The organism is Acinetobacter sp. HR7 (assembly GCF_000773685.1).
Lineage (GTDB): Bacteria > Pseudomonadota > Gammaproteobacteria > Pseudomonadales > Moraxellaceae > Acinetobacter > Acinetobacter thermotolerans.
In genome coordinates this window covers 1-57,671 of record NZ_JPQO01000191.1, presented here as the reverse complement: position 1 = coordinate 57,671, position 57,671 = coordinate 1, and the positions used below count along the sequence as shown (strand labels likewise).

The window sequence follows — 57,671 nt, the reverse complement described above, 5'->3', positions numbered from 1 at the left end:
CCGAGATACCAGATCTATTTTGCTGACTGCTTCATTCAGCAGGGCACGAAGATTATGTTCCAGATCTTTTTTTGGTTGTTCGATTTGCTGCAAGATCGCTTGTAATAAAGTTTCAATCATTGTGTGGTCCATAGCAATGGAAATGTGCCGACAGTTTAACACTGCGGGACTCAAGACTATAGCTTTTCAGACAAAATATGGGATTAATCGATAGTGATTATCATAAAAGACCACATAAAAATGACTAAATTTTGAAGATTCAAAAGCTTTAAAAGTATAGAATAAAAAATAGGGAAACCGCATGTCGAGCTTTCTAATTTCCCCCGACCTTAGAAATCTTGGCATGAAATTTGAACATAAAACCTTACTGGTGAAATAAGCCGAAGGAAAACAAACATGAAGCTCGTAACTGCAATTGTAAAACCTTTTAAGTTGGATGATGTTCGTGAAGCATTGTCTGAAATTGGCGTTCAAGGTATCACTGTAACTGAAGTTAAAGGTTTTGGTCGTCAAAAAGGCCATACTGAACTTTATCGTGGTGCTGAATATGTTGTTGATTTCTTGCCTAAAGTCAAAATTGAAATCGCGATCAGCGATGAAATGGTTGATTCAGTCATCGAATCAATTACTCGTGTCGCAAGCACAGGCAAAATCGGTGACGGAAAAATTTTCGTAACAAATCTGGAACAAGTCATCCGTATTCGTACAGGTGAAACAGGCGCAGATGCTGTCTAATTTGGCACGAAGTTTGCTGAGTTCTGAATAACTCACAAAAACTTGGTTGGGGGATACGAATGAAAAAAATATTACTCGCGTTGGGTCTGTCCAGCGCACTTTTAGGCGGTTCTGTTGCCTGGGCTGAAGAAGCCGCATCAGCAGCCGCTCCTACTGAAGAAGTTGCTGTTGTCGAAGCAGCTGAAACTACAGATATTGCTACTGCTGCAGAGACAGTAGAACCAGCACCAGCTGAGGCTCCTGCTGCAGAAGAAGAACCTACTTTAGATACAGGTGATACAGCCTGGATTTTAACGTCTACCGCACTTGTTTTACTGATGACCATTCCTGGTTTAGCGCTGTTCTATGGCGGTATGGTACGTAAGAAAAACGTATTGGGCACCATGGCGCATAGCTTTGTGGCAGCAGCAGTGGTGAGTATTGCCTGGGTGGTGATCGGTTATACATTAGCGTTTGGTGAAGGTAGTGCCTTTATTGGTGGCCTGGATAAATTCATGCTATCCGGTATTACTACTGAAGCGCTATCCGGCACGATTCCTGAAATCCTGTTCGTCATCTTCCAAATGACTTTTGCGATTATTACCGTGGCCATCATTAGCGGTTCAATTGCGGAACGTATGAAATTCGGTGCCTTTGTCGCATTCATTACACTTTGGGTAATTCTGGTGTATGCGCCAATTACACACTGGGTATGGGGCGGCGGCTGGTTAGGCAACGACGGTGCGCTTGACTTCGCTGGTGGTACAGTGGTTCACATCAACTCAGGTGTGGCTGGTCTGGTTGCTGCTTACATGCTTGGTTCTCGTATGGGTCTTGGCCGTGAATCTATGGCTCCTCACAACCTGACTTTAACAGTCGTCGGTGCAAGCTTACTGTGGGTAGGTTGGTTCGGCTTCAACGGTGGTTCTGCGCTGGGTGCGAATGGTTCTGCAGGTTATGCACTGGTTGTAACTCAAGTGGCAGCAGCTGCAGCAGCAATCTCTTGGTTAATTACTGAAAAAATTGCACGTGGTAAGGCATCTGTATTAGGTGGCGCTTCTGGTGCAGTTGCAGGTCTGGTCGTGATTACTCCAGCTGCTGGTTTCGTGACTGTCGGTGGTGCGCTGGCAATGGGGCTGATCGGTGGTGTGGTATGTTTCTGGGGTATTACTGCGCTGAAACGTGCGCTGAAAGCCGACGATTCGCTGGATGCATTTGGTCTGCACGGTGTTGGTGGTATCGTAGGTGCGATCCTGACTGCCTTCTTCGCAAGTGAATTCATCATGGGTGACTCAGCTCCAACTGACCTGATGCATCAACTTTGGGTACAAGTAGAAGGTGTACTGGCAACCATCGCTTACTCTGCAGTATTGACTTTCGTAATCCTGAAAGTGATCGACGTAATCATCGGTATCCGTGTTTCTTCTGACGATGAACGCATGGGTCTGGACCTGAGCCAACACGGCGAACGCGTAGAATAATCTGCTACAACAATAATCAATATATAGTGCAAAACAGCCCGTCAGGGCTGTTTTTTTTCTATATATTGCGTAAAACTCTACAAAGTTCACATTTTTTGCTACACTCGGAAATCATCAGGATTTGTTCAATTAAACCGCTATGCATTGCCCATTTTGCAATACACCAGACAGTAAAGTGATCGATTCACGCCTGGCCGCTGAAGGTTGCCAGATTCGCCGCCGTCGTGAATGCGTCAGTTGTAATGAACGCTTTACCACCTTTGAAAGTTATGAAGTGGTGATGCCGCGTGTCATCAAATCTGATGGCAAGAATGAACCCTTTGATGAAGCCAAATTACGCCGTTCCCTGATGCATGCCTTGCAGAAACGTCCTGTGACGCAGGAACAGATTGAAACGGTGCTGAGTGATATCCAGTTGCAGATTCGCCGTCTGGGTGAGCGTGATGTGAAATCACGTACCATTGGTGAAATTGTCATGCAATCTCTATTTGCACTTGATCATGTCGCTTATGTCCGTTTTGCTTCGGTCTATCAGGATTTTCAGGATGTCGAGGCTTTTCGTCGTCAGATTGAACAGATGCAGCAACGTGGCGAATTTCAAGAATAAGCATGTCTGAACTCAATCAAGATCAAGTCTGGATGCGCCGTGCCATCGAACTGGCACGTCAGGGACAGTATTCCACTAAACCGAATCCGAATGTCGGCTGTGTCATTGTCAAAGATGGCGTAGTCGTGGGTGAAGGTTTTCACCCCAAAGCGGGTCAGCCGCATGCGGAAGTTTTTGCCATGCGTCAGGCGGGTAAACAGGCACGTGGGGCGACCGCTTATGTGACCCTGGAACCATGCGCGCATTATGGCCGTACACCCCCTTGTGCCAAAGGTTTGGTTGAAGCAGGGGTGGCTAAAGTGATAGTCGCCTGTCCTGATCCAAATCCATTGGTCGCTGGCAAGGGTATACAGATCCTGAAAGATGCTGGCATCGAAGTTGAAGTCGGTATCTGTGAAGATGAAGCTCATCCATTGAATTATGGCTTTCTAAAAGCGATGGCGACTGGTATGCCTTATGTTCGGCTGAAAATTGCATCAAGTCTGGATGGTCGTACTGCCATGGCATCCGGTGAGTCGAAATGGATTACTGGGCCTGAAGCACGTCAGGATGTACAGCACTGGCGGGCGATTTCTGGTGCGGTGATTAGCGGGATCGATACGATATTGGCGGATGACTGTCAGCTCAATGTGCGTAGCCTGAATGGTGTAGATGACATCAATACTGTGGTTCAACCCAAACGGGTGATACTGGATCGCCAAGGACGTTTGTCACTGAATGCCAAAATTCTGGAACAGCCAGAAACCGTGATGGTCATGGGGCCTTATCGTCAGGAACTTGCCGATCTGGGTGTGACCCAACTGGAAATTCAGCCTTTAAAAGAGTTATTACAGCAACTGGTTCAGCAATATCAGATTTATGATGTGCTGGTAGAAGCAGGGGCGACCTTGTCTACCGCATTTTTATCGGCAGGACTGGTGGATGAACTCATCAGTTATGTTGCACCGACCTTATTGGGGCGAACTGCGCGTAGTATGTTTAATGCAGAATTTAGCCGAATGGCAGAACAACTTCGATTCAAGCTGCAGGATGTCACCCGCATAGGTGATGACGTGCGCTTCAGGTTAATTCCTTCTCAAGAGACACTATGAATTCAGAGTCTACGGTTTATCACAAACGTCGCCATGCGGCGCGTACCACAGATGAATATCTGTTCCATCAGCTGGTTCCATACCTCGGGAACAAGCGCCGTTTACTACATTTAATTCTAGAAGCACTTGAGAGCACGGGAACCTTAAACCGTACGGATGGCCGTGCGCCGATTTTTGCCGATTTCTTTGCTGGTTCTGGTGTGGTGTCGCGTTTAGCACGTCAAAATGGCTATCGTGTGATTGCCAATGACTGGGAACCTTATAGCCATGCGTTGAACCATGCAATTCTATCTTGTACTGACGCACCGGCATTTAAAGAGCTTGGCGGCTATCAAAAGGCCATTGATTACTTAAACCGTCTGCCGGAAGTAAAAGGCTGGGTGACGCATAATCTGTGTCCAAGAAATGACGAAGTCTATGACCCAAGCCGTGACCGTTTATTCTTTAAACGTCGTAATGGTATGCGTATTGATGCCATCCGTCAGCAGATTGCGACCTGGCAGGCGCAGGGTGCGATTGATGATGTAGAAATGAGTGCTTTATTAGCACCACTTTTATACTCTGCCAGTTTTGTCAGCAATACTTCCGGCGTATTTAAAAGTTTTCACCATGGCTGGGGCGGTAAAACCCAGACCGCCTTAGAACGTATTGAATCATTGCTGTGGTTAACGCCAAGCCGTTTCTGTGAAAACCCAAACCTGAAAGGTCCGGCGGCAGAAATGTGGTGTGTTGATGCCCAGCATCTGGCTAATCAGATGAGCAGCTTTGAAGTTGATGTAGCTTATCTGGATCCACCGTATAACCAGCATGCTTATAGCAGTAACTATCATGTGTTGAATGCTTTAACTTTATGGGATCAGGTGGATCTGCCAAGCCCGGATACTAAAGGCTTTAAGAGCGGGATTGACCGTGCATGGCGTAAAGAGCGCCCAAGCCCGTACAATTCGTCTAAGCATGCCAAGGAAGCTTACGAAAACCTGTTGGCAACCATCAATGCACGCTTTATCCTGACCAGTTATTCGACCGATGGTAATATCAGTGCGACGGATCTGCTACAGGCCAATCTGAAACGTGGTCGTGTTACCTTGCTCACTCAGGATGTGCCGCGTTACCGGGTCAGTAAGCAGCGCCAGTCTGAACGCGCACGCGTACTTGAATTTATTGTGATTACCGATACGCATGCTAAGTCTGGGCCGCCAATCCGTCAGTTATTAGGCCAACTGCATCATTATGCAGAGCTCGGTGGTGTGGATACCACAGGTGTGAGTACACAGCTGGCCTTGTGGTAAGGCATTTCAAAAGGAATATAAAATGTTTACAGGTATTATTGAAAGCCTCGGCAAGGTCGAAAGTCTGCAGAATATCGGTGGTGATGTGCGCCTGCGTATTCAGACCGATCTGGATATGTCTGATGTGCATCTGGGCGACTCGATCGCGACCAATGGCATCTGCCTGACCGTAATTGACTGGGGTACGAACTGGTATGCAGCAGATGTATCGCGTGAAAGCCTGAACCGTACCACGCTTGGTAGCTGGAAAGTCGGCCAACCTGTAAACGTAGAAAAAGCCATGTTGCCAACTACACGTTTTGGCGGGCATATTGTGGCGGGACATGTGGATGCGGTCGGTGAAATCACCGTAGTGCGTTCTGATGCCCGTTCCCTGTATTTTGAAGTGACAGCTCCAAAGGAAATTGCCAAATATCTGGCCGAGAAAGGCTCGGTGACAGTGGATGGGATCAGCCTGACCATCAACCATCTGCGTGGCAATATTATTAGTCTGAACCTGATTCCACATACCGCAGAACGGACCAATATTGGTACCTGGAAAGTCGGTACTAAAGTCAATCTGGAAGTGGATGTGCTGGCTCGTTATATCGAGCGTTTATTGCTGGGTGACAAGGCAGCAGAAACTGCACCTGAGTCGAAAATCAGTCTGGATTTTCTGGCGGAAAATGGCTTTTTGAAATAGTCAGAATGCCGAAAGACTAAACAGTCTAATTGAAAAATTAGACTGTTTTTTTATTTTTGGAGATAATCCATGCTTCATTTTACGATTTTAACCCTTGCGGACAGGTCGAATGCTCGATTTCTTACTTAACCTGGAACAGTCTTTACCGCTCATGCTGGAGCAGTATGGGGTGTGGATTTATGCCATTCTTTTCCTGGTGATTTTTGCAGAAACGGGATCAGTATTTTGCTTTTTTCTACCAGGGGATAGCCTGCTGATTGCTATTGGCGCACTCTGTTCCACTACAGATTTAGTGACTTTGCATTCCATGGGGCTTTTGCTTTTTGTCGCTGCAGTGCTGGGCTATACTGTGAACTACTACACGGGCAGGATCCTTGGTCTGAAATACTTTAATGAGCATTCACGTTATTTCAAACCAGAATATATTAGCAAGACCAACCATTATTTTATGAAGCATGGCGGCAAGACCATTCTGATTGCGCGTTTTATTCCTTTTGTACGCTCCTTTGGGCCGTTTGCTGCCGGTTCAGGCCATATGAAATTTACTACCTTTACCCTGTATAACATTGCCGGTGGTCTGCTCTGGATCAGCACCTTGCTTGGGGTGGGGTATATGGCGGGAAATGCAGCCTTTATGATTGCTGATTTTTTCTAGAAATTTTCAAAGATTCAAAAAAATTAAAGCCCACATCTGTGGGCTTTTTTTTATTTATTCTTCAGCAGCTTTGCGTTTCTGCAAAATGTAATCAATTTCTTCGCGGGCCGCAGCACGCAGACGGTTACGTAACTGTACCAGCGTTTCTTCAATCGCCGTTTCAGCTTCGAGTTCTAGACGTAAACGCGTGCTTTCCAGCTCGGACAAAATTTCGCTGTCTTCAATCTTGATCTGGGTAGCATTGATGAGAGGATTCTGCTCGAAACGTGCAGCATAATTTTGTACTTCAGCATTCAGGCTGTCACGTAGCAACTCCAGCATACGAGTCTGCTCTGCATAGCGGCGCTCTTCATCCAGCTTCATCTGCTCGATATAGGCCAGTTCTTCAGCGCGCTTGTCGGCCAAGGCTTTTTCCAATGCTTGCTGCTTGCGAATACGGGCTTCTTCAATCAGTTCGGCCTTACGCTGTGCATAGGCCTCTTCGATTTTAAGTTCAGATTCCTTCTGCATCTGCTGGTCGCGGACCAGCCATTCTTGCAGGGAAGTTTCCGGTTTCAGTACATCGCAGATGCGCGCGAGATCATCAATAAAGGTCTGACGTACAGCTTCAGGCACATTTAACCAGCGCTGTTTAAAATCGGGACCAACATTTAATGCCACGGGCATCTCCTTATGATGTGGGATGAAAATTAAAGTTTATAGGTTTGCGGTTCAATACCCAGTCGGCGGTATTGCTTGAACTTTTCACGACCGATCTGCTTGGCCGCTTCATTGTTTTCAATAATCTCGATAATGTGACTAAATTTTGTGTAAGGTTCAAGTGCTCCGGCATTAAAATTAAAGATAATCCAGTCAGCCTGTTCTGGCAACTGTGCAGAAATACAGACGTTGGCCTGTGGCTGGTCAATGCCATGTGGAATGAAACCAGTGGCATCGAAAGTCCAGAGGCGTTCATCCAGCTCATGCTGCAAGTCTTTATCAGCACAGAGCAACCAGATCCGTTCCGGCTGACGCAGAATCTTACGACATAAACGGCAGGTACTTTCCACCTGCCGTTCAGGGCTTTTTTCAAACAGATAAAAGCTGACTTTAGCCATGCTTTTGAACACGGTTCGCCAGGAATTGCATCAATAATGGCACCGGACGACCAGTGGCACCTTTATTGTTGCCAGAATTCCATGCAGTACCGGCAATGTCTAGATGTGCCCAACGGTAGTCGCGGGTAAAACGTTGCAGGAAGCAGGCCGCAGTCACTGAGCCTGCTTTCGGACCACCAATGTTAGCGATATCCGCAAATGGAGAATCCAGCTGTTCCTGATAATCATCAAGAACAGGCATACGCCATACACGGTCAAATGCAGTTTGACCAGCCGCTTCAAGCTCTGCTGCCAGTTCATCATCCGGAGTAAACATACCAGTCAGAACTGAACCTAATGCGACCACGCAGGCACCGGTTAATGTCGCGATATCGATGACTAGTGCAGGGTTAAAGCGTTTTACATAGGTCAGGGCATCACAGAGTACCAGCCGACCTTCTGCATCGGTATTTAGGATTTCGACAGTTTGACCGCTCATGGTGGTGACGATGTCACCTGGACGGGTTGCCTTGCCAGATGGCATGTTTTCCGCAGTCGCGATAGTACCAACTACATGAATATCCAGGCCAGATTCACACAGCGCACGCATGGTACCTAAAACAGAGGCTGCACCGCACATGTCGAATTTCATTTCGTCCATGCCTGCACCTGGTTTCAGGGAAATGCCGCCCGTATCAAAAGTAATGCCTTTACCAACGAATACCACAGGTGCTTCACTGCGTTCTGCACGGTATTCGATAGTAATGATACGACCCGGACGGTCTGAACCTTTACTGACAGCTAGGAATGAGTGCATGCCCAGATCGGCTATTTGCTGCTCATCCAGCACGGTGACTTTTAAAAGTTCTGGATATTCAGCCGCTAAAGCCAGTGCCTGTTCGGCCAGATACTCAGGGAAACAAATATTGCCTGGACGGTTACCGAGGTCGCGTGCTAGGTTTTGCCCAGTTTGCACTGCCTGAATCAGTTGTAATTGCTCTGCAGTTACAGGGCTTTCATTTGCGATCAGGTTAATCTGTTCTAGGACAAATTCATTTTTCTTGGATTTGTACTCATCAAAAGCATAAGCCACCTGGGTCAGCTGCAGAGCAAAAATATTATGCAGTTGTGCTGGCAGGGCAGAAATGTCGACACTGATTTGCTGGAACTTTTTCTGTGCAGCTTTCACAATCGTCTGTGCGATTTTTGCCAGCTTGCCAGGTTGCAGTTCTTCAAGTTTGCCAAGGCCTACCAGACCAGCATTGGTAATATTTGGAACCGTGCCCACCAGTGACAGGGATTCATTAAAGCCAGCTTTAAACTGAGTGGCATTGGCGATATCGGTAAGCTTGTCGATCTGGTAAGTGCTTGCTGCAGCTTGTAATTGCTCAGATTCAACCAAGACGACTAAATATTGGCTGGATGCATTCTCTTGGAATGACGTATTAATTGTCAGTTTCATATGCGGTTATTCAAGCCTTATAAAATTTGCAACCATTAAACCATTGAAACCATGTGATGAACAGAGTTTCAATGTTCAACTCAAGTATCGGGTTTATATTTTTAAGCTTAACATTCGGGTAAACTATGACAAGTTTTTTACCCTATATTCTGGAAGATTTAATTTGATTATTCGGCGTTATCTGGTCAAGCAAGTTGTATCGACATCCTTGGTTGTGATTGCCTTATTGACCTTGATCATGATGGGTGGTCGACTGATCAAGTACTTTGGGGTGGCAGCGCAAGGACGTCTGGATGCTAGCATCCTGTTTAGTATTATCGGCTACCGTTTGCCTGAGTTCCTGACCTTAATTTTACCACTTGGGTTCTTTATCGGGTTAATGCTGGTCTTTGGCCGGCTGTATGTCGATCATGAAATGGCTGTCTTAAATGGCAGTGGCGTGAGCCGTAACCAGCTAGCGCGTTTGCTAATTCCAATGACTGTGGTATTTCTGGCAGTTCAGGCTTTCCTGATGCTCTGGGCATCGCCGTGGGGGATCCGCCAGTTTGAGGCCCTAACCAATGAACAGGCTGTCCGGACCGGTTTTGACTTAGTAAGACCGAAGGAATTTATCTCTTCTGGACCTTATACCATTTATGCCGGGGATTTATCAGAAGACCGCAAAAATCTAAAAGATATCTTCTTCTACCAGCGCGCTGAAAAAGATGGTAAGCCAGATGTGATAATTCTGGCGCAGGAAGCAACTCGAGTCGAAGTCAAAGGTGATGCAGCCAATGTGGTAGATTTGGTGAATGGTCGCCGCTATGAAATCTTTGCCGGTACGCCAAAATATACTCAGGCTGAATTTGAAACTTACCGTCTGCGTCTAGAAAATGATAGTGAAGCCAAATTCGCTAGCACTGAAGTGGAAGCCTTGCCAACCTCCCAGCTTTGGGATAACCGTAATGATCCAGTCGTCGCGAGTGAACTGGGTTGGCGGACATTTGTACCCTTTGCCATTGTAGTGGCTTTGATGCTGGCGAATGCCTTGTCTGAAGTGAGTCCGCGTCAGGGACGTTATTTAAAACTGTTCCCGGCCTTACTGATTTTTGCCAGCCTTATTGTCGCGTTAATGGCAGTGAAAACTCGGATCAGTAAAGGTGAAATGGAAATCTGGGTATATCCAATCGTACTGATTTTCTATGGGATTGCCGCAGCGCTGTTCGCCCGTAAACAGAACCTGGCACCGAAAATCAAGAAACAGATTCAACGAGTGAGGTCTTAATCATGCTGGCACGTCGTATTATTGCAAAACATGTGACCGGTACTACAGCACTCGCCATGCTCGGTGCAACTGCAGTTTTGTCGGGCTTGCAAGTTTTATTCACTTACTTGGGTGAACTGGGGTCATTGAAAGAAGGTTATGGTGCCTGGGATGCCTTGAAATATGTGCTCTGGGGCGCACCGAATTATCTTTATGAAATCCTGCCGATCTCGGCCCTGATTGGAGCAGTACTTGGTTTGGGTACGCTGGCTTCTAACAGTGAATTGATCGTGATGCGTTCAGTTGGGGTCAGCTTGTGGCGTATCGTGGGCTGGGTGATCCGTTCGGCATTGTTATTGGTGATTCTGTCTTTTGCTTTAAGTGAATGGGTGATTCCATATACTAATGAGCAGGCCAAAGCGGTAAAAAGCTATAACAAGCCGGTGAAAATTGGTGAAGTGAAAGGCTACTGGACCCGTGAAGGTCAGCGCTTTATCTACATTGACTATGCCAACTCCAAAGGTGAGTTAAAGCACGTGCAGATGCTGGATTTTGATGATAATTACCGTCTGCGTGGTACCTTAAAAGCCGAGCAGGGTGATTTTGTCAAAGATGGCGCGTGGCAACTGCAAAAGACTCAGGAAGTGAATATTCTGCAAAATGGTAATGCCACATTTGCAACACATCCTCAGCAGCCACTCGCTTTAGCCCTACAACCGAAATATGTGCATATGGTGACCATCGACCCGGAAGACCTGTCACCAAGCCAGCTGGTCAGCTTCATGAGCTATATGCATGAATATAGCCAGGTACCGAAAACCTATGAACTGGCCTTCTGGCAGAAAGTCGGCTCACCATTTGCCCTGATTGCCTTAGTGGTGATCGCCTGCTCATTTATCTTTGGACCGCTGCGTCAGCAATCCATGGGCTTCCGTCTGGTGATTGCATTATTTACAGGTCTGGGTTTCTTCTACCTGCAGGACTTCCTCGGTTACGCGAGTCTGGTCTATGCACCATCTCCAGCATGGTTTGTATTCATTCCAATCATCATCATGTTTGCTATTGGTGGCTACTTGCTGCAGCGGGCACGCTAAATAGCAGAATATGGAAGAAATCAATCGCAGTGAAAGGCTTAAGCCATAGTCTGATCATGGCCTCTCGCTGCAAAATTCGGTAAAATAACCTGATTAATTCGTAAACGAACAAGAGTATTCATTATGACGGATGCAACTGCTGGCAAAATCCCTCACGTATTGGTAATTATGGATGGTGTGGGTCATCGCGAAGCGGTCGAGGACAATGCGTTTCTAGCGGCTAAACGACCTAATTTAACTGCTATGCAGGAGAAGCATCCGCATGGTCTGATCTCAGGTTCTGGCGAAGATGTCGGTCTGCCTGATGGTCAGATGGGGAACTCTGAAGTGGGGCACATGAACTTAGGTGCCGGCCGTGTTCTGTACCAAGATTTCACCCGTATTACTAAAGATATCCGTACAGGTGCTTTCTTTGAGCATGAAGTTTTAGTTGATGCTGTTGAAAAAGCCAAAGCTGCGAATGGTGCAGTCCACATCATGGGTCTGCTGTCAGAAGGTGGTGTGCACTCTCACGAAGATCATATCGTAGCAATGGCGGAACTGGCACTGAAACGCGGTGCCAAAGTGTATCTGCATGCTTTCCTGGATGGTCGTGATACACCACCACGCAGTGCACAGCCTTCACTGGAAAAACTGGATGCAGTATTTGCTCAATATCCAGGTCAAGGCCGTATCGCAACGATGATCGGTCGTTACTTTGCCATGGATCGTGACAACCGTTGGGATCGTGTTGAACAAGCTTACCGTCTGTTGACTGAAGGTGAAGCAGTACGTACTGCAGTAACTGCAGTAGAAGGTCTGGAAGAGGCTTATGCGGCGGATGAGTCTGATGAATTCGTCAAGGCGACTCGAATTGGTGATGTGGCAGCGGTTCAGGATGGCGACAGTGTCGTATTCATGAACTTCCGTGCGGATCGTGCTCGTGAATTGACTCGTGCATTCGTTGAAAAAGACTTTGCTAGTTTTGAACGTAAAGTGGTGCCAAACCTGTCAAAATTCGTGATGCTGACCCGTTATCAGGCAACCATTGTTGCGCCAGTAGCCTATATGCCAGAAGCACTGGTGAACTCAATCGGCGAATATCTGTCTAACTTGGGTAAAACCCAGTTGCGTATTGCAGAAACCGAGAAATATGCACATGTAACGTTCTTCTTTAGCGGCGGCCGTGAAGAAGAGTATCCAGGTGAAAAACGTATCCTGATTCCATCACCAAATGTGGCAACTTATGACCTGAAACCGGAAATGAGTGCTTATGAAGTGACGGATGAGCTGGTCGCTGCGATCAATTCTGGTGAGTTTGATCTATTAGTTGTGAACTATGCCAATGGTGACATGGTCGGGCATACCGGTGTATTCGACGCAGCAGTCAAAGCCGTTGAAGCGGTAGATACCTGCTTAGGCCGTGTTTATGAAGCTGTGATGGCGAAAAAAGGCCATATGCTGATTACTGCGGACCATGGTAATGTGGAGCAGATGCAGGATTATGAAAGTGGACAGGTGCATACCCAGCATACGACTGAACTGGTACCGTTCATCTATGTCGGTCCAACTTCAGCAACGATTGCAGAAGGTGGTGTACTGGCGGATGTTGCGCCAACCTTGCTGAGTCTGATGAATCTGCCAATTCCTGCAGAAATGAAAGGTCGTAACCTGATCGAGCTAAAAGCTTAATTAAAATTTAAGGATAAAGAATGGCAAGATCACAGCGGAAGTCTGTACTAATCGCGAGCTTATTAATGTGTTTGAGCCATTCGGCATGGAGTGCCAGGTCGGCGGATCTGGCATTCGATGATGATATGGTCGTAGATCAGCAAACCTATAACGAAATTCCGGTGTCTTCGATTCAGGAATTCGTGCAGATTTATGGCATCGTCAAAGATAATTATATTGAAGACAAGAATGACGATGCACTATTTCAGCAGGCGATTAAAGGCCTGGTTGGCGGTTTAGACCGCTATTCCCGCTATCTTTCTCCTGAAGATTTTAAACAACTACGCCAATATACCGAAGGTGAGCTGGCCAGCATCGACTTTGACCTGAAATATAACCCACAGCTCAAGCAATGGGTGATTCAGGAATTGAATGAAGAGGCTGATTCTGCCCGTCAGGGTCTACGTAATGGCGTGACCGTATATAAAATTGATGATCAGGAACTGAGTTCACTGAATCATGAGCAGGTACGTCAGCTATTGAATGGTGCGATCGGTTCAACCCTAAGCTTACAGTTATCTCCGCAAAGTCAGGTATTTAATCTGGTTCGTAACACTAAAGTTGAAACTGAAATCAAATCTCAGCTGCATCATAATCAAGTGCTGGTGATTCAGGTCAAGGTGTTTCAGCAAGATACGGCCAATGAAATCAAACGGATTATTGACAGTTATGCCGGTTCGCGTTTAAAGGCAGTCTTGTTTGACCTGCGTAATAATCCAGGGGGCTTGCTGTCTGCTGCGGTTGAATCTGCAGACCTGTTTTTAAACCAAGGCATTATTGTTTCCACCAAGAGCCGAGCTGAAGGCGATCAGCAGTTTCAGGCACTACCGGGCTTTGAATTTCAGAATCTAAAGGTGGGTATTCTGATCAATCACCGTTCTGCTTCCGCAGCAGAGGTCTTTACCGCAGCGCTAAAAGAGCATAAACGTGCCTGGGTAGTCGGTGAGAAAAGCTATGGTAAAGGTGTGGTGCAGAAGCTTTTTCCACTGAGTAATGGTGCAGCTCTGCAGATGACGGTATCACAATACTTTACCCCGAATGGGCAAAGTATTGAGGGCTTGGGCGTACAACCCCATTTAAGCTATCCTTTAACGCTGGAAATGAAAGAAGACAGCTATGTGGATCATGTCACCGAGTTGCTGCTTCAGCAGAAATAGGCTGATTATTCTTCCTCAGTGTCTAATCCAAACTTTTTCAAACGATAACGTAGCGAACGGAAGGACATACCGAGTTTTTTCGCTGCCAGCGTCCGGTTCCAGTGGGTCAGGTTCAGCGCATTCAGCAGGATTTCCTTTTCGATTTTCTCCATATATAGTTCCAGTCCTTCTTCTGGAAGTTTTTTTGGAACGATAAAAGCATCAGAACCGTTGTGAGTATTGCTGTTCGATTCAGACGTAGAGGCTAGAGTATTTTCAGGAGTGACAAAACTTTGCCGTAATGGCGCCGTTTGCAGGTGCTGAATATCGATAATGTCTTCATCGCTCAGGGTAATGGCGCGTTCGATAATATTGCGCAGTTCCCGCACATTGCCCGGGTAATATTGGGTTAGTAATAATTCTTTACTGCGTTCAGTCAGACGCTTGGCTGGAATTTGCCATTCCTGGCAGATTTTCTGGATAAAGTGTTCCGCCAGCAGAAGAATATCATTGCCGCGTTCACGCAATGGCGGCAGCACCAGATCCATGACATGAATCCGGAAGAACAAATCCTGACGGAATTTACCCTGTTGTACCAGTGCTTCTAAGTCCTGATGGCTGGCACTGATCACGCGGAAATCCACATCAATTTCGGTATCTGAACCGAGCGGGCGAATACGTTTTTCCTGTACTGCACGCAATAGTTTGACCTGCATACTCAGCGGTAGTTCGGCAATTTCATCTAAGAATAAACTGCCACCATGTGCAGACTGGATCAGGCCCTGTTTGTCCTGAGTCGCGCCAGTAAAGCTACCTTTCTTATGCCCGAACAGCTCGCTTTCCATCAGCTCGGTAGGAATCGCACCACAGTTAATCGCGATAAATGGACCTTCACTACGGTTACTGAGTCGATGTACCAGATTGGCAACGACTTCTTTACCGGTTCCTGACTCACCAGTGATAAATACGGGTGCCTGAGAACGGGCGATTTTGCGTAAAGTCGCACGCAGTTGCTGAATCGGTTTGGACTGGCCGATCAGCATCTTGTATTCAAGCGTGTCTTCCTGATTGGAAGCATAATTGGCCGGTTTATTCAGTGCTTTCTGGATTAATTGTTCCAGATGTTTTTGATTGATCGGCTTGCTGACAAAGTCAAAAGCCCCGGCTTTCAGAGCAGCAATAGCAATATCCATATTGCCATAGGCAGTTAAGACGGCAACCGGCAGGGAAGGGTAATGTTCACTGATAAAATCCAGCAATTGCAATCCATTGCCATCCGGTAAGTTTAGGTCGGTCAGACAGGCATCATACTGATGATCGGTCAAGCGTCTTTTGGCATCCTCAAGGCGATGTGCGATGTGCGTGCGTATCCCCATACGCATCAGTGACATCTGCATCAAGGTACACAGATCTTCTTCGTCATCGACCAAAAGTACCAGTGGTTGTTGTTCCACAATTTTCCCCTTAAATTTCAAAAATTAAACAGTAATGCGCTGGCAGCTGATCCTGAAGCAAGCACCCTGTTCTTGTTGTATATAATTCAATTGTGCCTGATTGGCTTCACAGAAACTATGGGAGAGATAGAGCCCGAGTCCTGTGCCATTAATCGAGTTACTGAAAAACGGTTTAAATAATAAGCTTTGATCGGCTGGCGTCACGCCATCGCCAAAATCTCGTACATCAATCCAGACCTTATGCTCATAAGGATGTACCTTTAACTCAACTGGTCCTACAGTCGGGTCATTATGCCGTACTGCATTGCGTAACAGATTGATCAGCACCTGTCGCAGCTGGGCTTCATCAAACTGGATATCCAGACGCATGTCGATATTGAATTTAATGTGATCCGCAATATCAGCCAGATCCTCATGTAGGCATTGCGGAATAAATTCATTCAGCTGAATCGGTACCGGGCGAGTTTCTTTATTTTTCACCATATTCAGCGTGTCTTCAATAATCCGGTTAATCCGGGTGGCCTGTTTGCTAATCATGCTGTGCAGGACCTCCTGCTGTTCCTGTTCAGAACCGGGCAGCAGGTCATTGGCTTGGACAATGGCGGCTAGTGGATTACGGATTTCATGGGCGATACTGGCAGAAAGTTGACCCAATGCTGCGAGTTTAAGCTGCTGCACCTCTTGATTGATTTTTCGTGCATCCTGCAATACTAGAAGCATTAAGGTTTGGTGAGGCACAATTAGTTTCTGCACCTGCACATGGATATTAAAACGGCTCTGCTGTGATTCAAACTGGAAACGTTCACCATTTTCCAGATTCTCAAAGCGGATCAGTTCAAACAGATACGGCTGGAACTGGTACAGGGGAAACTTGTCAAAAGAGTAGGTGTGTTCAATTCCCAACAGATGACAGGCAGCTGGATTACTCAGCACCACATGGCAGTTTTCATCCAGCACCAGATAGCCAGTATCAATCTGTTCCAGAATATAGCGGTTAATATTCTGCAGCCGGTACAGTTCCATAGACTGGGAGAAATTCAGGTTTTCCAGAATCTGGAAACGCCGTACCGCAATCTGTCCGATGCCGTAAACCACACAGAACAGGAAAGCCAAGATGGCACTGTTGCCAATATTGCCGAGTGAGGACAGGGTAAAGATACTGACGATAAAATGCTGATAGGTGACACTGATTACCGCAATCAGGGTAATCACCAGTGCCTTTTGTGCATTGAGTAGAATAGATGCAGCAAAGATGGTGATGACAAACAGCATACTGAGATGCAGATTGGCTCCGCTGGTCGCCAGGGTCAGCAGACTTAAGGCACAGACATCGACAATAAAAATCGCAGTCAGCTGTTTGTGAATAAATTTATTCACATATTTCAGTAGAAATAGCTGCCCCAGTGAAATCGCAATAAAGCTACTCAGCACATAATGATAGAGCTGAGGGTGGGCCAGTTCGCTATTATATTCCGGATAGGTCAGCAGAAAAATCAGCAGCAGGCCGGTGCTGATGATCAGCCGATATGCCGCATACCAGGTACCGAGCAGATACTGATTCAGCTCTGAATAAGAAGATCGCTGCGACATATAACCTTTTATTATTGTTTAAATTCGGGACATAAAGATTATGGCTTGATCAGGCCATAACGCATCGCGAGATGTGTAAGTTTGACATCACTGTCAATATTGAGTTTTTCAAAAATACGGTAACGGTAAGTGTTGACGGTTTTTACACTCACAAAAAGCTTGTCGGCAATTTCCTGGGCGCTAATACAGTTGACTACCATCATCGCCACCTGCATTTCCCGTTCCGAGAGCGAGTCAAAAGGCGATTGCTGGGTATCGGACAAATAAGAACTCGCCAGCTGTTCCGCGATATCCGCGCTAAAATATTTACCGCCCTGCATGACTTTATTAATGGCGCGGACCATCTCGGTCACGGGTGCACCTTTGGTGATATAACCTTTGGCACCAGCTTTTAGTAGTAGGGAAGGGTAAGGTTCTTCAGCCAGACCACTGACAGCCACGACTTTGGTATCTGGTGCGGTCTGTAACAGGCGACGGGTGGTTTCTACACCGCCAATTCCCGGCATATTCACATCGAGCAGCACCACATTTGGATGATGCTGACGCACGAGGGCGATCGCTTCCTCACCAGATTCAGCTTGTCCAATAACCTGAATCTCGGCGTGATCCTCAAGCATTCTACAAATACCGGTCCGCACTAATTCATGGTCATCTACAACTAAAACTGTGATCACGTATACTCTCCCTCGGATGAAAAATCATTTTTTTTGTTACACAACGCAAAATAAGCTTGCAATGAAACTACAAAATTAGCAATCCTAAAGACAGTTCATAAAAAACCGTATTAGGCAGTGTAGAGATCAATAATTGTTCTGCATTGTGGTAAATGTAATGTAAGCCATATTAGAGGTAATACGCAAATCAATCTTACCTCGTTAGTTGGGTGAAGGAATAGTGAAGAAAACACACAAGTCTTTGATGCATGTACTGGGTCTGTCGATTGCAGTCAGCACGAGTACGACGAGTTTTGCTGAAATCATCATGAATTCGTCAGCAGCGACTCCTCAGGCTAGCTTGAGCTGGTCTTCTGAACAGGCCAACCAGTTCCTGAATGATGGCGCGGACGCCGATGAGCCTTCTCCACTTGGCTCTACGACGGTTACTACAAGCATCCGTAGTCAGAATGGTCAGGCGGTGCAGGAGCCGGCCAAAACTATACAGATTCTAGATACGAAAACCTATAGTAGCCAGCCATCGGTAAATGCACGTTCTGCATTGGTAATGGATGCCCAGACCGGTGAAGTGCTATATAGCAAGAACAGCAATATGGCAGTGCCGATTGCCTCGATTACCAAGCTGATGACCGCAGTGGTGATTTCGGATGCGCGTCTGAACATGAATGAAAAAATCACCCTGCAACAAAGTGATTTTTCATGTGCAGGTTGTAAGAGCTCGAGCTCGACCTTACGTGTTGGCGATACGATGAATCGTGCTGAAGCCTTATTATTTGCGTTAATGAAATCAGAAAATCCGGCTGCAGCAGCGTTGGCCCGGACTTATCCTGGTGGTCGGGCAGCTTTTATTGCCAAGATGAATGCCAAAGCCAAAGCACTCGGTATGAATTCAACACACTATATGGAATCTACTGGTCTGCATCCTGGCAATGTGTCTTCTGCACGTGATTTGGGGATTCTAGTGAATACTGCGTCTCAGTATGGCCTGATTCGTCAGTTCTCAACCACGGCGAGCTATGACTTCAACCTGGGCTACCGTGTATTGAAATCGAATAATACCAATTCACTGGTGCGTAATGGTGGCTGGAACATCAACCTGTCTAAAACCGGTTATATTAATGAAGCAGGACGTTGTGTAGTGATGCATACCACCTTGAATAATCGTCCTGTGGTGGTCGTGGTATTAGGTGCAGATTCAACTGCTGCACGTACCAACGATGCCACTCGTCTGATGACTTGGGTATCCAGCCTGCCTAAACAACGTGTTTAATCCCTTTTAAGCATATATAAAAAAGCCCTGCACTTGCAGGGCTTTTTTTGATCCGATTATTACATATTAGAAAGAATAGAATCGCGTACTTGATCCAGAGTAGCGTCGATCGACAGCATCACGGCATCAGAACATTGTTTGATCGCAGTGTCTGGGTCTTTCAGACCGTTACCAGTTACGGTACATACGATCACAGAACCCTCGGCAATTTTACCCGCTTTGATGTCACGGATCGCACCGCCAATAGATGCTGCAGAAGCAGGTTCTACGAATACGCCTTCGTACATAGATAGCAGGCGTTGTGCTTCAAGGATTTCGTTATCAGTCAGTTCATCGAACCAGCCTTGAGAATCACGAACAACGGCTTTTGCATGGTTCCAGCTTTGGGGGTTACCGATACGGATTGCAGTTGCAATCGTTTCAGGGTTTGCTACTGGTGCACCACGTAGGAAAGGTGCAGCGCCAGCAGCCTGGTAACCGACCATCGTTGGACGGCCTTCTGGTTTAGGACCAGTGAACTGATCAGTTTCAGGGTTATAAACCACTTGTTCAAACTGTTCTTTCGGCTGGTTAGCAAGCGCTTCGGTATAACCCATCCAGTGTGCAGTGATGTTACCTGCGTTACCGACTGGCAGGCAGTGATAGTCAGGGGCACGACCCAATTCGTCCACGATTTCGTAAGCAATGGTTTTTTGACCTTGCAGACGGTATGGGTTGATGGAGTTCACGATGGTGACAGGTGCTTTATCCGCAACTTCTTTCACTAGACGCATACCATCATCGAAGTTACCACGGATTTGCATAGTGATTGCACCATACATCATGGCTTGTGCCATTTTACCCATGGCAATTTTGCCTTCTGGGATCAGTACGAATGCTTTGATACCAGCACGCGCCGCATAAGCTGCTGCAGCTGCAGAAGTGTTACCTGTAGATGCACAGATAATCGCTTTAGAGCCTTCTTCAACTGCTTTTGTTACCGCCATGGTCATACCACGGTCTTTAAATGAACCAGTCGGGTTTAAGCCCTCGTACTTCACATAAATTTCAACATTTTTGCCAATAATGCGAGGAATATTCGCAAGCTTAATCAGTGGCGTATTACCTTCGCCTAGAGAGATGGCTTTAGTAGTTGCAGACACTGGTAAACGGTCGCGATAGCGGTCAACTAAACCAGTATAACGATTGGCATTCGACATGATGATGTTCCAATTGTGTGTAGAGCTTGGCGAGGGGATATAGTCCCCTCAACCCGATTAATTATCAAGCGATTCTAAACGAATTCGCACAATTTCGCCATGAATGACAGGAAGAGCTTGAATTTGCTTTAACGCTTCATCCATTTTCGCTTCCTTAACTGGGTCAGTCAGGATGACGATCGGAATAAGGTCTTTCAGACGGGATTGCTGCATGATGGCATCAATACTGATACCGTTACGGCTCAGAATTGCAGTCACATCAGCCAGCACACCAGTCTGATCTTCGGCATTGATGCGGATGTAGTATCCAGTGGTCATTTCTTCGCGTGACAGGATTGGCAAGTCGCTTAAGCTTTCAAATGCCAATTGTGGAATAGTACCTGCACCGTCTTCAGTGTAAGAAATGTCACGTACGATATCCACGATATCCGCCACGACTGCAGAAGCAGTAGGGCCGGCACCTGCACCTGCGCCGTAATAAAGGGTAGGGCCAACGGCATTGGCTTGTACCAGTACGGCATTTTTCACGCCGTTGACATTGGCGATCAGCTGTTCTTCAGGAATCAGGGTTGGGTGCACACGCAGTTCGATCCCATTTTCGGCACGACGGGCAATACCGAGGTGTTTGATGCGGAAGCCGAGATCTTCAGCATATTTCACGTCTTGGGCGGTAATTTTGCTGATGCCTTCGGTGAAGACTTTGTCAAACTGCAGCGGAATACCGAATGCAATAGAAGCTAGAAGGGTCAGTTTGTGTGCTGCATCAATGCCTTCCACGTCAAAGGTTGGGTCAGCTTCGGCATAACCGAGTTCTTGTGCTTCTTTCAGTACGTCTTCAAAAGCACGGCCTTTGTCACGCATTTCAGTCAGGATGAAGTTGCCTGTACCGTTGATGATACCCGCCAGCCATTCAATCTTGTTGGCTGCCAGACCTTCACGCATCACTTTAATAATTGGAATGCCACCAGCCACCGCTGCCTCGTAAGCAATCTGCACAGCGTTGTCATCAGCAAGTTTGAATAGTTCATTACCATGTTCAGCAAGCAATGCCTTGTTTGCGGTCACAACCTGTTTGCCATGCAGGATGGCTTCCTTAATCACTTCGTAGGCAGGGTGAATACCACCCATCACTTCTACTACGACATCCACATCCGGTTGACGGACGATGTCAAGCAGATCCGCACTTTGCTTGATGCTTGGGTCCAAGTCCAGATCAGGACGTGGACGACGGGTACCTACGTAGGTAATTTGAATTTCACGACCGGTGCGACGTTTAATCTCAGCAGCATTTTCTTTTAATAGTTTCAGGGCACCACCACCCACAGTACCAAGACCGAGGATTGCCAGACGAACTGGTTTCACGTCACACTCCAAATATAAACAGTTTTTACGAGAGCCTAGATCATAGCTAAAAAAACGCGCTGACTCTAGGGTGATCGCAGAATATCTTTATGTATAAGATAAAGTTAAATAACTCATTAAAATGAGTTATTTAAGGCGATCCAGAAGTTCCGAGGTCGACATATATCCACCAAGGTATAAGCCTTCAGAACTGTACACACCCGGTGTACCGTTCACGCCGATGTTTAGACCCATTTGATATTGATCTTTCACAGGATTTTGACAGCTTGCCGGGGTAATTGAACCACCAGCAATGGCTTGGTCGAATGCGGCGCGACGGTCTTCATTACACCAGATCGCTTCCATCGCCGGCATATGCTGCTCACCACGTGGCCATGCGATATAACGTACTTCGATGCCTTTGGCATTCATTTCATCCATTTGCTCATGGAATTTATGGCAGTAAGGGCAGCTAACATCGGTAAACACATAGATCACGTGCTTAGCTTTGTCTTTAGCCGGATAGATCAGCAGATCTTCTTTTTTCAGGGAAGCAAACAGTTTTTTGTTCACTTCAGACTGCAAGGTTTCGCTGACATTATGCAGCTGCTTATCCCCCAGACGGATCACATCGCCCTGAATAATATATTTGCCATCGCTGGTCGCATAAATCGACGACATGCCTTCCAGACTGACCCAATACAAGTTTGGCACTTCAGTGGTTTTAATATCAGTAATTTTGGCCTTGATGCCCGCTTTCTTGAAATGACCTTCTAATGTCGAGATCAGGCGTTGCTGTGCATTGCGTTCGGATAAGGTCGACGCTTCCCCTGTTGCTGGTGCACTTGCCGTTAAGTTGTCTGGCTTTTTATCGTCTTTATTAGAATTTGAGCAGGCTGAAAGACCGAGGCCTGCAGCAAGAGTGCATGCGATAAACAGGCTGGAGCGGGCAAATGTCATAAATAACCCTTTTTGTTCTTGAATAAAATTAGACGACTAGCATAGCAAAAAAATGCCATGCACGTTGAACTTCTCTGTACACGCTGTTGTCAGGGGCTTTAGGCACGTGGGTGATAAGTGGCATGCAGCTGCTGCATGCGTACCTGTGCCACATGCGTATAAATCTGAGTGGTAGACAGGTCACTATGTCCCAGCAGCATTTGTACCACACGTAGATCCGCGCCATGATTGAGTAAATGCGTGGCAAAGGCATGCCGTAAAGTATGTGGCGATAATTCAGCTTGTATTTCAGCCTGCAGGGCATAGCGTTTGATCGCATACCAGAAGTTCTGCCGGCTCATAATGCCACCTAGCTGGGTCAGGAACAGATAATCTGTCGAGGTTTTATACAGTTGTGGACGAGCTTCATTCAGATATTTTTCAATCCATTCACAGGCGACTTGTCCCATCGGCACTAGACGTTCTTTATTACCCTTACCGACAATACGTAAATAACCCTGTTTTAAATTGATCAAGTCTAAGCGCAGATTCAGCAGTTCACTGACGCGCAGACCGCAGGCATACAGTACTTCCAGCATGGCACGGTCGCGTAAGCCGAGTGCGGTATTAATGTCTGGTGCGTTAATCAACGCTTCGACGTCGGCTTCGGACAGGTCTTTGGGCAAGGCACGTCCCAGTTTTGGGGTTTTATGTGCAGCCATCGGGTTGTCACTTCTTAATTTCTGTTCACGCAGAAATTTAAAAAATGAGCGTAGGGCGGACAAACAGCGTGCAATTGATCGTGGACTTTTCTGCTGTTTGGTTAGCTCGATCATCACATCGGAAATATCGTCGTGATTCCATTCTGGTAAAGGTTTATTCAAACAGTGAATACATTGAATTAAATCAGATAAATAGGCATTACGTGTATGCGGACTGACAGTCTGGGCAATCAGATAGTCACGGTATCCCTGCAGGAATTGGGCATCTTCTGGAATCTGGACCGGAGCAGGAATACGGGGCTTTTTATTCAACATAGAGGCTTGCGCTTACTCAGATAAATCAATCATTTTGATGGATATTCTGCACTGTAGAGCAATTTGAATGATCTGTCGATCTGTTCAGCAGTCCGGCAAAAATGAAATTAAACCTTATTTGGTAACTATTCTCATCTGCGTGTATACTGTGCAAAAATCTTAGGAATTTTCACGGTGCGTTTGTCGGAATTAAAAGTGAAGCAAACAGCCATCATTCGAAAGATCAATCGAACTACTGATGGTGAGGGTGCTCAGCACAATGTTGTAGCGAGTCGTCTGGAAACATTAGGTTTTGTGCCTGGTACCGAAGTGCAGGTGATTACCAAAGGTATTTTTGGTGGGGATCCTATTCTAATTCAAATCGGATTTACGCGTTTTGCCCTGCGTAAATCGGAGGCAGCAAAAATTGAAATTGAGCCTGGAGTTACGGCATGAGTGATGCCTTACGTATTGCCCTTGTCGGTAACCCTAACTGTGGTAAAACCTCATTATTCAACCATTTAACCGGAACCAGACAAAAAGTTGGCAACTATGCCGGGGTGACGGTTGAACGTAAAATCGGTCATTTCACTCTTCCATCAGGCAAGCCAGTACGCGTGCTGGATTTACCAGGGACCTACAGTTTAGATGCTACCAGTCCCGATGAAGCGATTACCCGTGATGTGGTGCAAGGCAAAATAGCCGAAGAAGGCCAGCAGGATGCTTTTCTGTGTGTGGTTGATGCTACCAACCTGAAACTGCACTTGGGACTGGTGCTGGAAATGATCCAGCTGGGTCGTCCAGTACTGTTGGTTCTAAACATGATGGATGAAGCACGCCGTCGTGGCATGCAGATCAATACTCAGAAACTGTCTCAGCGTTTAGGTATTCCAGTGGTAGAAACTGTTGCGGTGCGGAATTCAGGCATTGAAAACCTGATGAATGCGCTGGATCAGGGCAAATATGCCATGCCACAAACTGAAATGACCGGTTTAAGCGGTGATAGTCACCACAAAATCGAAAGTATCCTGAAAGATGTGGTGAACTTCGTTGACCACGAAGACAAACGTACCGATTTCCTTGACAAAATTTTCTTGCATCCGGTGCTGGGCTTGGTAAGTCTGGCGGTAATGATGTTTGTCATCTTCCAGGCCGTGTTTGCTTGGGCCGCACCATTTATGGATAGCATCGAAGCCTTCTTTGGCTGGCTGGGTGAAGCTGTAGGCCCGATGATTGCTCACCCATTGTTAAACAGTCTGGTTGTGGATGGAATTATCGCAGGTGCCGGTGGTGTAGTGGTGTTTCTGCCACAGATTCTGATTCTGTTCTTCTTTATTTTGGTCCTCGAAGAATCCGGTTACTTGCCGCGTGCAGCCTTCCTGCTGGATAAGCTGATGTTTAAAGCTGGTCTGTCTGGCCGTGCCTTTATTCCTTTACTGTCCAGTTTTGCCTGTGCGATCCCGGGCATCATGGCTTCAAGGACCATCAGTGATTCACGGGATCGTTTGACTACGATTTTTGTGGCACCCTTGATGACTTGTTCGGCACGTCTGCCAGTGTATGCACTATTGATTGCCGCTTTCATTCCATCACAAACCGTGTGGGGCATCTTTAACCTGCAAGGTCTGGTGCTGTTTGGCCTGTACATGGCCGGCATTCTGAGTGCACTGTGTGTGTCTTTTGTATTGAAGTTCTTTAATAAAGACAAAGTCGGCCACATGTTATTGATGGAGCTGCCAAGTTACCGCTTCCCGGATCTCAAGAATATCTGGATCGGTTTGCTGGATCGTGCCAAGATCTTCTTGAAACGTGTTGGTGGCATCATCTTTGCGCTGTCTATTTTGCTGTGGTTTCTGTGTACTTTCCCGCAACCACCCGAAGGCGCAACGCTGCCAGATATCGATTACTCTTTTGCGGGGATGCTCGGTCATCTGATCCAGCCCATCTTTGCCCCGGTTGGCTTTAACTGGCAGATCTGTATTGCACTGATTCCAGCCATGGCCGCGCGTGAAGTCGTGGTCGCAGCTTTGGGTACGGTGTATGCGTTATCTGCAGTCGATGAAGATGCGATGTCGGAAGGACTGGCAGCCTTGATCAGCGGTGGTGGTGATCTGGGCTGGTCACTAGCGACTGGTTTGTCCTTGCTGGTGTGGTTTATCTATGCGCCGCACTGTCTGGCAACCCTGGCAACAGTTCGTCGTGAAACAGGGTCATGGCGTACGGTAGGTTTTATGACCTTTTACCTGTTTGGTCTGGCATACTTGATGTCATTCCTGACCTATCAAATTGCTTCACACTACTTTGGTTAAGATTGACTGAAGCAACAAATAAATGTGAAGGGGAGACTGAGATGATTGAAGTTCTAATTGTGACAGCACTGGTACTTTGGAGTGCCGTGGTAGTATTCAAGAAGGTATTTCCGAATACTTCACGCTCGGTTTTCCTGAAACTGTCTAATGCAGCTGAAGTCAAGGGCTGGCATACCCTGGCAAAATGGCTGAAACCGGCCATGAGCGGTGGTTGTGGCGGTAATTGTTCTTGCCCTGTCTCTGAACAGGAAACTGCGAAAAAGCCAGCCCAGCAGGCGGTAAAATGGAAATAATTTTCCATCCTAGCTAAAAGTGAAAAAGCCAGCATTTTTGTGCTGGCTTTTTTGTGCGATATAAAAAAAAATCTGTAGAAAAGCCAATCAAAAAAAGCATTCAAAACGGCAAAGTGCTAACATTTCCAAAGTTTCAAATTAGACCAGAACATGAGGCAAAAATGTTAATACAACGTGGTGGACTTAAAGTCGTTGCAGGACTCGGTATTTCAGGTGTTGCAGCAGTCAATTTCTTACATGACCAGGGCTACCGCGTTGCTGTTACCGACTCTCGCGCTGTGCCACCGGGCCATGACCAGATTCCGGCTGAAGTACAGACCAGTTTTGGCAAATTGGATCAGGATTTACTGCTGTCTGCTGAAGAAATCGTAATCAGCCCGGGACTAGACCCTAAACTGCCAGAAATTCAGGCGGCGATTGCTAAAGGTATTCCAGTCGTCAGTGAAATCCAGATTCTGCGTCGTTCCACTGATAAACCTATCGTGGCAATTACCGGTTCCAATGCTAAAAGTACCGTGACTACCTTGATTGGCTTGATGGCAAAAGATGCCGGCAAAAAAGTGGCAGTCGGTGGTAACCTTGGTCGTCCAGCACTGGACTTAACCAAAGATGACCCTGAAGTGTATGTGCTGGAATTGTCTAGCTTTCAGTTAGAAACGACTTCGAATTTAAATGCAGAAGTGGCCGTAGTGTTGAACATGAGTGAAGACCATCTGGACCGTCACGGTGACATGCTGGGCTATCACACTGCCAAACACCGTATTTTCCAGGGCGTGAAAAAAGTCGTGTTTAACCGTGATGATTCACTGACCCGTCCATTGGTTCCAGATACTACCCCAATGCAAAGCTTTGGCCTGAATGCACCGGATATGAATCAATTCGGTATCCTGAAAGACAATGACGGCACCATCTGGCTGGCTCGTGGTCGTGAGCGCTTGCTGAAAAGTTCGGATATGTATATCCAGGGTACTCACAATGTTGCCAATGCATTGGCTTGTCTGGCTTTGGGTGAAGCGATTGACCTACCAATGGATAGCATGCTGGAAACCTTAAAAAACTTTAAAGGTCTGGAGCACCGTTGTGAATTCGTCAAAGAAGTCAATGGTGTGCGTTATTACAACGATTCTAAAGGCACCAACATCGGCGCAACACTGGCAGCAATTGACGGTCTGGGTATGGCGATTGAAGCCAAAGGTGGCAAGGTTGCAATCATTCTCGGTGGTCAGGGCAAAGGTCAAGACTTTACCGCTTTACGTGATTCGCTGTCTAAATATGCCAAAGTCGCAGTGCTGCTTGGTGTGGATCGTCCAATTATTGAAAAAGCCATTGAAGGGACTACCACACTGTTGCATGCCGAGACACTGGAACAAGCAGTGGAATTGTGTCAAAAAAATACCCAGCCTGAAGATGTCGTGCTATTGTCTCCGGCATGTGCAAGTTTTGATATGTTTGCTGGCGGCTATGCCGAGCGTGGTCGTAAGTTCGTTGCCTATGTCAACGCGCTCAACTAAGAATAACAAGGATTCGTGCTATGGCTGAGTTTGCTCAGACTGCGATCAATAAAATTACTCAATTCTATGAGCAGTGGGTACCAAAGCTACCCGCTGAGATTAATCCGCGCAATGTGCTAATTTTCTGCGTACTGGCCTTGCTATGTCTGGGTTCGATCATGGTAGCATCGGCATCGATGCCCTATGCCGAGCGGATTAATGGCAATCCCTTTCACTACCTGACTCGCCATGCGATTTCGATTATTGCCGGAGCAGGTGTTGCTTATGCCACCTATAAAATTCCGCTGAATCGCTGGTTTAACAGTACCTTCTTTCTGTGGTTTATTACCATTATTCTGCTGGCTGCTGTGCTAGTCGTCGGGACTGAGGTGAATGGTTCCAAACGCTGGATTCGTCTGGCTGGTTTTACCTTACAGGCTTCGGAAGTGGCTAAGGTAATGATGGCAATCTTTACTGCGGACTATGTGGTACGACGTGCTGAGGAGGTCCGGAACAAGATTTCCGGTCTGGTGCGTTTGTGTATCATTATGGGATTCACGATCCTGCTGGTAATGCTGGAGCCTGACTTGGGCGCGACCGTGGTGATTACCCTGACCATGTTGGGCGTGTTCTTCCTGGCAGGGGCTCCACTGATTCAGTTCGGTGCCACTTTCGGGATTCTGCTAGTGTCTCTGATCGGGGCGATTTTACTGGAACCTTATCGTTTGAAACGTCTGATGTCGTTCTCGAATCCTTGGGAAGATCCACTGGGTACTGGTTATCAGCTATCGAATGCCCTGATGGCCTTCGGTCGTGGTGAATGGACCGGGGTCGGTTTGGGACACAGTATCCAGAAAATGTCCTATCTACCGGAAGCACATACTGACTTCATGCTGGCGATTCTGGGTGAAGAGTTTGGTTTTCTTGGTATTGCTGCGGTATTGATCCTGTCATTTACTATGATCGTGTGCTGTATCCGTATCGGGCATCGTGCTCTGAAAAACCATTACCTGCGTGCGGGTTATCTGGCCTATGGGATCAGTATCATTTTCTTGCTACAAGTTCTCGTAAACTCAGGTATGAACATGGGTATGCTGCCAACCAAAGGTTTGACCCTGCCATTTATTAGTTATGGCGGTTCATCCCTGATTATGTGTGCCATGATGATCAGTCTGATTCTCAAGATTGATGCTACCACACGTGAAACCAACCCAAGTCGTGAGGAATCAAGCTTCTAGGTTGGACTGACGGTTCGGGTCAGGCTGGGCATGGTCAAGTACCGTGCTTGGCATGACCGTCCCGCAGTGATTACAGCGGACAAAGGCCTGTTTTGCTTTGGATAGCGGAATCAAGGGAATAAAAAATAAAGAAAAATAATTACGCTGCTGTCTCAGCTCATAATCGGCACGTGTCCGGCAAACAGGGCATAAGAACTGACTTTTCTCGATGACTTTGGTTTTCGGACCAATTCCAAAAATAAACAACATAGACCAACACTCAGCTGAATTTTTCTTTAGCTTAAGCCAAAATCCAGTTCTATAAATAGTGGCCTTGTAGCTCAGTTGTATGCGGAATCCGTTCAATATCCCATTGTGCCACGGCCTGTTTAAGCATGCGTTCTGGGGTATCCAGTTCTACGTCTGGTTGGTGCAGGGCAGTCAGTGCTTGTTGCAGTAATTGTGGAGCCTGGTTTAGATCGAGTGCCTGTGCCAGATTTTGCTTAGACAGTTTTTGGCCCTGATCATTCATGGCTAGTGGCAGATGCATATACTGTAGGCGAGGGTAGCCGAGTAGCTGACCTAGATAAATCTGCCGTTCAGTATTGTCGAGTAGGTCGGCACCACGAACCACATGGGTCATGCCTTGCAGATAGTCATCCACGATGACGGCCAGCTGATAGTTGATAATCCCATCACGGCGTTTCAGGACAAAATCACCGAGATCACGCTTCAGGTTAGAACAGTGACGGCCTTGCAGCGGATCATCAAAGCAGATTTCAACATCTTCGACCTTGACCCGAATGGCCTGATGCTCAAATGGCAGGTTTAGGTTACGGCAGGTACCCTGATAAATATGATTGGAACCGAGCATCTTGCGGGTACATTGGCAGGCATAGACCAGACCCTGCTGATGTAGCTGTTCAATTACGCCTTCATAGATATCGAGACGGTCTTTTTGGAAAATAATCTCGGCATCGGGATCGAAGCCAAAAACATCCATGGCACGCAGAATATGTTCTTCGCTGCCGGGATAAATGCGGGGAATGTCGGTATCTTCAATACGGACCAGCCACTTGCCCTGATGAGCGCGGGCATCGCAGTAGCTGGCCACGGCAGTTATGAGGGAGCCAAAATGCAAAGGGCCGGTTGGCGATGGCGCAAACCGGCCCACATAAGCCATCCTGTTGTCCCCCTCCTTTATCAAAGGAGGGGTTGAGGGAGGATTATTTATAGACATGCTTAACCGTTATTTTGCTTCTCTTTGATTTCAGCAAGGGTTTTACAGTCAATACATAAAGTCGCAGTTGGACGCGCTTCTAGACGACGCAGACCAATTTCAATACCACAGGTTTCACAGAAACCGTAGTCATCATTTTTGATCGCTTCCAGAGACTGTTCGATTTTACGGATCAGTTTACGTTCACGGTCACGGGTACGTAGTTCGATCGCAAATTCTTCTTCTTGGGTTGCGCGGTCGTTTACATCCGGAAGGGCAGTATTTTCGTCCTGCATGGTGTTCAGGGTACGGTCCACTTCAGACATCAGCTCGGCTTTCCATGCCATCAGGATTTGGCGAAAATGCTCTAGCTGGCCCTCAGACATGTATTCTTCATTCTTTTTAGGCTGATAAGGTTCGATACCAAATAAGCTAGCAGTAGAACCACCCTCAGTCGTTTTCGGCTTAGATTTGCGCACACGTTTTGTAGCTTTCTCGTCTACAACAGCAGTTTGTTCGTCTAAGACTTGATTTTGGTTGTCATTCGCCATTTAGGGCATTCCTCATCATATGCGCAGGTAACTACGCAAAAAATATGGTGATATGCAAATTTTTATCCACCCTGAAGAAGGATTATCCTCCTATGGGGGTCGTCATCATATAGACTTTTTATGCGTTTTGATAGTCTTTGATGGCGGCAATTGTAGATATCACGTTTCCTTAAAGAGCAATAAAGTAAAGCAAAAAAAACAAATTGAAAAGTTAATAACCTGAAATTTCGGTATTAATTTTAGTCTGTGTTAATCTCACTCTGTTAATGTAAGTTTCGTACTCTCCGTTCTCTTTCAGTAACAGCACGCGATAGCCTGGCTGGGCCTGATCCAGAGCAAAGTTTTCGCTAAGTGGCTTGAACTGTACGCTGGTCGATGGGGTCGATAGATAGCGCACACCTTGCCATTCGTTTTCAGAATCTTGATGCACATGACCAAATAGCACTATTTTCACATTACTGTGACGGGCAATTACATCCTTTAAGGCTTCTGCATTCTTGAGCCGGTGCTGGTCAATCCAGTGTGATTGCATGGCAAAAGGATGATGATGACAGGCCACAATCACATGTTGCTGTTGATGTTCAAGCAATAACTGTTCCAGTTGCTCCAGCTGCTTTTGTTCTACCCAGCCATCGACCCGGCCTTTGACCGCGCTGTTTAGCAGGATTAAGGTCCATGAACCAAAGTGAATGGCATGGGCTTCATTCTTATGGTTATGGAATGGGAAAATGACCAGATTGTCATCATGATTGCCCGGAATCTGGTAATGCGGCACCTGCCAGTCCTGCATAAATTCTAGATAACGCTGGTAGGTCGATTCTGCTGCAACCTGCGCCAGATCGCCGGTATGAATTACGGCATCAATATTCGGAAAACGTTGTTTAATATCCTTGACCACATCCAGAAAGCTTTGTTCCGGATTCATGTTGGCAAAGCTCAGTTCGGGCTGATCCATCAGATGGGTATCGGTGATCTGAATTAAGGTCCAGACTTTTTCAGCAGCAGGAGTAGAAGTCTGCGTCATGCTCGCTACTCCTTGGAAGCCGTGGTGGCAATATGCTGTTGCAGCCATTGCAGGGCCATAATCACCGGTGCATTTCTCAGGCGGTGATTTCGGAACAGTTCTGGAAGATGGGTGTAATCAAACACATGCAGCTGGATATTTTCACCTTCCTCCGGCATGCCATGCACGCCACCCTGTACTGGCAGGTCTGCCTGAGCGACAAACAGGTGGAACATTTCTGAACAGGCGCCAGCCGATGGATAGAAGCTATAAAGGAACTGCAGATCTTTAAGTTCGCAACCCGATTCTTCTAGGGCTTCACGGCGGATGCAGTCTTCTGGAGATTCATTACCGTCGAGTACACCAGCGATCACTTCCAGTTGCCAAGGCGAGTCCGGGTCATTCAACGCTCCGATACGGAACTGTTCGATTAGGGCGAATTTCTGTTGCTGGTCGTTATACAGCAGAACTCCCGCAGCCGGGCGGCGTTCAATCAGTTCACGTTGGATTGGTGGAATATATTCATTGCTGTTAAACAGGCGATGGCTCACCTGGACTTTTTCTACTTTTAAAAATCCCTGATAGAGATATTCGCGTTGTTGAATCTCAACATCTTTATTGTTATAGGACGCTTGCTGAATAATCTTCATAAAATCAGAAAAGGATGAAAACATGTGTTTCATCCTATCTGAGTTTTTGCTAAAAACAACTGATTTTCAGTGGGAATTAGACTTTATGGTATAGTTTCCGACCGGTTTCTTGGAAGGTGGTTTTCATGCTTTCCAGACCTGCTTCAACCTCTGGATTGGTCTCTGCTATCTGTTCCGCATTTTTCTGGTTGTTTGCATAATCCCGCACATTCTGGGTAATTTTCATCGAGCAGAATTTCGGACCGCACATCGAACAGAAGTGTGCAGACTTGTGCGCTTCTTTCGGCATGGTTTCATCATGCATGCTGCGTGCAGTATCCGGGTCCAGGCTCAGGTTAAACTGGTCTTCCCAACGGAACTCGAAACGGGCTTTAGACAGAGCATTGTCACGGGCTTGTGCACCTGGATGGCCTTTCGCTAAGTCCGCAGCATGGGCAGCAATCTTGTAGGTGATGATACCGTCTTTGACGTCTTTTTTGTTTGGCAAGCCTAGATGTTCTTTTGGTGTCACATAACACAGCATCGCCGTGCCATACCAGCCAATCATCGCTGCACCAATCGCAGAGGTAATATGGTCATAGCCCGGTGCGATATCAGTGGTTAGCGGCCCTAAAGTATAGAAAGGGGCTTCCTTACAGACTTCTAATTGCAGATCCATATTTTCCTTGATCATGTGCATTGGCACATGGCCCGGACCTTCAATCATCACCTGTACATCATGTTCCCAGGCACGATGGGTCAGTTCACCCAAGGTACGCAGTTCGGAAAATTGTGCTTCATCATTGGCATCCTGAATACAGCCCGGACGTAGGCCATCCCCCAGACTGAAAGACACATCATAGGCTTTCATGATTTCGCAGATTTCATCGAAATGGGTGTAGAGAAAGTTTTCCTGATGATGCGCTAGACACCATTGCGCCATGATCGAACCACCACGCGATACGATACCAGTCAGACGATTTGCGGTCAGTGGCACGTAACGTAATAATACCCCGGCATGAATTGTAAAGTAGTCCACACCCTGTTCCGCTTGCTCAATCAAGGTATCTTTAAAGATTTCCCAGGTCAGGTCTTCGGCTACACCATTAACTTTTTCTAATGCCTGATAAATCGGAACCGTACCGATTGGCACCGGCGAGTTACGGATAATCCATTCACGAGTTTCATGAATATTCTGACCAGTCGACAGATCCATAATGGTGTCAGCACCCCAGCGGGTGGCCCAGGTCATTTTTGAAACTTCCTCTTCGATGCTTGAACCGAGTGCCGAGTTACCAATATTGGCGTTGATTTTGACCAGGAAATTCCGGCCAATGATCATTGGTTCGCATTCCGGATGGTTGATGTTGGCCGGAATGATGGCACGGCCGGCAGCGACTTCCTGACGTACAAATTCCGGGGTAATTTCTCTTAAATTCTGTGCCCCGAAATTTTGTCCAGCATGCTGGCGCATATCTACACCTTCACGCTGGCGCAGGTTTTCACGGATGGCAATGTATTCCATTTCCGGGGTGATGATACCCTGTTTAGCATAGTGCATCTGGGTCACATTATGGCCACGTTTGGCTTTGCGTGGTTTCTGGATATGCGCGAAGCGAATGTTAGCCGTGCGGATATCACGTAGACGCTGGCGGCCGAATTCGGAACTAAGGTCTTCCAAAATTTCAGTATCGCTACGTTCTTCAATCCAGTTGTCGCGTACAGAGGGCAAACCTTTATTTAAGTCAATGCTAGCTTCGGGATCGGTATAGACACCGGACGTATCATAAACCATCAAGGGCAGATTTTTTTCACCACCGAGGCCCGTTGGGGTATCAGTCAGGGAGATTTCACGCATCGGCACTTTAATATCCGGGCGCGAACCTTGGATATAGACTTTGCGTGAAGCAGGCAAAATACGGGTCAGATCTCGGGCTTCCTGCTCGTGATGAGCATCGGGAGAAGTGGAACTGGAGAGATTCGTTAACTGGTTCATGGCAATAATCCTTATGAATGACATCAACGAATCAAGCACGACCAAAAACGCGGGCGGTTTTATCCTGAATGGATAAAAGGAGGCTAGGTTTTTTACATGCTTGATTCCTACGCAGGTCTTAACCTGATCAGGTTCAACGGTACTCACCATCAAATTGTGCTATGCAGCATTATTTTGGTGATCTCAGCGAGCTATTACTCGCGCTCCGTCAAGCTAGGCAGATCATAGCCGAGTTCAGGACTAAAAAGTAGACGGATTGGGCGTTCTTTTACAGAATTATTGTAATGATGATTTGCGTCAGCAGGAGTTAGATGCAAATGGCATCTTTAAAACAGTTTTTCTTGTAGTTGGGATCGGGCACTGGAATGTCAGCATAAGCTGCAATCTGCTCCCAAACTGGACTATTGCGTAATTCTTTTGGAATAGTCTGTCTGCGCTGCTCTTCATCCATATCCAGAAATTCCAAGAAGCGCTGGGCCTGGCTACTGATGCCACCTTCATTGCCTTTGGATAGGCCAACTATGGTTTCCCGATACTGGCTATCTACAGCATAGCGGTCTCGATAATCCTGGGAAATGGGCTTTTGCTCCAAGCCGTGAAACAGGAAATAGCTATATTGCTGTAGCAAATGTTCAGCATCCTTACGGTAAATGCTTTTTGGATAGCGTTCCAGATAATCTTCCCAGACCATAATCCGTGCCGCGATTTCAGCCGGTTCGATTAGCAGACGCTCCTGATTAAAGACCGGTTCCTGATTTTGCTGTGCCAGGGTTTCAATAAAGACTTTTTCCGCTTCAGGCAAATAAGGCGCAAACACTCGTGCCAGATATTCCGGACTGCGACGGTAATTCAGCTGGTTTTCCCCCAGATCAATCAGCTCGACATAGGCTTGTCCTTTGTGTTTCAGCAGATACTGATCTCGTGCAGTGAGTTCTGCATAATGGCTTTGCTGAATGGTCGGATGCTGAGCCATTTCCAGCGCATATTGCTCGAAGGCGTGTTGTTGGGCTGGGGTGCGCTCTACTTTTAGAAAACGCTCATACATCTGATTGGCATGTTTCATCAGATTTTTCTGCTGCTGATGATCGAGCAGGGGCAGACAGACTTTCAGGTTCTGGTTGATCTGTTCCAGTGCAAAAGTAGTACGTTGATCATTGATTTCCGCCATCTGTTTTTCGATGTTCTGGCACATCAGGCTAAAATCTTCAGCAGAGGTATTTTTCTGGGCATTTGTTTCTGCTGCCTCAATCTTGACCTGTGGTTCGGTAGGTTGCTGACAGGCGAACAGCAACCACAGCAACAAAACGATGCAGCAAGAGGCCAGGATTGAAGACAAACGTGTAGACACTAGGATTCAAGGCTCTGATCTAGATGATGAATGACAGCAGGATTGAGCCTATTGTATACATCTGCAGCAAAGATACTGTTTAGTATTGTGAATCTGTTTGTTAAGCTGTTGTGAAAGACAGAAAAATATGAATCAATATGGGATAAATTCACCGATTTGCATTAAAAAAATTAATAAAAGTCATACGTAAGTTTAGGAATATCCTAGTAATATTTGTATCACTTTAAAATTCAAACATTTGGCGATCTTCGCTGATTTAGGGCCATGCCGTAGTTAGGGATTCACATTATAAATGAAGAGAAAATTCATCCTCAGTGTCAGCCTGTTATGTAGCAGTTCTGCGGTGTTTGCACTAGATCTGGTCGATGCCTATGAGCGTGCTAAACAGAATGATCCTAACTGGCAAGCAAATGTACTACAGTACCAAGCTGATCAGCTGAATCTCGGGATTGCTACAGGAAATTTACTTCCGACAGTGACACTGTCGGGTAATGTGACTCGTAAAAACCAGTCTAGTGATAGTTCTCAGCTCGAAGGACTGCCAGCTGATTTTGGTGAATTGCAGGGATCGATTACCACGACCCGACAGATTGCCTTAACTGCACGGCAACCTTTATTCCGTTGGGATGCCTGGCAGGGCTATAAGCAAGTCCAAACTTCAGTAGAATTGAGTGAAGTCAATTTGCGCCTGCAGAAGCAACAGCATATCCTCCAAGTGGCAGAAGCCTATTTTAATGTGCTGCGTCAGCAGTCATTAACTGGAGCCTATTTGCAGGAAGAACAGGCATTAGCAGAACAGCTGCGCATGATGAATGCCAAACTCAAAGAGGGGTTAGTCGCACGTAGTGATGTCAGTGAAGCTAATGCCCAGTATCAAAATGCACAGGCCAATCGCATTGCTACCCAAGTCCAGTTAGTACTAGCTCAAGAACAACTAGCTCAGCTGATTGGACCCTATCAGGATAATCTGGCCGTGCTGCGAGATGATTTCCAGTTCCAGAAACCATTACCTTCCAATATCCAGTCTTGGACCGAACTGGCACAAAGCCAGAATCTAGAAATTCTGCAGGCAAGGTTGCAGAAGCGTTATTCTGAAGATGCCAAACGGGTCGAAGAAGCAGCCCGCTATCCGCAGGTTGAAGCTGTGGCGACTTACGGTTATCTAAAACAGACACCGGAAACGGTTCTATCTTCCAATGGCGACTTTGATCAGGTTGGAGTAGAGATGAACTGGAACCTGTTTACCGGCGGTCGAACCAGCAAGAATATTCAAAAGGCTAGGGTGCAAGTGCAACGTAGCGAAGCTCAGTTGGATGCTGCGATTCGGAAAGCCAATACCGATGTGAAACAGTCCTATCTGCAGGTCGAAACCGATGAAGCCAAACTGAATGCACGCAAGGCTGCGATGGAGTCAGCAGACATCGTTTCTAAAGCTTCACGGGCACAGTATCAGGAAGGTTTGAAAACCATGGTGGATGTATTACTCGCCCAGCGGAATGCCTTTTCCGCCAAGACCGATTATCTGAATGCCAAATATGATTATTTGATTCATGTGCTGCAATTGCAGGCTTCCGTAGGACAGCTGAATGAACAGCAGCTGGCAGAAATGAATGCTTGGTTGGTGGATTATGGCCGGACTAAATAGATTTCTCTGCACTAGGTATCATCAAATCTTTGTAGTGTGCTGAAAGATTCTGTTATTGCCACGATTGTTGATGCCCTTGATCTTATTTTGCCATGGAAGAGCTTAACTATGCGTCTCTTCTTCAGCATCATCCTCAAAGGTTTTGGCAATTTTTTCAATATTCAGGCTCTTCGCCATCGCATCAAAGATTTCCTTATACACGCCGTCCTGATGATACAGCGCGTCATGTTCGCCATGCTCGGCAATCGCACCTTCTTTCATGACATAAGTGTAATCGGCATCAATAATCTGTGACAGGCTGTGTGAGATAATAATTACCGTGCGACCTTGTTTGATCTGATCCAGACTTTGTTTGATCTGTTCAGCGGCAATGGCATCCAGACTGGCGGTAGGTTCATCCAGAAAAATAATTGGCGGATTTTTCAGAAACATGCGGGCCAACGCAATACGTTGCTGTTGTCCGCCAGAAAGCTGCAAGGCATCAGAATCATAACTTTGCGGCAATTGCATAATCTGTTCATGAATCGAGGCTTTCTTAGCTGCTTCAATCACATCATCCAGACTGGCCGTAGTTTTGCCATAACGGATATTGTCAAAAATTGTGCCCTGGAAAATATGATTTTTTTGTAGTACCAGGCCAATATGGTCACGTAAATATTGGGTATCAAAATCCTGCAGATCGATGCCATCTAAAGTAATGTGACCATGCTGAGGTTCATAAAACTTGTCCAGCAAACTGATCAGGGTCGATTTTCCGGCACCAGATAAACCAACCAAAGCGGTGATCTTGTTCGGACGGATTTCCATATTGATATCTTTCAGCGCGTGATGGCCATTCGGATAATAGAAATCCACATGCTTGAGTTCAAATTTTCCCTGAATTGGTGGTTTCCGCTTGCCACTGGATTCAATTTCATGATCGGCTTCCAGAATATTGAAGAAGCTTTCGGAATAGATCATGGCATCGTTCACTTCATCATAAATCCGGTGCAGGGAACGGATCGGTGCCGAAACATTATTAAACAGTAGCACGTGGTACATGATCATGCCAATACTCATCTGGCCGGCCAGCACGAAATAGGCTGTCAGGATAATGATCAGCACAATGCCGATCTGTTCAATAAAAGTTTTCAGACCATCAAATAGGAAACTGGTCTGACGGGTTTTCATCTGATTGTCGGTCAGTTCGCGTTGCAGCGTCAGCTGCTTTTCTGCTTCAATCGATTCTCGATTAAAGGATTTAATTACGGTGATTGAATTGATGATGCCTAAAATGCCTTGGCTTTTCTTTTCCCGTCCATCACGTAGGCTACGGCGCCAGCCACCGAGTTTCTGGGCCTGTTTATAGGTCAGCCAGAAATAAATCGGTACAATCGACGTCGCGACCAGACCGACATAGATATTGGCGTAGTACATTAGCCCCAGTGCAACAATGGCACTGGTAAATAAGGGTAAAATGTCGATGAAGAAAATCTGCACCAGCCTAGTTAGTGAACCAATACCGCGGTCGATCCGGGTCTGCAGTTTGCCGGCCTGGTTATTGTCCTGATTAAAAAAGGCCAGCCGGTAGGTCAGGAATTTTTCAATAATGCCTTGAGCCAGATCTTGCGACACAAAAATCCGCAGCTTTTCTCCATAAAATTTCTGTCCAAACTGCACCAGCGCATTGATCACTTCTTTAGTCAGTAAAATGGCAGAAATCGTGATCAGGATATGCCAGCCTTCACTTAAGCCCAGCCCTTGTTCCAGTAAAGCATTAATACTATCGACCGCATATTGCAGGGTCAGCGCATTCACCTGTGCAGCAAAGGAGCCAATCAGGGTCAGAATCAGGGTGGCGATGACCAGCAGCCGATAGGGACGGACAAAGGGACGCAGCTTTTGAAATAGTTGCCAGAGATCCATGCAGCATTATTTTTATAGTGAAAGTTAAATCAAGTGTATGCGCTAGCTACATGGTTCACAAGGATATGATTTGTATTGATTTGTTAGATGGCTGTTGTCTGAAACTGTTGAAACTGACAGGATAAAAATATCTTTTAAGAAATATGCTGTGATGACACTGGATTTATTTGCGCCTGAGCCACAGTCGAATTTATTGCCTTATGATGGAATCGTCAAAGATTATGGCCTGATTTTGACGGGGGAACAGAGCCAGAAATATTTGCAGTATTTCCTGCAGCATCTAGCTTGGGAGCAGGATGAGGTATTTCTATTTGGTAAGCACTATGTCACTGCTCGAAAAATTGCCTGGTATGGTGATGAAAATTACCAGTATCGTTATTCAGGTAGTGTCAAAAAATCCCATATCTGGCAGCCGGCGTTATTTCGCTTAAAACAGCATATCGAGCAGCGGGTCGGACATCCTTTTAATTCTTGTCTGGCGAATTTGTATGAACATGGTCAGCAGGGCATGGGCTGGCATAGTGATAATGAAGGTAGTCTGATCTCGGCACAGCGCGAAACCGTGATTGCCTCTTTAAGTTTTGGTGCGACTCGCAAAATGCGTTTTAGGCATAACCAAACTGGTGAAGTGGTGGAACTGATACTGCACAGTGGTCAGTTGATCGTGATGCGAGGACAAACCCAGCAGTACTGGAAGCATCAGATCAGCAAAACCAGCAAAGTCCTGATGCCGCGAATTAATCTGACCTTTCGCTATTTCTTTCCTGAAAATTAAAAACTGAAATTAGATTTATAAAAGAGATTAAAAAAGCATCCAAGAAGGATACTTTTGAGGTTAAGGATTCACACCGACCGGATGCCGGTACCAGCTTTCAATAAACAGGGCAGCGGCAATACTGTCCGCAGCCAGTTTTTTACCACGGCCTTGGGTCTGGTAATGTTCTAGCTCATCACGAGCTTCGCGGGTAGTCAGGCGTTCGTCAACCATGAGAGTTTCAATGTTGGTCTGATGCCGCAGGCGACGGGCAAATTTGCGTGCACGGGCAGAAAGTTCAGATTCGGTTTCATCCATGTTCAACGGCAGTCCGACCAGAAATAAAGTCGGCTGATACTGCTTGACGATTTTTAGCAAGGCATCCCAATTTGGAATACCATCCTTCATTGGGAACAAGGGTAAAGGATTGGCACTTTCAATCAAAGATTGTCCTACCGCCATGCCCATTTTTTGGGTACCAAAGTCAAAGGCCATAATCATGTGTGGCGCATTCAGATCAGGCATGTCCAATCTCAGAAGATAACCAGTTGCGATCTAGGCCCATTTTTTTATAGGCAGCATCCCAACGGTCGTCATAAGGTAAATTAAAAATTAAATCCATATCAGATTCACAGATCAGCCAGTCACCTTTGGCAATTTCCTGCTCCAGTTGACCTTTGCTCCAGCTGGCATAACCTAAAGCGATCTGATAGCGTCCCACACCTTCATTGTGTGCAATGGCATCTAGAATATCTTTAGAAGTGGTGATACAGACATTTTCGCCGACAGCAATGGACGAATGCCAGGTAGGTTGACCGGTATGCAGAACAAAACCAGCCTCTGGTCGCAACGGGCCACCCTGTAACACTTCATGTGGCTTGACATTATCGGCTTCGATCTCGAGGTCATTCAGCAATTCCTTGATTTGAATTCCCGCAGGTCGATTGATAATGATGCCTTGTGCTCCATCTTCGTCATGTCGTGCGAGATAAATGACCGTGTGGGCAAAAAATTCGTCACGCATTTCTGGTGGAGCAATCAGACAACGATGTGTCAGATATTGTTTGGTCACCGAAAAGCTTCTCCTTAAAATCAATTTCTTGGCAAAGAAATCGTGTGATCTATACTTTTAAATTACTAGAGCTTTGCCAATTCACCAACAGTTTTTTGTGACCATTGTAAGATTTTTAAACATGCTGAAACTTTAAATGACGTAACTGCCGTGCATGTTGCAAGGTGGTTTCATTAATTTCTATACCGCCAGTCATGCGGGCAAGTTCTTGAATACGCTCATCTTCTTCTAAATCAATAATGGTGCTGCTGGCTGGATCAGTTTGTTGTTTTTTCACCAGTAGATGCTGATCGGACTGTGCTGCCACTTGTGCCTGGTGGGTAATACACAGAATCTGTACATGCTGTGCCAGATCCGCCAGCAGGCGACCGACAATTTCTGCAGTGCCACCACTGATGCCAACATCAATCTCGTCAAAGACCAGCACCTCGGCTTCGGTCTTTTCGGCATTCATGACTTGCATCACCAGCGCGATACGTGACAGTTCACCACCTGAAGCGACGCGGGCCAGCGGCTGTGCCGGAATGCCTTTATTCGCAGTAAACAGTAACTGGATAAAGCTAAGACCTTCGCTACCTGGTTCATCCAAAGCTTCAAATTTAAATTCAAAATAGGCTTCTGGCAGCGCCAGCTGTTTCACCTGTTCGGTTAACTGTTTTGCCAAAGGTTCAGCGGCTTCACGACGGATCTGATCCAGATATTCTGCCTTGGCAATAAAGTCCTGATAGGACAGCTCAACCTGTTCGGCTAGCGTTTCCGGATCTTCCAGCTGATGTAGCTGATCCAGTTCGGTCTGCCAGGCTTCATATTCTTCTTTCAGCAGTTCTGGCTGGGTACGGTATTTACGTGCTAAACGATGGAATACTTCCAGCTGTGAATTCAGCTCTTCCATGCGTTCAGGATCAAAGCTCTGGCGATCCATGAAATGACGTAAATTCGCCGTCGCATCTTCAATTTCACTTTGCGCATTCAGCAGAGAATTATAGATTTCTGATAGCTGCTCGCTACGTCCAGCATGGGATTCGATCCGGCGCAGAATCGAAGACAGTTCCTGATTAATATTCTGTTCCGCTTCATCCAGACCATTCAGGCTATAGGCACAGTCCTGCATAATGGTTTCATGATGAGAGAGGCGGTCAAATTCCTGTTCGATGTCCTGATAGTCAATCTGGATAATATCTTCCAGTTCTTCGAGTTGCAGCTCGAGTGTTTCGATGCGCTGTTTACGGGTCGCTTGAGCATCCAGTGCTGCCTGATGTTGACGGATATTTTTATGCCAGGTGCCATAAGCATCTCGTACCGCTTGTGCGGGTTCATGAAAATTGTAATAACGATCCAACCAGCGTTTTGGATAAGGTGGTTCTAGGAGCTGTTGCTGACTGTGCTGGCTATACAGTTGCACCAGCAGACGACCAATTTCTTTCAGTTCTGACAGGCTGCTGGGACGGCCATTAATCCAGGCCTTGCTACGTCCAGTGGCAAAAATCACCCGGCGCAGATGAATTTCACCAGATTCATCATCCAGTTCATGTTCTTTAAGCCAAGAAGCTTCCGGGCTGTTGTCCTGATAGCTAAAGGTTGCTGTCACATCTGCCTTTTCTGACCCATAACGCACATAATTGGTATCAGTTCGTTCACCTAGGCAGGCAGAAAGCGCATCCAGCAATAGCGATTTACCGGCACCGGTTTCTCCCGTCAGCACATTAAAACCTTGATGGATATCAATGGCGAGGTGTTCAGCTAAGGCAAAGTTGATCAGAGTTAAATGTGTCAGCATAAACGCATCCAAGCTGCGAAAAGTTTGATTGAAATCAGGTTAATCTGTCTTTGAGCAGATCGTGAATATCATTATAAATCAGGATAAAGCCTTTTGATTCTATCTTAAATTATGCGCTAGCGGGTAAGCTGTTTTTTGTATGCTGTAGTCGGAATTTTTACTATTTCTAAATATGCAGTGTATTAGGGGGAATTACTCGACTTTAGTTTTATTGGAATGTGTTGAAAAGAACAAAACGAATATTAGTAGTGACTACATCAGTTTATTTTATAAGGATTTATGAATCCGTTGAGATGCAAAATATATACACAAAAATATCAATCGAGTCAGGTAAACATTGATTGATTAGTTAGAAAGGCACATTTAAACTACAGCCATTGAATATTATAAAACCCGTGCTCTGGAGATAAACGGATGTCAGCTCAGTTTGACCAAGTTTCAGTACTTAAGAAATCAAATGTATATTTTGGCGGTCTGTGCATCAGCCATGTGGTGCAGTTTGAAGATGGTACCAAGAAAACATTAGGGGTAATTTTACCGACTGAAACTCCACTTACATTTGAAACACATGTGCCTGAGCGTATGGAAATTATCTCTGGTGAGTGCCGTGTACAGATCGCGGATAGCGAAGAAAGCGAACTGTTCCGTGCTGGTCAGTCTTTCTATGTGCCAGGCAACAGCCGTTTCAAAATTGAAACTGATGATGTGCTGGATTATGTCTGCCATTTTGAAGGCTAATTGCAAATCTAATTCAATCTGCTTAGATTGAAGCTGATCAGGAATTTTTTTGCTGAATCGGTTAAACTTAGTGAGATGATCAAAATCCTGTGAAGCTGGCTTTGCAGGATTTTTCTTTTGCTGCAATTTCCCAATTTATTTCGAGGTCGTTCATGGCTAAACCTGAGTATTATTATGGCGTGCATTCAGTTGAATCATTGCTGGAGCTAGAGCCTGAGCGTGTTTTGACGCTTTTTACTCTAAAAGGCCGTGATGATCAGCGCCTGAAGCGTGTACTGGAACTGGCAGAGCCTTTTGGCATCAGCGTGCAACAAGCCAGCCGGGATAAACTGGAAAAACTGGCAGGTCTGCCTTTTCACCAAGGCGTAGTCGCTGCGGTGCGTCCGCATCCAACCTTGAATGAAAAAGATTTAGAAGAGCTGTTAAAACAGGATTCTCAAGTACTGTTACTGGCGCTGGATCAAGTGACGGATCCGCATAACCTGGGCGCTTGTATCCGTACTGCAGCAGCGATGGGTGTGGTAGCGGTGATTGTGCCACGAGACCGTTCTGCCAGTCTGACCCCGACCGCACGTAAAGTAGCGGCTGGTGGTGCAGAGAAGGTTAAATTTATTCAAGTGACCAATCTGGCACGTACCTTGGGACAAATCCGCGAAGAATTTAATATCCGTGTCGTAGGTACCATGCTGGACGAGAAAGCGTTACCAATCCAGGAATTTGATTTTACCGGGACTGGGGTTTGTGTGGTGATGGGTGCAGAAGACACCGGCCTGCGTCCAATTACCCAAAGTCAGTGTGATCAGACGGTCTATATTCCAATGTCAGGCAACCTGCAAAGCCTGAACGTCAGCGTGGCAACGGGTATGGCTTTGTATGAGGCCTGCCGTCAGCGTCAAGCTTAATTTTTTATTGATCAATCACGAAAGAAGAAGTCTATGTCTCCCCGAACGCAAGGTTATGCCTTTGTTTTAATTACCATGTGTATTTGGGGAGGCTTTACCTTAAGCACACGCCTCAGTGCCCAGTGGGGGATTAGTGCCTGGGATCTGGTGGCACTGCGCTTCCTGTTGGCTTTTCTGATCTTGATGCCGGTGCTGATTTATAAAAAAGACACAGCGTTTTTATGGAGTAAAGAATCCTTTCTTTTAGCCATGATTGGTGGGGTAGGGTATTGCCTGACCGCTTATACGGCTTTTCATTACGCTCCGGCAGCGCATGCAGCAGTATTCCTGAATGGCTGTATTCCATTGTGTACGGCACTGGCAGCTTTTGTTCTATTTAAACAGGCTTTTGACAGACATACCTGGATTAGTATGGCAATTATGCTGCTGGCGATTGGTATGATGAGCTGGCTAATGTTCCGTGAATCCGGTGTAGCTTTAGGTCTCGGTGATTTGCTGTTCTTTATCAGTGCGATGTGGTGGGGTGTATTTACTGTATTGCTACGTCAATGGAAACTCTCTGCCTGGCATTCCATGGCCAGTGTCGCGATCTGGTCGGCGATTGTCTATGTGCCGCTATATTTGCTGTTTTTCCCGAAACGTCTCGATGCAGCGGAACCGTGGCAAATGGCTTCTCAGGTACTGTTTCATGGGGTATTTGTAGTCATCGTAGCGACACTGACTTATGTAGAAGCCATCAAGCGTCTAGGGGCATTTAAGGCCGGCAGTATCGTGACCCTTGCGCCGTTTATCGCTGCAATTTTGGCGGTACCGTTATTGGATGAACCTTTAAGTCTGGCGATTGTTTGCGGCCTGATCGGCATGGCGATTGGGGCTTTACAGCCTTGGCGCTGGTTGCAGCACAAGGACAGTTTGGCAGTCCAGCTAGAACAACAAAAAAAGCAGTCTAAATGACTGCTTTTTTTAGGGATGTTTTATTTAAGCTTGAGCTCGTTTTAGATATTGCTCATGTAACTTTTCTAGATGGGCATATAAATGATCCAAATGGCCATCATTCAGTACAATATCATCAGCCAGTTGCTGTTTCTGGGCACGAGGCATTTGTGCAGCAATGATTTTCTTAATCTGTTCAACTGTTTGATGATCACGCTGTGAGGCGCGGTGAATTTGCAATTCTTCTGAGGCATCAATCAGTAAGGTGTGATTGGTCAGTTCATGCTGGTTGGTTTCAAATAGCAGAGGAGAGACCAGAATCACATAAGGACTCTGTGCCTGTTCTAATTGTTGGATAATCGACTGGCGAATGGCAGGGTGGGTAATATTTTCCAGTGTTTTACGTGCTTCTGTAGACTGGAAAATATGTTCTCTGAGGGCACGGCGATTCAGAGAGCCATCCTCATGCAAAACCCAGTCACCGAAGGTTTCTTTGATTTTCAACAGGGCTTGCTGACCGATTTCCACGATTTCGCGTGCCACCACATCGGCATCGACCACGACAATGCCGCGGCGTTCAAACCAGTCACTGGCAGCAGACTTACCACTGCCAATGCCCCCTGTTAGACCTAATACAAATTTCAATTCATTAACCCAAATATGCTTTCATGATCTGTTCACCCCAAAGGAAAGCAATCCAGCCGGCAATGGCGATATAGGGACCAAAAGCAAAAGGCTGATTTTCCTTGCGGACTTTTAATAGGATGATGCCGATAATGGCACCGACCAGTGAGGATAGCAATACGATCAGCGGCAGCATCAGTGGACCCATCCAAGCACCTAGCGCAGCCAAGAGCTTAAAGTCACCATAGCCCATACCTTCTTTCCCTGTAATGATCTTGAACAGGTAATACACGAGCCAAAGGCACAGAAAACCAATAATATACCCCCAGATCGCTGAAGAGGGTGAGGTATAAATACTGTAGCTATTAATCCCTAGACCCAGTGCAGCGAGTGGCAGGGTAAAGCGATCTGGTAGGAGCTGTGTATCGAAGTCGATAAAGGTTAATGCAATCAACACATAAGTCAGTAGTAGTCCAAACAGCATCTGTACGGTTGGGCCAAAGACTGCCAAAATGATGAGTGCACATACTGCTGTCAGAATCTCAATAAACGGATAACGGGCACTTATCTGAGTATGGCAGGAGCCACATTTTCCGCGTAAAGCTAGCCAGCTGATCACAGGAATATTCTGGTACCAGCGGATAGGTGTCTGGCATTTCGGACAAGTGGATGCTGGTTTGCTTAGAGTGATTTTGCTTTCATCAATGATCGGCTGATCTGGATGTAAAAACAGCTGGCAATCGGTTCGCCATTCCTGTTCCATCATTTTTGGCGTGCGGTAAATCACTACATTCAGAAAACTGCCGATACAGAGGCTAAAAAGCCCAACTGCGATATAGAGCGCAGTCGGGTTTTGAATTAAAAAATCAATTAAACTATTCAAGAATTGTAGCCTTTTTATCCAACAATAGAACCCATTTGGAAAATAGGAAGATACATCGCAATGACTAAGCCACCAACTAAAATACCTAAAACAGACATGATTAATGGTTCCATCATTGATGTTAAACCATCGACAGCATTATCGACTTCATTTTCATAATGGGTAGCCACTTTCTCCAACATGGCATCCAGTGCACCAGATTCTTCGCCAATGGCAACCATCTGTACTGCCATCGATGGGAATTTATTGGTGACACGCATCGCAAATTGCAGTTGCTGACCAGTGGCAACGTCTTCACGGATTTTCATCACTGCTTCTTCATAGACCACGTTATTGGTAGCCCCTGCAGTAGATTCTAAAGCATCAATGAGCGGTACACCGGCAGCAAAAGTCGTTGCTAAGGTGCGACTATAACGGGCAATAATTGCTTTATAAACTAGATCGCCAAAAATGGGGGCTTTAAGAGCTGTTTTATCGAGAAAATCACGGAATTTTTTGCTGCGTTTTTTGGCTTCTAGAAAAGTTGTAATCACAATTCCGATAAAAATAATCAAAAGGAACCAATAAGCTTGCATCCATTTAGACATGGCTACTACCATCTTAGTAAAAGCGGGTAGGTCAGCACCGAAACCAGCAAACAGCTCTTCAAAAACTGGAACAACTTTGACCATCAGAATGATAGTTACAATAATTGCAACAATGATTACCGATATTGGGTATTTCATCGCTTTTTTAATTTTCTGTTTTAATAGCTCACTTTTTTCTTTATATAGGGCTACCCGATCTAGCATGGTTTCCAGCGCACCAGATTGTTCACCGGATTCCACCAGTGAACAGAACAGTTTGTCGAAATATTGTGGGTATTTACGCAGTGCGCCAGCAAAGGTATTACCCCCTTCAACTTCACCTTTAATGCCAAGTACTACTTCGCGCATAGCAGGGTTTTCTAGACCCTCGGCGACGATTTCAAAACCCTGTACCAAAGGTACACCTGCTTTCATCATGGTTGCTAGTTGTCGGGTAAAAATCGTGATGTCTAGTGTGGTAACTCGTTTCTTCATTAAACCTTCAAGAATATTCTTCTTTTTCTCTCGAATACTCTTGATACTAATGCCCTGCTTACGCAGTGTCACCTTGGCTAAGGCCAGGTTGCGTGCTGGCATTTCACCTTTAATTTTAACCCCTTTGCGGTCTACCCCTTCATAAAGGAAGGTTGGCATCATCTGACCTTTTTTCACTGAAGCCATGCATTTATCCTTATTTTATATCAGCACCTGATCATTCGCTGGTAACACGATTGACTTCCTGAAGAGAAGTCACCCCCTGCATTACCTTTAATAACCCTGATCGGCGTAAATTGTTAAAACCTGCGCGTGCGGAAGCTTCGGCAATCTGAATGGCGTTGCCATCTTCCATAATAATGCGTGAAATTTCCGGTGTCACCTTCATGACTTCATAAATACCGACACGGCCTTTATAACCTTCACGGCATTCATTGCACCCTACAGGTTCATAAATCTGGAATTCTGGGTTCTGTAAATCTTCTTCGGTAAAGCCCATTTCCAGCAGACTCTGCTTTGGAATATCAGCCAGTTTTTTGCATTGTGAACACAGACGACGCGCCAGACGCTGGGCAATCACCAGATTGACTGAGGTGGCAATGTTAAATGATGGTACACCCATATTGCGTAAACGGGTTAGTGTTTCTGGCGCACTATTTGTGTGTAGTGTTGACATTACCATGTGACCGGTCTGTGCAGCTTTCACTGCGATTTCTGCAGTTTCCAGATCTCGGATCTCCCCGACCATGACAATGTCTGGATCCTGACGCAGGAAAGATTTCAAGGCTGCAGCAAAGGTTAAACCGACTTTAGGGTTAACGTTGACCTGGTTAATGCCTTGTAAGTTGATTTCCACCGGGTCTTCAGCGGTAGAAATATTGGTATCTTCACGATTTAGAATATTCAGACCGGTATATAAGGAAACCGTTTTACCAGAACCAGTCGGACCGGTGATCAACAGCATGCCTTGTGGTTTGTCCAGCGCTTCCATAAACAGGGCTTTTTGATCAGGTTCATAACCCAATGCATCAATCCCAAGCATGGCACTGGATGGATCTAGGATACGCAGTACAATTTTCTCACCAAATAGGGTCGGCAGCGAGTTAACACGGAAATCAATTGCTTTATTTTTAGAAAGTTTTAGCTTGATACGACCGTCTTGTGGTACCCGTTTTTCTGAAATGTCCATTTGCGACATGACTTTCAAGCGTGAGGAAAGACGGGTTGCAAGCTGCAGCGGTGGTGTCGCCACTTGTCTCAATACGCCGTCAATACGATAACGGACTCGGTATATTTTCTCATACGGTTCAAAGTGTAAGTCTGATGCACCCATACGAATTGCATCAATTAGCAGCTTGTTGATGTACTTAACAATCGGTGCTTCATCACCGGTATTGGTCTCTTCTTCCTCTTTATTCGGATCAGAGGTATCAACATCAACATCTAGATCAAAGTCATCATCAAAATCGAAGGTACTTTCTTCAGTAAAATTCTGTTCAATCAGCTTTTCGAGTTTATTGTGCTCGACAATGATGGTTTCAATATTGAGCTTGGTGGCAAAACGGATCGCATCAATGGCTTCAACATTGGTTGGGTTGCTGGTGGCAACAAACAGGATATTGGCACTTTTAAAGATCGGTAAGATGCGATGTTTGGTGATGATCTTTTCATCAAAGTCTTCACGAATGATCAGAGCAGGATCATAGGCATTGATGTCAAACAGCGGTTCGCCAAATTCAGTCGAAATGGTTTCAGCGATTTTAGTCGGTGAAATATTATGGCGTTCAATCAGATATGGAACGATGTCTATTTTTTCTTTTTTGGCGCCGACCAAAGCACTCTGCATATCTGGTGCAGAGATAACTCCTTCATCGACAAGTCGACGAATAAACCCCGTAAATCGTAAAGATCCCTGAATAGCTGTCATGCTTCAATATGCCTGTGAATCAGAATTGTTGTAATAGCTTTATCAAAATTATACGTTGCTTACGTAAAATTACCATAGCGTAAAATGCTGTCTTCTTCCCATTAATATTCAAAAGACGGAACGGGTAAGAAGAACAAATCCCCAATAGTGTTAAGTGATAACAAAAAATGATCAATTTGAACAGTCTCTGGCTGAAAAATGTCTCTTGAAAACTCTTCTTCAAACTTTCCAATTCCGTGTAGAATGTGCCCAATTCAAGATATGTAAGTAAAAAAGGTTATTTATGTCGTTTGCGACGATTACGCCATGGGTGGTGGGCAACTGGAAAATGAATCCGCTGCAGGCAGATGCTCAGGCATTGGTTCGTGGGGTGAAAGATTTGCTTGAATCTCAGCCGATCCCGGCAGAGAAATGTCATTTAGGGGTAGCACCAGTGGCAATCGCCTTGACGCAAATTCAGTCAGAGCTAACCAATGCCGTTCGTCCGGTATATACCGTTGCTCAGGATGTATCTCGTATTGCCGGTACAGGGGCCTATACTGGAGAAGTTAGCGCTGAATTGCTCGCAGATAGCGGGATTCATTACGTTTTAGTAGGGCACTCAGAACGTCGTGAACTGTTTGGCGATTCACGTGAGATTTTGAATGCCAAAATCAAGAATGCCTTAAATGCAGGTCTGACTGTGATTTATTGCGTGGGTGAAAGTCTGGAACAGCGTGAAGCAGGGCAGGCCGAAGCAGTGGTACTGCAGCAGATCTGTGATATTGCTACGGTGGTTGATGCAGAGCAGTGGAAAAATGTGGTGATTGCTTATGAACCGATCTGGGCGATTGGTACCGGTAAGACGGCTTCTCCAGAAGATGCACAGGCGATGCATGCGCAAATTCGTCAAGGTTTAAAACAGATTACCGGTTATGGCGAAAGCATGGCGATTCTCTATGGTGGTAGTGTTAAACCGGAAAATGCAGTAGAGTTAGCAGCCTGCCCTGATATTAATGGGGCACTGGTGGGTGGTGCATCACTCAATGCTGAGTCATTCCATAAAATTGCTCAGGCATTTGCAAATACACAATAATTAGGAGTTCAGCATGCAAACTTTTGTGCTGGTAGTACATATTATCTTAGCGATACTGATGATTGTCTTGATATTAGTTCAGCATGGTAAGGGTGCGGATGCTGGTGCATCTTTTGGTGGTGGCGGTGCTGCAACCGTCTTTGGTGCGTCTGGCTCAGGCAATTTCTTGAGCCGTTTAACTGCAGTTTTCACGGCTTTGTTCTTTATTACCAGCCTGACACTGGCAGTATTTGCCAAGAAACAAACTACTGATGCATATAGCTTGAGTAGCGTGCAAACCACGCAAACTGCACCAGCTCAATCGACTGAAACTTCACCAACTGCACCAAAATCAGGTGAATAATTTCGCTTAAAGGCTTTCTTTTTGTACATGATACGACTAGAATGCCTGCAGCTGCGGTGGTGGTGGAATTGGTAGACACGCTACCTTGAGGTGGTAGTGCCTTCGGGCGTGGGGGTTCAAGTCCCCCCTTCCGCACCAACTTGTTATCCAGAACATAAGTTGGTGTATGCAGCACATATCTGTTGATGCGGGGTGGAGCAGTCTGGTAGCTCGTCGGGCTCATAACCCGAAGGTCGTTGGTTCAAATCCAGCCCCCGCTACCAATCAATCCTTTTAAAAGACGCAAACTTTCAAGAGGCAACTTAAATTGAGTTTTAAGTTGAGATAAGTCATTTGCACGTTGATGCGGGATGGAGCAGTCTGGTAGCTCGTCGGGCTCATAACCCGAAGGTCGTTGGTTCAAATCCAGCTCCCGCTACCAATCCTTTAAAGCCGCAAACTTTAAAGGCAATTCAGATCCTGAATTGAAAGTTAATTTGTACGCTGATGCGGGGTGGAGCAGTCTGGTAGCTCGTCGGGCTCATAACCCGAAGGTCGTTGGTTCAAATCCAGCCCCCGCTACCAAGTTTCAGTAACAAATAGACCATATATCAATCGACCGGTTTTGATTGAAAACTTATCGGCTTTTGTATATAATTTTTGCACGTTGATGCGGGGTGGAGCAGTCTGGTAGCTCGTCGGGCTCATAACCCGAAGGTCGTTGGTTCAAATCCAGCCCCCGCTACCAAGTTTCTAAAAAGAGGCTCACAACAAGGTGGGCCTTTTTGCACAGTGGGATTTGAAAAAATCCGAAATTGTGCATTAATTGGGGCGATTTACGCCCTTTTTTATTGGCTATCGTGTAGTGTCGACATTATTTGGTCAAAGTTCCATGTTTCACTACTACTATAGTTTGTATTGGTTTGTAGTGGTCAAATAGATCATAAATTCGCACCAGATGACGAGAGTAAATGAAGCTATCAAATAAAACTCAAGCACTTCAGGACTTGATTGCGCCAGCAGTTGAAGCCTGTGATGTCAACCTGTGGGGTATTGAATTCCTGCCACAGGGCAAGCGTTCTCTATTACGTATTTATATCGACAAGCCGGTCGATGAAAATGCTGCCCCTGTCATCAACGAAGATGGTGAAGAAGAGCAGGGTCGTGGAATTGGGGTTCAGGACTGCGTACGTGTAACCCAACAGGTCGGTGCGATTCTGGATGTACATGATCCAATTTCCGGTGAGTATTCACTCGAAGTGTCTTCTCCGGGCTGGGACCGTCCATTCTTCCAGTTGCCACAGATGGCAGACTATATTGGTCAGACTGTAGCGTTACGTTTGATCTCGGCTGTAGACAACCGTCGTAAATTCCAGGCAAAACTGGTAGCCGTTGACCTCGAAAATGAAACGATTCAAGTGGAAGTGGAAAAACAGCAGGTGCTGGAAATCGACAGTCACAATATCGATAAAGCAAATTTGATCTACCAAGATTAATCAAATCAATAAGAATCTGAACGAATAGGTGACTTATGGCACGTGAAATTCTTACCGTCGTTGAAACGGTTAGTAACGAAAAAGGTGTACCTCGTGAAGCAATTTTCGAGGCACTGGAACAAGCTTTAGTTGCAGCGACCAAGAAGAAGTTCTACGAAGGAACAAACTCGGAAGAAGCGCGTCTTCGCGTGGAAATCGACCGTAAAACTGGTGACTACCGTACTTTCCGTCAATGGGAAGTAGTGGCTGATGAAGATCATGAAATGCCAGCTTGCCAGGACGCGATTTCTGATGTGGACCAGTCTAAATGGTCGATCGGCGATATCCGTGAGCTGGAAGTAGAATCTATCGATTTCGGTCGTATTGCAGCGCAAATCGCGAAGCAAGTGATTGTACAGAAGATCCGCGAAGCAGAACGTGCGCTGGTTGCAGATGCTTACGAATCTAAAGTCGGTGAACTGATCTATGGTGAAGTGAAAAAACAAACCAAAGATGGTTTCATTATTGACTTGGGTGACAATGCAGAAGCATATCTGGCACGTGAAGAAATGATTCCGAAGGAAATTCTTCGTCCGAAACAACGTGTTACGGCAATTTTATTCAATGTAAACCGTGAAGGTCGCGGTGCGCAGTTACAGCTTTCGCGTGCGAAACCTGAAATGCTGATTGCATTGATGAAAAAAGAAATTCCGGAAATTGCGGAAGAAATCATTGAAATTAAGGCAGCAGCACGCCAACCGGGCGTACGTGCCAAAGTTGCAGTGAAAACTAATGACCACCGTATTGATCCGGTTGGTGCTTGTATTGGTATGCGTGGTACACGTATCCAGGCAGTACAACAGGAACTGAACGGTGAGCGTATTGATGTTGTGGTATGGTCGGATGATCCTGCTCAGTACATCGCAAGCGCACTGGAACCAGCGGATGTATCAAGTATCGTGATCGATGAAGATGCGCGTACTGCAGACATCATTTTCGCAACCAGCGACCAGCTGGCACGTGCGATTGGTTCACAGGGTCAAAACGTTCGTCTGGCATCTGAACTGACTGGCTACAAGCTGGACATGATGCTGGAAGAAGAATACTACGCACGTCAACAAAGCGAAGCACAAAAATACCTAGACATGTTCGTAACACGTCTGGATATTGCGGAAGACTTGGCGATGGCGTTGGTAGAAATGGGCTTCACCTCGCTTGAAGAAATTGCATACGTACCGCCAGAAACATTTGATGAAATTGAATTGGATGCGGAACTCGTTGAACTACTGCAAAGCCGTGCAAAAGAAATTGCACTTGCTGATGCATTACAACAGCAAGAAAACGTACAAGCGCCAAGTGAAGAACTTGTTGCAATGGAAGGCATGACAGCAGAGATCGCGCAAGCTCTAGCAGCTCGTGGTGTGGTAACCGTAGATGACCTGGCAGACCAGGCAACCGACGATATCGCCGATATCGAAGGTCTGGATGCTGAGAAAGCAGGTCAACTCATTATGAAAGCGCGCGAATCATGGTTTAACTAGGAGGTAGTATATGACGGACAAGTCAATTAAAGAGTTAGCCCTCAGCGTGGGTCGCCCAGTTGAGAAGCTCCTGGAACAGGTTCGTGAGGCAGGTTTACCACAGCGCAAATCTGACGACATTATTACCGCCGAACAACAAGATCACCTGATGAGTCATGTGAAAAAGTCACAAGGTTCGGACGGTCATGCAGGACAAATCACGTTGAAACGTAAAACGACCAGTACTGCTAAAGTGGCAAGTACTTCAGGTAAGGCGAAAACCATTAATGTAGAAGTTCGTAAGAAGCATACATTTGTGAAGCCAGACCCTGAGAAAATCAAGGCAGAAGCTTTAGCGAAAGCACAAGCGGAACAGCAAGCGAAAGCACAGCAAGCTGAAGCTGCGCAAAAAGCGCCAGAGCAAAAGCCTGCTGAAGCACCTGTATCTGGTGAAAGCAAAGCGAAAAAAGCATTGGAAGCAATGCGCGCGGCGGCTAAACAGGAAACTGCAAAACAGGAAACGCCTAAAGCAGCTGTTGTAGTTAAACGCAAATCAAACAACAAGCCGATTGTTAAACAGCAAACCAAACAGGTTGAAACTCCTGAACAACGTAAGGCACGTGAAGAACAGGCAGCTCAACTGAAAGCAGCAGAAGAAGCAGCACGTCGTAAGGCAGCTGAAGAAGCGCAACAGCGTACGCTTGAGCAAATGCGTAAAATGGCGTCTAAATACTCTGCTGAAGATACCACTGCAACCATTCGTGTGATTGATGATTCTCCACTTGCAGCGGGCCTAGTTGGTCAGGCATATGAAGATTCATTCAACAAAGAAGACCGTGAAATCAAACGCGGTGGCGGCAACAAAGACAGCCGTGGTCCGAAGAAAGGCGGTCGTCGTGGCGAAGAACAGTCTTTCCGTGACAACTCACACAGACGTGGTCTGAAGTCTAGCCAGTCAAACAAACACGGTTTCGAAAAACCTGTGAAGAAACAGGTTTATGATGTTGAAATCGGTGCAACTATCGTTGTGGCTGACTTGGCTGCGAAAATGGCGATTAAAGTTCGTGAAGTAATCAAGACCTTGATGAAAATGGGTGAGCTGGTTACTCAGAACCAATCCATCGATCAGGATACCGCTGCGCTAGTGGTTGAAGAACTTGGCCATAATCCGGTACTAGTTTCTGAAACTGCAGTGGAAGATAACCTGCTGGAACAAGCTGAAGAAGCACGTGGTGCACAGACGACTCGTCCTCCAGTAGTTACTATCATGGGTCACGTTGACCATGGTAAAACATCGCTTCTGGACCGTATCCGTCGTACCAAAGTGGCTGCAGGCGAAGCGGGTGGTATTACCCAACATATCGGTGCTTACCATGTAACCACAAACAAAGGTATCATCACCTTCCTGGATACTCCGGGACACGCAGCGTTCACTGCAATGCGTTCACGTGGTGCCAAGGCAACTGATATCGTGGTGCTGGTTGTTGCAGCAGATGACGGTGTAATGCCACAAACTGCAGAAGCGATTGACCACGCTCGTGCAGCGGGTACGCCAATCATCGTTGCGATCAACAAAATGGATAAAGACTCAGCTGATCCAGATCGCGTACTGAATGAATTGACCACCAAAGAAATCGTGCCTGAAGAATGGGGCGGTGACGTACCGGTAGCGAAAGTTTCTGCACACACTGGCGCGGGTATCGATGAACTACTTGACCTGATTTCAATTCAAGCTGAACTGCTTGAGCTAAAAGCATCTGAAGAAGGTGCAGCACAAGGTGTGGTGATTGAAGCACGTGTGGATAAAGGTCGTGGTGCGGTAACGTCTATTCTTGTACAAAACGGTACACTGAAAGTCGGTGACCTGGTACTTGCCGGTTCATCTTATGGTCGTGTTCGTGCGATGTCTGATGAAAACGGTAAACGTATCAAATCTGCTGGTCCTTCAATTCCTGTGGAAATTCTAGGTCTTCCAGAAGCACCAATGGCAGGTGATGAAGTACTTGTCGTGAATGACGAGAAGAAAGCGCGTGAAGTCGCTGATGCTCGTGCAGACCGTGAACGTCAGAAACGTCTGGAACGTCAATCTGCAATGCGTCTGGAAAACCTCATGGCGTCTATGGGCAAAAAAGATGTGCCTATCGTCAATGTGGTGCTGAAAACAGATGTACGCGGTACGCTAGAAGCGCTGATCGTTGCATTGTCTGAACTGTCTACTGACGAAGTAAAAGTACGTGTGATTGGTTCAGGTGTCGGTGCGATCACTGAATCTGATGTAACACTGGCTGAATCTTCTGAAGCGGTACTGCTAGGCTTTAACGTTCGTGCCGACAACACTGCACGTCAAAAAGCAGATGCTGATGGTATCGACATCCGTTACTACTCTGTGATCTACCAATTGATCGATGACGTGAAAGATGCGATGAGTGGTAAACTGGCTCCAGAACACCGTGAAACAATTCTGGGTGTGGCTGAAGTACGTGAAGTATTCCACTCTAGTAAATTCGGTGCTGCTGCGGGCTGTATGGTACTTGAAGGTGTATTGCACCGTAACAAACCGATCCGTGTCCTGCGTGATGATGTCGTCATCTTCCAGGGTGAACTTGAATCTCTACGTCGTTATAAAGATGTGGTTGAAGAAGTTCGTGCCGGTATGGAATGTGGTCTGGCTGTGAAAGGTTACAAAGACATCAAACCACAAGACAAGATCGAAGTGTACGATGTTCAGTTAATTAAACGGAGTCTTTAATGGCGGGTAGTCAGCGTCTTAAGCGTATGGCCGATACAGTTCAGAGGGAACTCTCTGAACTGATCCGTCAGGAGCTTAAAGATCCACGTCTGGGTGGTCTGGTGACCATCTCGGCGGTGAAAGTCAGCCCAGATTTAGGCTATGCCGAAGTTTATGTGACCGTAATGGGGCGTGAACTTGGCGATGAGCAAAGTGAAGCAGCCAATAAAGAAACCTTGGATGTCTTGAATAAAGCATCAGGTTTCCTGCGCCATGAACTGAGCCGTCGTATCAAGACACGTATTACGCCACGTCTGCGTTTCCATTACGATAAAACCAATGCGTATGGTAACTATATGTTTGGTCTGATTGCAGAAGCTGTGAAGGATTTACCTCCAGTGGATGACAAGAAAGATGATGAATAAGCTTGTTTAAGCTAAATAAAAAAGCCACCTTCGGGTGGCTTTTTTATGGTTATTAGGAATAAATGTAAGCGTCCGCTGAACCCCATGCCTATTTTTTTAATTTGAGTTGGATTTGTTGCACAAAGAT

The 57,671-nt window shown here is 46.2% G+C and carries 54 protein-coding genes, 5 tRNA genes and 1 riboswitch (1 of these 60 running past the window's edge); of the genes, 33 read left to right on the top strand and 26 right to left on the bottom strand.

Going from position 1 to position 57,671, the window contains the following annotated elements; genetic code table 11:
* On the bottom strand, window positions 1–120 hold the 5' portion of the coding sequence (locus GW12_RS11495) for an accessory factor UbiK family protein (RefSeq protein ID WP_034587597.1). The gene continues 108 nt to the left of window position 1, outside the view; only the first 120 of its 228 coding nucleotides appear in the window; the start codon lies at window positions 118–120; its stop codon lies off the left edge, out of view.
* A gap of 276 nt (window positions 121–396) precedes the next feature.
* Here GW12_RS11495 and glnK point away from each other — a divergent pair, with 276 nt between their 5' ends.
* The 7 genes from glnK (at window position 397) to GW12_RS11460 (ending at window position 6,519) form a co-directional block, all read left to right on the top strand.
* Complete coding sequence (glnK, locus tag GW12_RS11490) at window positions 397–735, top strand: P-II family nitrogen regulator (protein ID WP_004650081.1); 339 nt, start codon at window positions 397–399, stop codon at window positions 733–735.
* A gap of 59 nt (window positions 736–794) precedes the next feature.
* Window positions 795–2,195, top strand: a complete 1,401-nt coding sequence (locus GW12_RS11485) for an ammonium transporter (protein WP_034587595.1) — start codon at window positions 795–797, stop codon at window positions 2,193–2,195.
* Window positions 2,196–2,334: 139 nt separating this feature from the next.
* Window positions 2,335–2,802: a transcriptional regulator NrdR gene (gene nrdR / locus GW12_RS11480; protein ID WP_004787309.1), complete on the top strand. Its 468-nt coding sequence runs from the start codon at window positions 2,335–2,337 to the stop codon at window positions 2,800–2,802.
* A gap of 2 nt (window positions 2,803–2,804) precedes the next feature.
* Window positions 2,805–3,893, top strand: a complete 1,089-nt coding sequence (gene ribD, locus GW12_RS11475) for a bifunctional diaminohydroxyphosphoribosylaminopyrimidine deaminase/5-amino-6-(5-phosphoribosylamino)uracil reductase RibD (protein WP_034587594.1) — start codon at window positions 2,805–2,807, stop codon at window positions 3,891–3,893.
* Window positions 3,890–5,182: a DNA adenine methylase gene (locus GW12_RS11470; RefSeq protein ID WP_034587593.1), complete on the top strand. Its 1,293-nt coding sequence runs from the start codon at window positions 3,890–3,892 to the stop codon at window positions 5,180–5,182. Before ribD ends, GW12_RS11470 begins: the two co-directional genes overlap by 4 nt.
* 22 nt (window positions 5,183–5,204) lie before the next feature.
* The gene (locus tag GW12_RS11465) at window positions 5,205–5,864 is read left to right on the top strand and encodes a riboflavin synthase (RefSeq protein WP_034587592.1); all 660 of its coding nucleotides are present in this window, start codon (window positions 5,205–5,207) and stop codon (window positions 5,862–5,864) included.
* 109 nt (window positions 5,865–5,973) lie between these two features.
* Window positions 5,974–6,519 (top strand): VTT domain-containing protein, encoded by a 546-nt coding sequence (locus GW12_RS11460; RefSeq protein WP_034587590.1) that lies wholly within the window; start codon window positions 5,974–5,976, stop codon window positions 6,517–6,519.
* A gap of 54 nt (window positions 6,520–6,573) precedes the next feature.
* Here the strand turns inward: GW12_RS11460 and GW12_RS11455 are convergent, their stop codons facing one another.
* From GW12_RS11455 to GW12_RS11445, 3 genes are read right to left on the bottom strand one after another with little or no spacing between them, the layout of a single operon-like run.
* Window positions 6,574–7,179 carry a hypothetical protein gene (locus tag GW12_RS11455; RefSeq protein ID WP_034587588.1) on the bottom strand — a complete coding sequence of 202 codons (606 nt, stop codon included), beginning with the start codon at window positions 7,177–7,179 and terminating at the stop codon, window positions 6,574–6,576.
* Window positions 7,180–7,208: 29 nt separating this feature from the next.
* Window positions 7,209–7,616, bottom strand: a complete 408-nt coding sequence (locus GW12_RS11450) for a DNA polymerase III subunit chi (RefSeq protein ID WP_034587586.1) — start codon at window positions 7,614–7,616, stop codon at window positions 7,209–7,211.
* A complete protein-coding gene (locus GW12_RS11445) occupies window positions 7,609–9,057 on the bottom strand; it encodes a leucyl aminopeptidase (RefSeq protein ID WP_034587584.1) in 1,449 nt (482 codons plus the stop codon). Before GW12_RS11445 ends, GW12_RS11450 begins: the two co-directional genes overlap by 8 nt.
* 163 nt (window positions 9,058–9,220) lie before the next feature.
* On the opposite strand from GW12_RS11445, the gene lptF reads away from it, so the two are divergent.
* The 4 genes from lptF (at window position 9,221) to GW12_RS11425 (ending at window position 14,261) form a co-directional block, all read left to right on the top strand.
* The gene (lptF, locus tag GW12_RS11440; protein WP_034587582.1) at window positions 9,221–10,321 is read left to right on the top strand and encodes an LPS export ABC transporter permease LptF; all 1,101 of its coding nucleotides are present in this window, start codon (window positions 9,221–9,223) and stop codon (window positions 10,319–10,321) included.
* 2 nt (window positions 10,322–10,323) lie between these two features.
* Window positions 10,324–11,394 (top strand): LPS export ABC transporter permease LptG, encoded by a 1,071-nt coding sequence (lptG, locus tag GW12_RS11435; RefSeq protein ID WP_034587580.1) that lies wholly within the window; start codon window positions 10,324–10,326, stop codon window positions 11,392–11,394.
* A gap of 123 nt (window positions 11,395–11,517) precedes the next feature.
* Entirely contained in the window at window positions 11,518–13,065 is a 1,548-nt protein-coding gene (gpmI, locus tag GW12_RS11430) for a 2,3-bisphosphoglycerate-independent phosphoglycerate mutase (RefSeq protein ID WP_034587578.1), read from the top strand.
* A 20-nt stretch (window positions 13,066–13,085) separates the two neighbouring features.
* Window positions 13,086–14,261 carry a S41 family peptidase gene (locus tag GW12_RS11425; protein ID WP_034587576.1) on the top strand — a complete coding sequence of 392 codons (1,176 nt, stop codon included), beginning with the start codon at window positions 13,086–13,088 and terminating at the stop codon, window positions 14,259–14,261.
* A gap of 5 nt (window positions 14,262–14,266) precedes the next feature.
* On the opposite strand, the gene GW12_RS11420 is transcribed toward GW12_RS11425, so the two are convergent.
* Genes GW12_RS11420 through GW12_RS11410 form a run of 3 tightly spaced genes read right to left on the bottom strand, consistent with a single transcriptional unit; the run spans window position 14,267 to window position 17,958 of the window.
* Window positions 14,267–15,697, bottom strand: a complete 1,431-nt coding sequence (locus GW12_RS11420; protein ID WP_161788389.1) for a sigma-54 dependent transcriptional regulator — start codon at window positions 15,695–15,697, stop codon at window positions 14,267–14,269.
* 21 nt (window positions 15,698–15,718) lie between these two features.
* Entirely contained in the window at window positions 15,719–17,284 is a 1,566-nt protein-coding gene (locus tag GW12_RS11415) for an ATP-binding protein (RefSeq protein ID WP_034587573.1), read from the bottom strand.
* A 38-nt stretch (window positions 17,285–17,322) separates the two neighbouring features.
* The gene (locus GW12_RS11410; protein WP_034587571.1) at window positions 17,323–17,958 is read right to left on the bottom strand and encodes a response regulator; all 636 of its coding nucleotides are present in this window, start codon (window positions 17,956–17,958) and stop codon (window positions 17,323–17,325) included.
* A 220-nt stretch (window positions 17,959–18,178) separates the two neighbouring features.
* Between GW12_RS11410 and GW12_RS11405 the strand changes: the two genes are divergently transcribed.
* Window positions 18,179–19,228, top strand: coding sequence for a D-alanyl-D-alanine endopeptidase (locus GW12_RS11405; RefSeq protein WP_152598549.1), 1,050 nt, complete (start codon window positions 18,179–18,181; stop codon window positions 19,226–19,228).
* Between the two features lie 59 nt (window positions 19,229–19,287).
* Here the strand turns inward: GW12_RS11405 and thrC are convergent, their stop codons facing one another.
* The 4 genes from thrC to xerD form a co-directional block, all read right to left on the bottom strand.
* Window positions 19,288–20,427, bottom strand: coding sequence for a threonine synthase (gene thrC / locus GW12_RS11400; RefSeq protein WP_034587567.1), 1,140 nt, complete (start codon window positions 20,425–20,427; stop codon window positions 19,288–19,290).
* 57 nt (window positions 20,428–20,484) lie between these two features.
* Window positions 20,485–21,789 carry a homoserine dehydrogenase gene (locus tag GW12_RS11395; protein WP_034587565.1) on the bottom strand — a complete coding sequence of 435 codons (1,305 nt, stop codon included), beginning with the start codon at window positions 21,787–21,789 and terminating at the stop codon, window positions 20,485–20,487.
* 126 nt (window positions 21,790–21,915) lie between these two features.
* On the bottom strand, window positions 21,916–22,728 hold the full coding sequence (locus tag GW12_RS11390; protein WP_034587563.1) for a DsbC family protein: 813 nt from the start codon (window positions 22,726–22,728) through the stop codon (window positions 21,916–21,918).
* Between the two features lie 98 nt (window positions 22,729–22,826).
* Window positions 22,827–23,744, bottom strand: a complete 918-nt coding sequence (gene xerD / locus GW12_RS11385) for a site-specific tyrosine recombinase XerD (protein WP_034587561.1) — start codon at window positions 23,742–23,744, stop codon at window positions 22,827–22,829.
* A gap of 174 nt (window positions 23,745–23,918) precedes the next feature.
* On the opposite strand from xerD, the gene GW12_RS11380 reads away from it, so the two are divergent.
* The 5 genes from GW12_RS11380 to ftsW all read left to right on the top strand — a co-directional run bounded on the left by GW12_RS11380 (window position 23,919) and on the right by ftsW (window position 29,053).
* Window positions 23,919–24,179, top strand: coding sequence for a FeoA family protein (locus GW12_RS11380; protein WP_034587559.1), 261 nt, complete (start codon window positions 23,919–23,921; stop codon window positions 24,177–24,179).
* On the top strand, window positions 24,176–26,032 hold the full coding sequence (locus tag GW12_RS11375) for a ferrous iron transporter B (RefSeq protein WP_034587557.1): 1,857 nt from the start codon (window positions 24,176–24,178) through the stop codon (window positions 26,030–26,032). Before GW12_RS11380 ends, GW12_RS11375 begins: the two co-directional genes overlap by 4 nt.
* Before the next feature lie 41 nt (window positions 26,033–26,073).
* A complete protein-coding gene (locus tag GW12_RS11370) occupies window positions 26,074–26,325 on the top strand; it encodes a DUF6587 family protein (RefSeq protein ID WP_034587554.1) in 252 nt (83 codons plus the stop codon).
* Window positions 26,326–26,486: 161 nt separating this feature from the next.
* On the top strand, window positions 26,487–27,836 hold the full coding sequence (gene murD / locus GW12_RS11365; RefSeq protein WP_034587605.1) for a UDP-N-acetylmuramoyl-L-alanine--D-glutamate ligase: 1,350 nt from the start codon (window positions 26,487–26,489) through the stop codon (window positions 27,834–27,836).
* Between the two features lie 20 nt (window positions 27,837–27,856).
* Window positions 27,857–29,053: a putative lipid II flippase FtsW gene (ftsW, locus tag GW12_RS11360; protein ID WP_034587552.1), complete on the top strand. Its 1,197-nt coding sequence runs from the start codon at window positions 27,857–27,859 to the stop codon at window positions 29,051–29,053.
* Here ftsW and GW12_RS11355 read toward each other — a convergent pair.
* The 7 genes from GW12_RS11355 to GW12_RS11325 form a co-directional block, all read right to left on the bottom strand.
* Window positions 29,042–29,302, bottom strand: coding sequence for a zinc ribbon domain-containing protein (locus GW12_RS11355; RefSeq protein ID WP_034587551.1), 261 nt, complete (start codon window positions 29,300–29,302; stop codon window positions 29,042–29,044). The two genes, ftsW and GW12_RS11355, sit on opposite strands and share 12 nt — an antisense overlap.
* Before the next feature lie 49 nt (window positions 29,303–29,351).
* Window positions 29,352–30,272 carry a tRNA glutamyl-Q(34) synthetase GluQRS gene (gluQRS, locus tag GW12_RS11350; protein ID WP_081403496.1) on the bottom strand — a complete coding sequence of 307 codons (921 nt, stop codon included), beginning with the start codon at window positions 30,270–30,272 and terminating at the stop codon, window positions 29,352–29,354.
* A 2-nt stretch (window positions 30,273–30,274) separates the two neighbouring features.
* Window positions 30,275–30,802 (bottom strand): RNA polymerase-binding protein DksA, encoded by a 528-nt coding sequence (gene dksA, locus GW12_RS11345; protein WP_034587548.1) that lies wholly within the window; start codon window positions 30,800–30,802, stop codon window positions 30,275–30,277.
* 211 nt (window positions 30,803–31,013) lie between these two features.
* Window positions 31,014–31,826 (bottom strand): 3',5'-cyclic-AMP phosphodiesterase, encoded by an 813-nt coding sequence (gene cpdA / locus GW12_RS11340; RefSeq protein ID WP_034587546.1) that lies wholly within the window; start codon window positions 31,824–31,826, stop codon window positions 31,014–31,016.
* 5 nt (window positions 31,827–31,831) lie between these two features.
* On the bottom strand, window positions 31,832–32,455 hold the full coding sequence (locus GW12_RS11335; RefSeq protein WP_034587603.1) for an NUDIX domain-containing protein: 624 nt from the start codon (window positions 32,453–32,455) through the stop codon (window positions 31,832–31,834).
* A 76-nt stretch (window positions 32,456–32,531) separates the two neighbouring features.
* Window positions 32,532–34,430 (bottom strand): phosphomethylpyrimidine synthase ThiC, encoded by a 1,899-nt coding sequence (gene thiC, locus GW12_RS11330; protein ID WP_034587545.1) that lies wholly within the window; start codon window positions 34,428–34,430, stop codon window positions 32,532–32,534.
* An 87-nt stretch (window positions 34,431–34,517) separates the two neighbouring features.
* Window positions 34,518–34,648: riboswitch (TPP riboswitch) on the bottom strand.
* 89 nt (window positions 34,649–34,737) lie between these two features.
* On the bottom strand, window positions 34,738–35,778 hold the full coding sequence (locus tag GW12_RS11325) for a hypothetical protein (RefSeq protein ID WP_034587543.1): 1,041 nt from the start codon (window positions 35,776–35,778) through the stop codon (window positions 34,738–34,740).
* Between the two features lie 292 nt (window positions 35,779–36,070).
* On the opposite strand from GW12_RS11325, the gene GW12_RS11320 reads away from it, so the two are divergent.
* On the top strand, window positions 36,071–37,423 hold the full coding sequence (locus tag GW12_RS11320) for a TolC family outer membrane protein (RefSeq protein WP_034587541.1): 1,353 nt from the start codon (window positions 36,071–36,073) through the stop codon (window positions 37,421–37,423).
* Window positions 37,424–37,525: 102 nt separating this feature from the next.
* On the opposite strand, the gene GW12_RS11315 is transcribed toward GW12_RS11320, so the two are convergent.
* A complete protein-coding gene (locus GW12_RS11315; protein WP_034587540.1) occupies window positions 37,526–39,328 on the bottom strand; it encodes an ABC transporter ATP-binding protein in 1,803 nt (600 codons plus the stop codon).
* Between the two features lie 151 nt (window positions 39,329–39,479).
* Between GW12_RS11315 and GW12_RS11310 the strand changes: the two genes are divergently transcribed.
* The gene (locus tag GW12_RS11310; protein ID WP_034587538.1) at window positions 39,480–40,103 is read left to right on the top strand and encodes an alpha-ketoglutarate-dependent dioxygenase AlkB; all 624 of its coding nucleotides are present in this window, start codon (window positions 39,480–39,482) and stop codon (window positions 40,101–40,103) included.
* 60 nt (window positions 40,104–40,163) lie between these two features.
* Here GW12_RS11310 and ruvX read toward each other — a convergent pair whose 3' ends face one another.
* From ruvX to recN, 3 genes are all read right to left on the bottom strand, one after another.
* A complete protein-coding gene (gene ruvX, locus GW12_RS11305; RefSeq protein WP_034587537.1) occupies window positions 40,164–40,607 on the bottom strand; it encodes a Holliday junction resolvase RuvX in 444 nt (147 codons plus the stop codon).
* The gene (locus GW12_RS11300; protein ID WP_034587535.1) at window positions 40,600–41,154 is read right to left on the bottom strand and encodes a YqgE/AlgH family protein; all 555 of its coding nucleotides are present in this window, start codon (window positions 41,152–41,154) and stop codon (window positions 40,600–40,602) included. The genes ruvX and GW12_RS11300 overlap by 8 nt, the downstream gene beginning before the upstream one ends.
* 115 nt (window positions 41,155–41,269) lie before the next feature.
* Window positions 41,270–42,931, bottom strand: coding sequence for a DNA repair protein RecN (recN, locus tag GW12_RS11295; RefSeq protein ID WP_034587533.1), 1,662 nt, complete (start codon window positions 42,929–42,931; stop codon window positions 41,270–41,272).
* A 414-nt stretch (window positions 42,932–43,345) separates the two neighbouring features.
* On the opposite strand from recN, the gene GW12_RS11290 reads away from it, so the two are divergent.
* The 3 genes from GW12_RS11290 (at window position 43,346) to GW12_RS11280 (ending at window position 45,525) form a co-directional block, all read left to right on the top strand.
* A complete protein-coding gene (locus GW12_RS11290; protein WP_034587531.1) occupies window positions 43,346–43,669 on the top strand; it encodes a pyrimidine/purine nucleoside phosphorylase in 324 nt (107 codons plus the stop codon).
* 152 nt (window positions 43,670–43,821) lie between these two features.
* The gene (gene rlmB / locus GW12_RS11285; RefSeq protein WP_034587529.1) at window positions 43,822–44,571 is read left to right on the top strand and encodes a 23S rRNA (guanosine(2251)-2'-O)-methyltransferase RlmB; all 750 of its coding nucleotides are present in this window, start codon (window positions 43,822–43,824) and stop codon (window positions 44,569–44,571) included.
* A gap of 33 nt (window positions 44,572–44,604) precedes the next feature.
* Window positions 44,605–45,525: a DMT family transporter gene (locus tag GW12_RS11280; protein WP_034587527.1), complete on the top strand. Its 921-nt coding sequence runs from the start codon at window positions 44,605–44,607 to the stop codon at window positions 45,523–45,525.
* 24 nt (window positions 45,526–45,549) lie between these two features.
* Here the strand turns inward: GW12_RS11280 and coaE are convergent, their stop codons facing one another.
* From coaE to pilB, 4 genes are read right to left on the bottom strand one after another with little or no spacing between them, the layout of a single operon-like run.
* Window positions 45,550–46,149, bottom strand: coding sequence for a dephospho-CoA kinase (gene coaE, locus GW12_RS11275; protein WP_034587525.1), 600 nt, complete (start codon window positions 46,147–46,149; stop codon window positions 45,550–45,552).
* A gap of 4 nt (window positions 46,150–46,153) precedes the next feature.
* Window positions 46,154–47,011 (bottom strand): A24 family peptidase, encoded by an 858-nt coding sequence (locus GW12_RS11270; protein WP_034587523.1) that lies wholly within the window; start codon window positions 47,009–47,011, stop codon window positions 46,154–46,156.
* A 14-nt stretch (window positions 47,012–47,025) separates the two neighbouring features.
* The gene (locus GW12_RS11265; RefSeq protein ID WP_034587521.1) at window positions 47,026–48,258 is read right to left on the bottom strand and encodes a type II secretion system F family protein; all 1,233 of its coding nucleotides are present in this window, start codon (window positions 48,256–48,258) and stop codon (window positions 47,026–47,028) included.
* A gap of 31 nt (window positions 48,259–48,289) precedes the next feature.
* Window positions 48,290–49,999, bottom strand: a complete 1,710-nt coding sequence (pilB, locus tag GW12_RS11260; RefSeq protein WP_034587520.1) for a type IV-A pilus assembly ATPase PilB — start codon at window positions 49,997–49,999, stop codon at window positions 48,290–48,292.
* A gap of 283 nt (window positions 50,000–50,282) precedes the next feature.
* Here pilB and tpiA point away from each other — a divergent pair, with 283 nt between their 5' ends.
* From tpiA to GW12_RS11205, 11 genes are all read left to right on the top strand, one after another.
* The gene (gene tpiA / locus GW12_RS11255) at window positions 50,283–51,074 is read left to right on the top strand and encodes a triose-phosphate isomerase (RefSeq protein ID WP_034587518.1); all 792 of its coding nucleotides are present in this window, start codon (window positions 50,283–50,285) and stop codon (window positions 51,072–51,074) included.
* 13 nt (window positions 51,075–51,087) lie between these two features.
* A complete protein-coding gene (gene secG, locus GW12_RS11250) occupies window positions 51,088–51,417 on the top strand; it encodes a preprotein translocase subunit SecG (RefSeq protein ID WP_034587516.1) in 330 nt (109 codons plus the stop codon).
* A 53-nt stretch (window positions 51,418–51,470) separates the two neighbouring features.
* Window positions 51,471–51,555, top strand: a tRNA-Leu gene (locus GW12_RS11245).
* 48 nt (window positions 51,556–51,603) lie between these two features.
* Window positions 51,604–51,680 (top strand) — tRNA-Met (locus GW12_RS11240).
* An 81-nt stretch (window positions 51,681–51,761) separates the two neighbouring features.
* Window positions 51,762–51,838: transfer RNA gene (locus GW12_RS11235), tRNA-Met, on the top strand.
* Between the two features lie 66 nt (window positions 51,839–51,904).
* Window positions 51,905–51,981, top strand: a tRNA-Met gene (locus tag GW12_RS11230).
* An 86-nt stretch (window positions 51,982–52,067) separates the two neighbouring features.
* A tRNA-Met gene (locus GW12_RS11225) sits at window positions 52,068–52,144 on the top strand.
* Window positions 52,145–52,367: 223 nt separating this feature from the next.
* Window positions 52,368–52,892, top strand: a complete 525-nt coding sequence (rimP, locus tag GW12_RS11220) for a ribosome maturation factor RimP (RefSeq protein ID WP_034587514.1) — start codon at window positions 52,368–52,370, stop codon at window positions 52,890–52,892.
* Between the two features lie 35 nt (window positions 52,893–52,927).
* Window positions 52,928–54,412 carry a transcription termination factor NusA gene (gene nusA / locus GW12_RS11215; RefSeq protein ID WP_034587513.1) on the top strand — a complete coding sequence of 495 codons (1,485 nt, stop codon included), beginning with the start codon at window positions 52,928–52,930 and terminating at the stop codon, window positions 54,410–54,412.
* A 10-nt stretch (window positions 54,413–54,422) separates the two neighbouring features.
* Window positions 54,423–57,140, top strand: coding sequence for a translation initiation factor IF-2 (gene infB, locus GW12_RS11210; RefSeq protein WP_034587511.1), 2,718 nt, complete (start codon window positions 54,423–54,425; stop codon window positions 57,138–57,140).
* Window positions 57,140–57,544: a ribosome-binding factor A gene (locus GW12_RS11205; RefSeq protein WP_034587510.1), complete on the top strand. Its 405-nt coding sequence runs from the start codon at window positions 57,140–57,142 to the stop codon at window positions 57,542–57,544. The genes infB and GW12_RS11205 overlap by 1 nt, the downstream gene beginning before the upstream one ends.
* Window positions 57,545–57,671: the final 127 nt, after the last annotated feature.

Coding starts and splice junctions, on each gene's coding strand:
- glnK (WP_004650081.1), top strand. CDS start 397: ATGAAGCTCGTAACTGCAATTGTAAAACCTTTTAAGTTGGATGATGTT.
- GW12_RS11485 (WP_034587595.1), top strand. CDS start 795: ATGAAAAAAATATTACTCGCGTTGGGTCTGTCCAGCGCACTTTTAGGC.
- nrdR (WP_004787309.1), top strand. CDS start 2,335: ATGCATTGCCCATTTTGCAATACACCAGACAGTAAAGTGATCGATTCA.
- ribD (WP_034587594.1), top strand. CDS start 2,805: ATGTCTGAACTCAATCAAGATCAAGTCTGGATGCGCCGTGCCATCGAA.
- GW12_RS11470 (WP_034587593.1), top strand. CDS start 3,890: ATGAATTCAGAGTCTACGGTTTATCACAAACGTCGCCATGCGGCGCGT.
- GW12_RS11465 (WP_034587592.1), top strand. CDS start 5,205: ATGTTTACAGGTATTATTGAAAGCCTCGGCAAGGTCGAAAGTCTGCAG.
- GW12_RS11460 (WP_034587590.1), top strand. CDS start 5,974: ATGCTCGATTTCTTACTTAACCTGGAACAGTCTTTACCGCTCATGCTG.
- GW12_RS11450 (WP_034587586.1), bottom strand. CDS start 7,616: ATGGCTAAAGTCAGCTTTTATCTGTTTGAAAAAAGCCCTGAACGGCAG.
- GW12_RS11445 (WP_034587584.1), bottom strand. CDS start 9,057: ATGAAACTGACAATTAATACGTCATTCCAAGAGAATGCATCCAGCCAA.
- lptG (WP_034587580.1), top strand. CDS start 10,324: ATGCTGGCACGTCGTATTATTGCAAAACATGTGACCGGTACTACAGCA.
- gpmI (WP_034587578.1), top strand. CDS start 11,518: ATGACGGATGCAACTGCTGGCAAAATCCCTCACGTATTGGTAATTATG.
- GW12_RS11425 (WP_034587576.1), top strand. CDS start 13,086: ATGGCAAGATCACAGCGGAAGTCTGTACTAATCGCGAGCTTATTAATG.
- GW12_RS11415 (WP_034587573.1), bottom strand. CDS start 17,284: ATGTCGCAGCGATCTTCTTATTCAGAGCTGAATCAGTATCTGCTCGGT.
- thrC (WP_034587567.1), bottom strand. CDS start 20,427: ATGTCGAATGCCAATCGTTATACTGGTTTAGTTGACCGCTATCGCGAC.
- GW12_RS11390 (WP_034587563.1), bottom strand. CDS start 22,728: ATGACATTTGCCCGCTCCAGCCTGTTTATCGCATGCACTCTTGCTGCA.
- xerD (WP_034587561.1), bottom strand. CDS start 23,744: ATGTTGAATAAAAAGCCCCGTATTCCTGCTCCGGTCCAGATTCCAGAA.
- GW12_RS11375 (WP_034587557.1), top strand. CDS start 24,176: ATGAGTGATGCCTTACGTATTGCCCTTGTCGGTAACCCTAACTGTGGT.
- GW12_RS11370 (WP_034587554.1), top strand. CDS start 26,074: ATGATTGAAGTTCTAATTGTGACAGCACTGGTACTTTGGAGTGCCGTG.
- murD (WP_034587605.1), top strand. CDS start 26,487: ATGTTAATACAACGTGGTGGACTTAAAGTCGTTGCAGGACTCGGTATT.
- ftsW (WP_034587552.1), top strand. CDS start 27,857: ATGGCTGAGTTTGCTCAGACTGCGATCAATAAAATTACTCAATTCTAT.
- GW12_RS11355 (WP_034587551.1), bottom strand. CDS start 29,302: ATGTTGTTTATTTTTGGAATTGGTCCGAAAACCAAAGTCATCGAGAAA.
- gluQRS (WP_081403496.1), bottom strand. CDS start 30,272: ATGTCTATAAATAATCCTCCCTCAACCCCTCCTTTGATAAAGGAGGGG.
- dksA (WP_034587548.1), bottom strand. CDS start 30,802: ATGGCGAATGACAACCAAAATCAAGTCTTAGACGAACAAACTGCTGTT.
- cpdA (WP_034587546.1), bottom strand. CDS start 31,826: ATGACGCAGACTTCTACTCCTGCTGCTGAAAAAGTCTGGACCTTAATT.
- GW12_RS11335 (WP_034587603.1), bottom strand. CDS start 32,455: ATGAAGATTATTCAGCAAGCGTCCTATAACAATAAAGATGTTGAGATT.
- thiC (WP_034587545.1), bottom strand. CDS start 34,430: ATGAACCAGTTAACGAATCTCTCCAGTTCCACTTCTCCCGATGCTCAT.
- GW12_RS11320 (WP_034587541.1), top strand. CDS start 36,071: ATGAAGAGAAAATTCATCCTCAGTGTCAGCCTGTTATGTAGCAGTTCT.
- GW12_RS11315 (WP_034587540.1), bottom strand. CDS start 39,328: ATGGATCTCTGGCAACTATTTCAAAAGCTGCGTCCCTTTGTCCGTCCC.
- GW12_RS11310 (WP_034587538.1), top strand. CDS start 39,480: ATGACACTGGATTTATTTGCGCCTGAGCCACAGTCGAATTTATTGCCT.
- ruvX (WP_034587537.1), bottom strand. CDS start 40,607: ATGCCTGATCTGAATGCGCCACACATGATTATGGCCTTTGACTTTGGT.
- recN (WP_034587533.1), bottom strand. CDS start 42,931: ATGCTGACACATTTAACTCTGATCAACTTTGCCTTAGCTGAACACCTC.
- GW12_RS11290 (WP_034587531.1), top strand. CDS start 43,346: ATGTCAGCTCAGTTTGACCAAGTTTCAGTACTTAAGAAATCAAATGTA.
- rlmB (WP_034587529.1), top strand. CDS start 43,822: ATGGCTAAACCTGAGTATTATTATGGCGTGCATTCAGTTGAATCATTG.
- GW12_RS11280 (WP_034587527.1), top strand. CDS start 44,605: ATGTCTCCCCGAACGCAAGGTTATGCCTTTGTTTTAATTACCATGTGT.
- GW12_RS11265 (WP_034587521.1), bottom strand. CDS start 48,258: ATGGCTTCAGTGAAAAAAGGTCAGATGATGCCAACCTTCCTTTATGAA.
- pilB (WP_034587520.1), bottom strand. CDS start 49,999: ATGACAGCTATTCAGGGATCTTTACGATTTACGGGGTTTATTCGTCGA.
- tpiA (WP_034587518.1), top strand. CDS start 50,283: ATGTCGTTTGCGACGATTACGCCATGGGTGGTGGGCAACTGGAAAATG.
- secG (WP_034587516.1), top strand. CDS start 51,088: ATGCAAACTTTTGTGCTGGTAGTACATATTATCTTAGCGATACTGATG.
- rimP (WP_034587514.1), top strand. CDS start 52,368: ATGAAGCTATCAAATAAAACTCAAGCACTTCAGGACTTGATTGCGCCA.
- nusA (WP_034587513.1), top strand. CDS start 52,928: ATGGCACGTGAAATTCTTACCGTCGTTGAAACGGTTAGTAACGAAAAA.
- infB (WP_034587511.1), top strand. CDS start 54,423: ATGACGGACAAGTCAATTAAAGAGTTAGCCCTCAGCGTGGGTCGCCCA.
- GW12_RS11205 (WP_034587510.1), top strand. CDS start 57,140: ATGGCGGGTAGTCAGCGTCTTAAGCGTATGGCCGATACAGTTCAGAGG.